This window comes from Streptomyces sp. NPDC044704, from assembly GCF_056433525.1.
Map to the genome: position 1 here is coordinate 225,603 of NZ_JBWKGY010000012.1, position 43,967 is coordinate 269,569.

A 43,967-nucleotide genomic window follows, 5' to 3' on the forward strand; every position below is an offset into this window, starting at 1 on the left:
GTACTCGCCGGAGAGCAGGGTCCGGACCTCCATCTCGTCCAGCGCCTTGCGCACGGAGACCAGCTCGGTCTCGGCCTCGGCGAGGGTGTCCGCGTCGTCCATTTCCTGGGCGAGCTCGAACAGCACCGCGAGGTCGTCGATGCGCCCGCGCAGGTTCTCGGTCTTGCGGACCTCGGCCTGGAGGTGCGAAAGCTTGCTCGTGATCTTCTGGGCGGCTTCCGGGTCGTCCCACAGGGACGGCGCGGCGGCCTGCTCCTCGAGCACGGCGATATCTGCCCTCAGCTTGTCGAGGTCCAGGACGGCCTCGATCGACCCCATGGTCGAGGAGAGGGACTTCAGCTCTTCGGATACATCGACAACTGCCACGGGTCCAGCCTAGCCGGTCCCCGGACGGCGCTCTCCGGTCAGGCCGGATCAGCCCGTACGGAGAGGGGTGGGTACGGGCGTACGCTCCTCATATGACTGTTCTACTCGTGAAGCGCCGCCATGTGGACCACATGCGTGTCACCACGACGAGCTGTCTGCCGCCGGACCTCGCACGAGCCTGATCCACCCCGATCCGACTTCGGTCCTGTACGCGGCCTCGCGGTCCCGGCGCCATCCCTGCCGGCCGGCCGCTCCCTCCGCCTGCCCCGCCATCTCTGGGGCACAGGACCCTGTGACATCCGAAACGGAGCCGTCATGCCGTCCGCGCACCCCTCCTCCTCCCTGGCCGTGATCGACCTCTCCCGGGCCGACGACCCCGCGGAGCGGGGCGACTTCCTGAAGCAGCTGCACGCCGCCGCCCGCGACACCGGGTTCCTGTACCTGACCGGCCACGGGATCAGTGAGTCGGAAACCGCCCGGATCCTGGAGCTGACCCGGGCCTTCTTCGCCCTCCCGGAAGCCGACAGGCTGGCCGTGAGCAATCTGAACTCCCCGCACTTCCGGGGCTACACCCGCATCGGCCACGAGCTGACGGGCGGCGCCTCCGACTGGCGGGACCAGCTGGACGTGGGCGCGGAACGGCCCGCTCCGCAGGTGGGCCCGGGGGATCCGGCGTACCTGTGGCTGGAGGGGCCCAACCAGTGGCCGGCCGCCCTGCCGGAGCTGCGGGACGTGGTCCTGGAGTGGCAGTCACGGCTCGCGGCGGTGGCCCACCGGCTGCTGCGGGAGCTGCTGGCCTCGATCGGCGCGGACCCTGGCTTCTTCGACGCGGCCTTCGCGGACCGCCCGCACCTGCACACGAAGCTGATCCGCTACCCCGGCTCCGCCCCGTCGGGGGCCGGGCAGGGCGTCGGCGCGCACAAGGACTACGGCTTCCTGACCCTGCTCCTCCAGGACGGGGTGGGCGGGCTCCAGGTGGTGCGGGACGGCGGCTACGTCGAGATCCCGCCGATGCCGGGGGCCTTCGTGGTCAACCTGGGCGAGCTGCTGGAGATCGCGACGGAGGGCTACCTGGTGGCGACCGACCACCGGGTGGTGAGCCCGCCGGGCGCGGTGGAGCGGTTCTCGGTGCCGTTCTTCTACAACCCGCGGCTGGAGTACGAGGTGGAGACGGTCCCCGGGGACTACCTCCGCGCGGCCCCGGGCGTGGCCCACGACGCGTCGAACCCGCTGCACGCGGAGTACGGCCGCAACGAGCTGAAGGGCTGGGTACGCGCCCATCCGACGGTGGCCCGCCGCTGGCACCCGGAGCTGATCACGGCCTGACCGGCGACACGGCCGGCGAACGCGCGAGCCGGACCCCGCCGGGCGGACGGGACCTCGCCTCTAGGGGCGGGCCGGGGCGGAGCGCTTGCCGTCCTGCGGCGGCGGGGTGCCCTCGTCGCCGCCGGACACGGCGAGCCAGCTGCCGAGGCCGACCGCCGCGACGAGCGCCACGGCGGAGGCGGACATCACCAGCCTCCGCTTCCGCGCGGCCTCGGCCCGGTGCCGGGCGGACCCGGGCCGGTGTCCCCCGGCGGGACGCGGGACGCGGGCGGTGCCCAGCGCGCCGCCCGCCAGCTCGTCGGGGCCGGGCACCCGCATGGAGGTGTGGGTGTCGCGGTTGGAGTCCGTCGCGGAGCCCGGGACCAGCGGGACCACGCCCCGCCGCCGGACCGGGTCGGCCGGCAGGTCCTCCGCCTCCGGTTCCTCCGGTTCGGCGTCGTCCGGTTCGTCCACGTCCAGCGGGGGCATGCCGGCCAGCATCGGCAGCAGGTCCCGCAGCCGGGCCGAGAGTTCCGAGGCGCGCAGCCGGGACGCGGGGGCCTTCGCCAGGCACTGGACCATCAGCTGCCACAGCTCGTCCGGGATCCCGGGCAGCGGGACCACGGTCTCCGTGACGTGCCGGCGCAGCACCGCGCCCGGGTGCCCGCCGCCGAAGGGGGTGAACCCGGCGAGGAGCTCGTACAGGACCGTGGCCAGGGCGTATATGTCGACGGCCGCCCGCGGGGGCAGGCCCTCGACGATCTCGGGAGCCAGGTAGTCGGGGGTGCCGATGATCCGGGTCGTCGGGGCCGAGGCCCGGGTCCCGGGCCCGCCGGAAGCCCGCCGCGGGGAGTCGATGAGCTTGGCCACGCCGAAGTCGGTGAGCAGCGCCGGGTGCGCGCCGCCGGGGCCGAGCGGGCCCTGCATGTCGAGGAGGACGTTCTCGGGCTTGACGTCGCGGTGGACCACGCCCGCCGCGTGCGCGGCGGCCAGGGCGTCCGCGACGTCCGCGACGATGGCCACGGCCGCCTCGGGGGCGAGGCGCCGCTCGCGGTCGAGGCGGGTGCGCAGGTCCGTGCCGCGGACGAGGTCCATGACGAGGGCGAGGTCGTTGCCGTCGACGACGAGGTCGCGGACGGAGACGACGTGCGGGTGTTCCAGGCCGAGCAGCGCGCTGCGCTCCTGTACGAACCGTCCGACGAGTTCCTGGTCGGACGCGAGGTCCTCGCGCAGCAGTTTGACGGCGACGGGCCCGTCAGGCCCCTCGCCCAGCCACACCGTGCCCGCGCTGCCGCGCCCCAGGATCTGGTGCGCGGTGTACCGGCTGCCGATCTTCCGTGCCACGACTGCTCCCTCAGCGGCTGGCGTACCGCACCAAAGCTACGCGGCCGAATGGGGGTTGGGCGCTCCGGATCGCGGCGACCTTCACTTCTGCGGGCGAAATCACGTCCCGGATGTCGACAAATCCATGAAGTCGGCGCTACGGGTGGCCGGCGGAGCGCCCGCGGGGCTCCGCCGGACCGTCAGGTCCTGGGCGCCGTCAGGACCCGGATCCGCTTCCGGAGCCGCCGACGCTGGAGACCCAGTCGGCGGCGCCGGAGCCCCAGGTCCACACCTGGTCCCACCAGCCGCGGCCGGTGCCGACCCATTCCTGGAGCGGGGTGAGCTCCCAGACCAGCCAGCCCGCCACGAAGAACAGCAGGATCATGACGAGGCAGCCCTTGAGGCAGCCGAGTCCGGGGATCCGTACCGGGTTGGCGCTGCGGCGGCGCGGCTCCCGCGGTTCGCGCGGGGGACGCGGGGCCCGCTGCTGCGGCGGCGGGGCCTGCGGCGGCTGCTGCTGGGGCTGGTGCTGCTGCGGCGGGGCCTGGCGGTACTGGGGCTGCTGCGGCTGCTGGTACTGCTGAGGCGGCGGCTGCGGCTGGTACTGCTGGGGCTGGTGCTGCGGCGGCTGCTGGTACTGCTGCGGCGGCTGCGACTGCTGCTGGTAGTGCTGCGGCGGCGGGGCCTGCCGGTACTGGGGAGGCTGCTGCGGCTGCTGCGGCGGGCGGGGCTGGTGCTGCGGGGGCGGCGGGGCCTGGCGCTGCGGGCGGCGGCGCAGCGGGTCCTCGCTCGGGTCGAGGTAGTGCATCTGCGTCTGCTCGTTGCGGTCGCGGACGGCCCGCATCTGCGACTGCCACGGGTGCGGCGCGTCCGGCTGCTGCACGGGCGGCATGACCGAGGTCGCCTCGGCGGCGGGCGCCCCGGTGCTGGGCAGCACGGTGGTGGCCTCGGCCCCGCCGATCGGCGGCATCACGCTGGTCATGGCGTTCGGGTCGTACGCGCCCTGCGGCCCGGCCGGCGCCTGCCCGGGGCCGACGGCTCCGGGCGTCGCCGGGACCGGCGCGGGCGAGGGGTCGGGGGCGAGCAGGGCGCCGACGCCGAGGGCGGCCTCCACCTCGGCGGGCGAGGAGTGCACGCCGATGCCGGAGGCGACCACGCGCAGGCCACGGGCCAGGCTCTCGGCGCTGGGGCGCTCGTCGGGCTCCTTGCGCAGGCAGTGCTCGATGACGGTCCAGACCGGCTCGGGCAGGGTCGGGGGCCGCTGCGGCTCCTCGCTCAGGTGGCGGTGGAGCACTTCGAGCGCGGTGCCGCCCGCGAACGGCGGCCGCCCGGTGACCAGCTCGTACAGGAGGATGCCGGCGCCGTAGATGTCGACGGCGGAGGTCTGCGGACGCCCCTCGGCGGACTCGGGGGCCACGTAGGCGGGGGTGCCGACGAACTCGTGGGTGCGGGTCAGGCCCGGGGAGTCCGCGAGGCGCGCGATGCCGAAGTCGGTGAGCATCGGCCGCATCTGGCCGTTGCTCTCGTCGAGCAGCACGTTGGCCGGTTTCAGGTCGCGGTGGACGACTCCGTCGGCGTGGCTGGCGGCGAGCGCGTCCGCGATCTGGGCGGTCAGCAGGCTCGCGGCGACCGGGCTGAAGGGGCCGTTCGCGCGGAGGTACTTGTGCAGGTCGGGACCGTCGATCAGGTCCATGACCAGGGCCAGCAGGTCGCCCTCGACGACGAGGTCGCGCGTGCGCACGATGTTGGGGTGCGTCAGGCGCAGCAGGACGGAGCGCTCGCGCAGGAAGCGCATGACGATGTCCGCGTCCTGGGCCAGCTCCTCCTTGAGGACCTTGATGGCCACGGTCTCGCCGGGCTGCCCGGCGACGGCTGCCTCCGCACCGGCGGTCTCCCGCTGGCGGGCACGCCAGACAGTGCCCGTGGCGCCGCGTCCGAGCGGCTCCTCGAGCAGGTACTTGCTGCCGACTGGCCGCACGTCTCGCGCTCCCCTGCTGTCGTCTGTTCCGTCTGTTCCGGTGCTCCGGTTTTCAGGTCGCCCCGGAGTTCTCGGCTGATTCCGCTGTACGGGTTTCGGCCCCAACTCTAGGGGGTGTCCCCGGGGAAGACGCGGGGCGGCGAAGGTTGGTTGCCGCACATATGTACGAAGGGTGAGGTATACGGGGTATGCCGGGGGCGTTTTCCCTCGGATTTCCTCCGGCGGCCTGTCCGGATTTGTTCGCCGATCGCACCCCTGCGGACCGATCAAGATCATTTGTTGCCGGGTGCCGGGCGTGTTGTGTGTGACAGGTGCGAGGATGCACCCGTACGGAACGGCACGGGACGGGAGCCCTGCCTTCCGGCATACCTGACCGGACGACGCGTCCGTGCCGGGTGGGGGGTGATCGGGCAGGCATGTCCCGCCGTTCCCCCTGCCGGGCGCACGCACCGTGCACTGCGCTCCGCGCAGAAGGGACCGCTGACGGCGATGCAGATCCGGCTGACCGTCCTTGGGTCGCGCAGCGGCCACCAGAGCGCCACCGCGCCGGCCAGTGGTGACGTACTCGTCACCGCGCCCGCCGGTACCCCGCTGGCCGCGGTCGCCTCCGGGCTGGCCGCGACCGCGGGCGGCCCCGACACCGGCGGCACGGTCGTGCTGTACGCCGGTTCGCAGCGGCTCGACCCGCAACGGGCCGTCCTCGGCGAGCCCCCGCTGGTGGACGGGGCGGTACTGGCCCTGCACACGCCGCTGCCGGACTCCGACGCCCTGCCCGGCGACGGCCCCGACGCCCCGCAGCTGCACGTGGTGGCCGGCCCGGACGCGGGCGGGGTGCACCTGCTGCACCCCGGATCGGTACGGATCGGGCGCTCGGCGGACGCGGACGTGCCGCTGGACGACCCGGACGTGTCACGGCTGCACTGCACGGTGACCGTGCGGGCGGACGGGCGGGTGGCGGTGGCCGACCTCGGCTCCACGAACGGCACGACGCTGGACGGCACGCCCGTGGGGGCCCGGCCGGTCGCGCTGACGCCGGGCGCCCTGCTGCGGATCGGCGAGTCGACGCTGCGGCTGGCCCCGGGCGGTACGGAGTCCCTGACCGTGGTCCCGGACCTGGAGGGCCACCTGTCCCTGCCGGACGCCTCCGGCGGGGTCGCGGGAGGCACGGGCGGGACCGGCACGAGCCCTTCCGGCGGGCACCCGGCACCGGGCACGGGCGAAGCCCGCAGACCCGGCACGGGCGACTCCGGCTGGAACACGGCCCCGGGCACGGGCGGCACGTCCGGCGGACCCGCGCCTGCGGGCGCGGGCGGGCGCGGGGACACGGGCACGGGTGCGTACGGCGACCGCGCGGCGCCGGGCACGGGCCGCGCCGGGGAGCCGGGTTCCGGCGACTCCGGCTGGAACGCCGCCCCGGGCGGGGTACGGGAGCGCGGTGCGGGTGTCTCCGGCCGGGAGCCGGTCCTGGGCAGGGGCGCGGCCCGCGAAGGCGACCCGGGGGCCTCCGGTGCCGGGCCGGGCGCGGGTTCCGGCCCGGGGCCGGATGCGGGATCCGGCGCGGGCGCGGGCTCCGGCGCGGGCAGTCTCCCCGCGGGCGCGGCGCCGCGTACGGCGGCCCCCGCCGGGGGCACGTACCCCGCCCCGGGTGCGGCGGCCGGAACGGGTGCCCGCCCCGGCTCGGATCCGGCCGCCGGCGTGGACCCCGACTCCGGTGCCGCTTCCGGCTCCCACGAGGACCCCGACCGGCGGGCCGGCGGAGCCAGACGGCGCGGCATCGGCGCCTGGGCCCGCAAGTGGGTCCGCGGGGAGGAGGCCGAGCCGGAGCCGGTGGTGGAGCCGCAGGCCCCGGTGGCGGCGGTGCCCGACGCCGACGACCCTGCCGCGCTGCTGCTGGCCGCGCTCGGGCCGACCGGGCGGCTGTGGTCGCGCGGGGCCGGGCATCCCCGGCTGCTGGAGGTGGGGCTCGGCGCCGGGAGCAGGATCGCGCTGCGTGACACCGGCTCGCTCGGCATCGCCGGGCCGCGGGCGCGGCTGACCGGGGTGGCGCGTTCGGTGGTGGCCCAGCTCGCCGCGCTGCACGCGCCGGGCCGGCTGGAGATCGTACTGATCGCGGCCGACCGCGCCCGCCCCGTCCAGGAACGCCGCCGCGACTGGGCCTGGCTGGGCTGGCTGCCCCACGTACGGCCCGCGCACGGGCAGGACTGCCGGCTGCTGCTGGCCTACGACCGCGACCAGGCCGCCGCCCGGACCGGTGAGCTGACCCGGCGGCTGGACGACAGCCCGCTCGGCACGAACTGGGCCGCCGCGGACCCGGCCGCCGTCCGGGAGGCGGCGCGCGCGTACGAGGGGCCCCGCACGGTCGTCGTGCTCGACGGCGATCCCGGCGCGGGCGCCCTGCGCGACGTCACCGGACGACTGGCCTCGCACGGGCCGGCCGCCGGGATCCACCTCCTGGCCCTCGCGGACGCTCCGGCGGCGACGCCCGCCTCCCCGGTGGCCGCCACGTACGAGAGCGCCTGCGCGGCCACGCCCGCCTTCCGGGACTGCGCCGCGGCCGCCCTGCTCAGCGGGGACGTCGCCACCGCGGTACGGACCTTCGCGGTCAGCGGCGGCCGGCCGGTGGCGCCGGGCGCGGCCGCCGTCGCCGACGCCGTCTCCGCCGCGTGGGCGGAGCGGTTCGCCCGGGCCCTGGCCCCGCTGCGCGCGGACGCGCCGGGCGGCGACGGCGGGTACCGGCCGGCCGCCGCCACCCTGCCCGCGACCGCGCGGCTGCTGGACGAGCTGGGGCTGGCCCGGGCCACCCCGGCCTCCCTCATGGCCCGTTGGGCCGCCGCCACCGACCAGGGGCAGGGGGTCGGCGGGCTCGCCGAGATCGTCCTGGGCGCCGGCCGGCGCGGGCCGGTCGGCGCGGAGCTGGTCCACGACGGCCCGCACCTCCTCGTGGAGGGCCCCGCCGGGAGCGGCCGGACGGAGCTGCTGCGTTCCCTCGCCGCGTCCCTGTCGGCGGCCGCCCGCCCCGACCGGCTGGCCCTGCTCCTCCTCGACGGCGCCGGCGGCGAGCGCGGCGACGGCCTCCTGCCCTGTACGGAACTCCCGCACGTGTCGGCCCATTTGGTGGCGTCCGATCCGGTGCGCATGCGGGAGTTCGCGCAGGCCCTCGGCGCCGAGCTGAAGCGCCGCCACGAGCTGCTGGACGGCGTGCCCTTCGCGGAGTGGCACGCGCGCCTGGCGGTGTCCGAACGGATGGTGTCCCCGCGCCGGCCCGCGACGGGCGAGCAGCACGGCGACCTGGATCCCCCGCGCAGCGGCACGCTGCGGCTGCGGGCCTCGGCGCCGCGGACGGACCCGGCGGCCGGTCCGAGTCCGCTGCCGCGGCTGGTGGTGCTGGTCGACGACTTCGACGCGCTGGTGGCTCCCGGTCTGGGCAGTACGGGCCGTCCGGCGGCCGGTTCGGTGGTGCGGGTCCTGGAGGCGGTGGCCCGCGAAGGCGCCCGGCTCGGGGTGCACCTGATCGCGGCCAGTGCCCGCCCGGACCGTACGGCGGACACCGAGCCGGCCCGGGCGGCGACGCTGCGGGTCGAGCTCGGCGCGCCCGACCAGCCGGGCCCGGGGCGCGGCCTGCTCCGGTACGCCGACGGCCGGGCGGTGCCCTTCCAGGGCGGCCGGGTCACGGGCCGGATCCCGCGGACGGCGACCTTGAGGCCGACCGTGGTCCCGGTGGAGTGGGACCGGATGGGCGACCCGCCGGCCCGCCGGCCGGTGCGGGAGCTGGGCAACGGCCCGACCGACCTCGCGCTCCTGGCGAGCGCCCTGGAACGCGCCTCCCACCTGGTGTCGGCGGTGCCGGTGCTGTTCCCGCCGGCTCCCTGACGTCCGCCCCGGCCCGGGCGGCGCCCCCGTGACGCGGTATTGCGGGGGTGGGCGGGGCGGCGTAGACCTTGTGGCACGGGACACACCACCAAAGCCACACGGCATCGGGGGCGACACCATGCGAGGACAGCGGGGACGGCGGAGTCCGGAGCGGCCGAAAGGTCTTGCGTACGGCGGGACTTGGGCCGCGCTGGTAGCGGCGGGGGCGCTGGCCCTCACCGGCTGCGGGGACGGGAAGGATCCGGAGTCCGATCCCCCGCAGGGTTCGCGGCCGTCCGCCTCCCGCGTGGAACTGCCGAAGCTGCCCGGCGAGAAGCTGGAGGTCGCGGCGGTGTGGACGGGCCCGGAACAGGCCAACTTCACCAAGGTGCTGAAGGAGTTCGAGAAGCGGACGGGCGCGACCGTCACCTTCGTCCCGGCCCAGGACCCGATCGTCACCTTCCTCGGTACGAAGATCGCGGGTGGTGCCCCGCCGGACGTGGCGCTGCTGCCGCAGGTCGGGGCGCTGACGGCGGCGGTGCAGAACAAGTGGGCGCAGCCGGTCGGTCCGGAGGCGAAGGCGCAGCTGGACGCGAACTACTCGGCGGGCTGGAAGGACCTCGGCGCGGTCGGCGGGACCCAGTACGGGGTCTACTACAAGGCGGCCAACAAGTCGCTGATCTGGTACAACGCGAAGGCGTTCGAGGCGGCGGGCGTCACCGCGCCCAAGACGTGGAAGGAGCTGATCGCGGCGGCGGACACCCTGTCCGCGTCCGGTACTCCGGCGGTCTCGGTGGCGGGGGCGGACGGCTGGACGCTGACGGACTGGTTCGAGAACGTCTACCTGTCCCAGGCGGGCCCGCAGAAGTACGACCAGCTCGCCAAGCACGAGCTGAAGTGGACGGACGACAGCGTGAAACAGGCGCTGACGACGCTCGGCGAGCTGTTCGGGCGCAAGGACTTCCTGGCGGGCGGACAGAGCGGGGCGCTGGCGACGGAGTTCCCGAAGTCGGTGACGCAGACGTTCACGGGTGGGGACCGGCCGGCGTCGGCGATGGTCTTCGAGGGCGACTTCGTGGCGGTGAACATCGGGCAGACGGAGGCGAAGGTCGGCGAGGACGCCCTCGTGTTCCCGTTCCCGGCGGTGGGCGCGAAGGCGCCGGTGGTGTCGGGCGGTGACGTGGCGGTGGCGCTGAAGCCGTCGAAGGGCGCGCAGGCGCTGCTGACGTTCCTGGCCTCGCCGGACGCGGCGGAGATCCAGGCCCGCGAGGGCGGTTTCGTGTCCCCGAACAAGGCCGTGGACCCGGCCGCGTATCCGAACGACATCCAGCGGGGCATCGCGAAGGCGCTGATCGCGGCGGGCGACGACTTCCGCTTCGACATGTCGGACCAGGCTCCGGCGGCCTTCGGCGGTACGCCGGGCTCGGGCGAGTGGAAGGCGCTCCAGGACTTCCTGGCGAACCCGTCGGACGTGGCGGGGGCCCAGGCGAAACTGGAGGCGGAAGCGGCCAGGGCCTACGGGAACTGATCCCGTGGCGGCCACGGCTTCGCGGAAGTCGGCCGAGGCCCGGCGCCGTCGCCTCGTGGCGGCGGCGTTCCTCCTGCCGGCCCTCGTCCTGCTGGGTGCGCTCGTCGTGCACCCCATCGGCTACTCCGTCTACCGCAGCTTCTTCGACCGCTCCGGCGACTCCTTCGTCGGCGGGGCGAACTTCCGGGAGATACTCGGTGACGACACGATCCGTACGGCGCTGACGAACACGGCGCTGTGGGTGGTGCTCGCTCCGACGACGGCCACCGCCCTCGGTCTGATCTTCGCGGTGCTGACCGAACGGGTGCGCTGGGGAACGGCGTTCAAGCTGCTGGTGTTCATGCCGATGGCGATCTCGATGCTGGCGGCGGGGATCATCTTCCGGCTGGTCTACGACCACGACCCGGACCGGGGGGTGGCCAACGCGGTCTGGGTGGGGGTGCACGACACCTTCGCGGAGTCCTCGGCGTTCCCGCGGGCCCGCCCGGGCCGGGACTCCCCGCTGGAGCCCGCCGAGGGGGGCGCCTTCGTGACGCGCGGTCCGGTACGGGCGGGGGTGCCGGTGCTGCTCCCGCTGGTCGGGGTGGCTCCGCAGGACCTGCCCGAGGGGACGCGCACGGCCGAGGCGGCCGGCTCCGCTCCGGGAAAGGTCACCGGCACGGTGTGGCAGGACTTCACCCGCGGCGGGGGCGGTACGACGAACACCGTGGACCCCTCCGAGTCGGCGTTCGCCGGGATGCGGGTCGAGGCGGTGAAGGACGGCAGGGTGGTGGAGTCGGCGACGACCCGCGCCGACGGCACGTTCGCGCTGTCCGCGAAGGCGGACGGGGCGCTGCTGCGGCTGCCCGCCGGGAACTTCCGGGAGGCGTACGCGGGGGTGGAGTGGCTGGGCCCGGCGCTGGTCACCCCGGCGGTGATCGGGGCGTACGTGTGGATGTGGGCGGGGTTCGCGATGGTGCTGATCGGGGCCGGGCTGGCCGCCGTGCCGCGCGAGCTGCTGGAGGCGGCCCGGGTGGACGGGGCGAGCGAGTGGCAGGTGTTCCGGCGGATCACGGTGCCGCTGCTGGGGCCGGTGCTCGCGGTGGTGCTGGTCACCTTGGTCATCAACGTCATGAAGGTGTTCGACCTGGTCTTCGTGATCGCTCCGGGTGCGGTCCAGGACGACGCGAACGTGCTCGCGCTCCAGCTGTACCGGACCTCGTTCGGGACGGATGCCGATCCGGGGCTGGGCAGCGCCATCGCCGTCCTGCTGCTGGTGCTGGTGGTGCCGGTGATGCTGGTGAACATCCGCAGGCTGCGGAAGGAGAGGTCCCGATGAGCGCCACGGCGGGTACGCGGGGTACGTCGTGGGGGCGGGCGGCCGCCGCGCGGGTGGCGTCGGGGGCGGTGCGGGTCTTCCTGGTCCTCGTCGGCCTGTTCTGGCTGCTGCCCACGCTGGGGCTGCTGCTGTCCTCGTTCCTGTCGCCGGGGGACCTGAACCGGGGCGGCTGGTGGCAGGTGCTGACCGAGCCGTCGCGGCTGACGGCGTCGAACTACGCGCGGCTGCTGGAGAACGACACGATCACGGGTTCGCTGCTGAGCACGGTGGCGATCGCGGTCCCGGCGACCCTGCTGGTCCTGGTGCTGGGCGCGTTCGCCGGGTACGCCTTCGCCTGGCTGGAATTCCCGGGCCGGGACTGGCTGTTCCTGGTCGTCGTCGGCCTGCTGGTGGTTCCCGTGCAGGTGGCGCTGATCCCGGTGTCCGAACTCTTCGGGGCCGTGGGCCTGTTCGAGACGACGGCGGGCGTGGTGCTGTTCCACACCGCCTTCGGCCTGCCCTTCGCGGTCTTCCTGCTGCGGAACTTCTTCGCGGAGATCCCGCGCGAACTGCTGGAGGCCGCGCGGCTCGACGGCGCCGGCGAACTGCGGCTGTTCGCGCGGGTGGTGCTGCCGCTCGGCGGTCCGGCGCTCGCCTCGCTCGGCATCTTCCAGTTCCTGTGGGTGTGGAACGACATGCTGGTGGCGCTGGTCTTCGCGGACTCGGCGCACCCGCCGGTCACGGTGGCGCTCCAGCAGCAGGTACGGCAGTTCGGGAACAACATCGACGTCCTGGCTCCCGGGGCGTTCCTGTCGATGGTGGTGCCGCTCGTCGTGTTCTTCGCGTTCCAGCGGCAGTTCGTGACGGGGGTGATGGCCGGCGCGGTCAAGTGAGCACCGCTCGTGATCACGGTGTTGACGTGCGGCGTTGACGCTGGGTAACCCGAATGCCACACCCTGCGTAACCCGATCGCCGCGCGCGCGGTTCCTGGGCAACATGCCCACGCCGACCCCTGGATGTCCCGTGCCCCGGTTCAGCGTCATCGTGCCCGCGTACAAGGTTCAGGCGTACCTCCAGGAGAGTCTGGATTCGGTCCTGAGCCAGTCGTACGCGGATCTGGAACTGATCGCGGTCGACGACGCCTCCCCGGACGCCTGCGGTTCGATCATCGACGAGTACGCGGCCCGCGACCCCCGGGTCACGGCCGTGCACCTGGCGCACAACCTGGGCCTGGGCCCGGCCCGCAACGCGGGTCTGGCCCGGGCCACCGGCGACTACCTGGTCTTCCTCGACGGCGACGACACCCTGGCCCCCGGCGCCCTCCAGGCCGTCACCGACCGGCTGAAGGCCACCGGCTCCCCCGACGTCCTCGTCTACGACTACGCGCGCACCTTCTGGACGGGCGAGCTGGTGCGCAACCGGCTCGCGCACCGCCTCTCCGAGGAGGGCCCGGCCAGCTTCCGCCTCGCGGACCGCCCGGCCCTGCTCGGCATGCTGATGGTGGTGTGGAACAAGGCGTACCGCCGCGAGTACGTGGAGCGCGAGGGCCTCGCGTTCCCGCCCGGCTTCTACGAGGACACCCCGTGGACCTATCCGGCGCTCCTGGCCGCGGAGTCGGTGGCCGTCCTCGACCGGGTCTGCGTGCACTACCGCCAGCGCCGCACCGGCTCGATCCTCACCACCTCCAGCCGCCGCCACCTCGACATCTTCGACCAGTACGAGCGGGTCTTCGGCTACCTGGCCACCCGCCCCGAACTGGAGCGCTGGCGCCCCGCCGTGCAGCGGCGGATGGCCGAGCACTTCTGCGCCCTGTACGCCGATCCGCGCCGCCTCCCGCGCGCCGCCCGCGCCGAGTTCTTCGCGCGGGCCTCGGCCCTGCTGCGGCGCCACCGGACGCTCGCCGGTCCGGGCGGGCAGCCGCTGTCGCCGAGCCGCACCGACCGGCTGCGGCACTCCCTGATGCGGCTGGGGGTCCGGCGCACGTACCGCGTCCTGTCGGTGCTGCGCTCGGCCGCCCTCGCCGCCGGCGGCGGGGCCCTCGTCCTGGGCCGGGGCCTGCGCGAAAGCGCCCTGCGGCTGCACTACCGCGTCCAGCGGCTGCTGCCGCTGCGCCCGGAGCTGGCCGTCTTCTCCGCGTACTGGCACGGCGGTTACGCCTGCAATCCGGCGGCGATCGAGGCGAAGCTGCGCGAACTGGCCCCGCGGATGCGCACGGCCTGGATCTGCGACCCCCGGCACGCGGCGACGCTCCCGCCCGAGACCACCGCGCTGCGTCCGGGCTCCGCCGCGTACTGGACGGCCCTGGCCCGGGCCACCTACCTGACCTCGAACGTGAACTTCGACCGCGCCCTGGTCAAGCGCCCGGGCCAGATCCTGGTGCAGACCCAGCACGGCACCCCGCTCAAGCGGGTCGGCCTGGACCTCCAGGACCGCCCGGCGGCGACCCCGACGACCGATTTCGCCGGGCTGCTGCGCGGCGCCGACCAGTGGGACTACCTGCTCTCCGCGAACCGGCACTCCACCCTCGTCTGGGAGAAGGCCCTGCCGTCCTCGTACACGACGCTGGAGTACGGCTACCCGCGCAACGACGCCTTCCACCACGCCACCCGGTCCGACGTCCTCGAACTGCGCGAGCGCCTGGGCATCCCCCCGGGTTCCACCGCGATCCTGTACGCGCCGACCCACCGGGACTACCGGCGCAGCCGCCCCGACCACCTGGACTTCGAGCGGGTCCTGCGCGATCTGGGCCCGCGCTTCACGCTGCTGACCCGCACCCACCTCACGTACGCGGACACCGACCCGGCGTGGGAGCCGCACCCCCGGCTGATCGACGTCTCCGCGCACCCCTCGGTGGAGGAGCTCTGCCTCGCGTCCGACGCGCTCGTCACCGACTACTCGTCCCTGATGTTCGACTACGCGGCCCTGGACCGGCCGATCGTCATCCACGCGGACGACTGGGAGGCGTACGAGGCCGCCCGCGGCACCTACTTCGACCTGCGGGCGTGCCCGCCGGGCGCGATCGCGCGCACCGAGGACGAGCTCGTGGACATCTTCGCCACCGGCCACTGGCAGGGCTCCCGCTCGGCCCAGCTGCGCGCGGCGTTCCGCTCGCGGTTCTGTTCCCACGACGACGGCCACGCGGCCGAGCGCGTCGTACGCCGCGTCTTCCTCGGGCAGTCCGCCCCGCTCCCGGCGGTCGTCCCGCTGGAGGAGCGCCGCCCGGCGCCCGCGGCCCCGTCCCCGACGCCGGCCCCGGAGCCGACCCTGGCGGCCCACCGGTACGCGTACTGAGCCGGCCGGCGGCCCGCCCGGACGGCCCGGCCCCGGCTCAGGCGGCCCGCAGGCCCGCGACCACCGACCGGGCCAGGCCGTCGAGGTAGGCCGCCGGCACCTCGTCCCGTACGACCACCTGCCGCCAGTACAGCGGCCCGATCGCCAGGTCCAGCGCCCGCTCGGGGCTCGCCGACTCCGGCAGCTCGCCCCGCGCTACCGCCTCGGCGACGATCCCCTCGGCGAGCCGGCGCTGGCCGTCCAGGAGCGCTCCGCGGACCGCGTCCGCGATCTCCGGGTTCCGCGCCGCCTCGACCAGCAGGTCGGGGATGACCGCCGAGGCGACGGGGTGGCGCAGCACGTGTGACATGACCTCCAGCAGGGCCCGTACGTCCCCGTAGAGCGAGCCCGTGGCCGGTACGGGCAGTCCGTCGGCGGCGAAGGCCCCGACCAGGTCCAGCACCAGGTGCAGCTTCGACTTCCAGCGGCGGTACACGGCCGTCTTGCCGACCCCGGCCCGGCGGGCGATGCCCTCGATCGACATGCGGGCGAAGCCGACCGCGGCCAGTTCGTCCACGACCGCGGCCCGGATCGCCTCGGTGACGTCCTCGCGCAGGACGGCGGCCCCGGCGGGGGCTCGGCGGGCAGGGGCGGCGGCGGGCTCGGTGGTCATGCACAGAGCATAGCCGCGCAGGCCGACCCCCACCCGTCACGACGATACGGTTGCGTTCCGACGTGGATCGCCCTAACCTCGCCGTAGCGACGATACGGACCCGTTCCATCGCACCGTCCCATCGCCCGCGAGGCCCCGACCCCGTCGAAAGCGACCTCCCGTGACCACCGTGACCACCGCGCCACCCGCCCCCGCGCACGCGACCGCGGCGGAGCTGGCGGCCGCCCACGGCCTGACCGTCAGCGGCGCCCGCCCCTCCCTCCCCCGGTACCTCGCGCAGCTCTGGGACCGCCGCCACTTCGTGACGGCGTACGCCACCGCCCGGATGCACGCCACGTACAGCACGGCCAAGCTCGGCCAGGTCTGGCACCTGGTGACCCCGCTGCTCAACGCGGCCGTCTACTACTTCGTCTTCGGCATCGTCATGCGCGCCAGCCACGACGTGCCGGACTACGTGCCGTTCCTGATCACCGGGGTCTTCGTCTGGGACTTCATCGGCAGCTCCGTCAACGCCGGCACCCGCGCCGTCCACGGCAACCTCGGGCTCGTGCGCGCCCTGCACTTCCCGCGCGCCAGCCTGCCCCTGTCCTCCGTCGTACAGCTCTTCCAGCAGCTGCTCGTCACCATGGGAGCGCTGGTGGTCCTGCTCCTGGCCTTCGGGCAGACCCCCTCGCCGGCCTGGCTCATCGCCCTCCCGACGCTGTTCCTGATGGCGGTGTTCTGCGCCGGCTGCGCGATGGTGATGGCCCGCATCGGCAGCAAGAACCCCGACGTCAGCCAGCTGATGCCGTTCGTCCTGCGGACCTGGATGTACTCCTCGGGCGTGATGTGGTCGATCGACTCGCTCCTGAGGAAGGACCACCTGCCGGACTGGGTCCTGCTCCTGCTCAAGGCCAACCCGGCGGCCGTGTACATCGACCTGATGCGCTTCGCCCTGATCGACAGCTTCACGGCGGACTCGCTGCCCCACCACGTCTGGCCGGTCGCCATCGGCTGGGCCCTGCTCGCCGGCGCCGGCGGGTTCGTCTACTTCTGGAAGGCAGAGGAGGAGTACGGCCGTGGCTGACGCCCTGACCCCCACCACACCCGCCGCCCCGCCGGCCCCCGCCACCCGCGTGCCGACCGTCATCGCCGACGAGGTCCACGTCATCTACAAGGTCCACGGCTCCGGCGGGGGCAAGGGCGGCGCCACCGCGGCCCTCAGCCGGATCTTCTCCCGCGGGCCGGCCCCCGGCGTCCGCGAGGTGCACGCCGTCAAGGGCGTCAGCTTCACCGCCTACAAGGGCGAGGCCATCGGCCTCATCGGCTCCAACGGCTCGGGCAAGTCCACCCTGCTCAAGGCCATCGCCGGACTCCAGCCGGTGGCCTCCGGCGCCGTCTACTCCCAGGGCCAGCCCTCGCTCCTCGGCGTGAACGCCGCTCTGATGAACGATCTGACCGGCGAGCGCAACGTGGTCCTCGGCGGACTCGCGATGGGCATGACCCGCCGCCAGATCCGCGAGCGCTACCAGGGCATCGTCGACTTCTCCGGCATCAACGAGAAGGGCGACTTCATCTCCCTGCCCATGCGCACCTACTCCTCCGGCATGGGAGCCCGGCTGCGCTTCTCCATCGCCGCCGCCAAGGACCACGACGTCCTGATGATCGACGAGGCCCTGGCCACCGGCGACGCCGCCTTCCAGCGCCGCAGCCAGGCCCGCATCGAGGAGCTCCGCGAGCACGCCGGCACCGTCTTCCTCGTCAGCCACGGCATCGGCACCGTCCGCGAGACCTGCGACCGTGCGATCTGGCTGGAATCGGGCGTCCTGCGCATGGACGGCCCCTCCGCGGAGGTCTGCGACGCCTACGAGGCCTTCACCCGCGCCTGACCAGCGGCTGACCCGCGGCCCGGACGAGCCGAAGGCCCCGGCCCCCGGAACACGTCCGGGGCCGGGGCCTTCGTTCGATCGGTGATCAGATGATCAGGTGATCAGGTGATCAGCTGTGCGCGCGGAGCAGGGAGCGCATGGTCCGCATCGCCACCGACAGGTTCGCCAGGTCGAAGTCGTCCGAACCGCGGATCTCGTCCAGGGTCGTCCGGGCCCGCCCGATGATCGCGGCGTTCTTGTCCTCCCACGCCTTGAACCGCTCCTCGGGCGTCGAGGTGCCGTTGCCCACCGCCAGGACGTCGGCGGTCAGCGCGGCGTGCGCGGCGAACAGGTCCTCACGGATGGAGGCGCGGGCCATCGACTGCCAGCGGTCGGCCCGCGGGAGCTCGATGATCCGGTCCATCAGCTGGGTGATGTCCAGACGGTCCGCGAGGTCGTAGTAGACCTCGGCCACGTCCAGCGGGTTCACCCCGGTGCGGTCCGCGATCGCCACGATGTCCAGCGTCGGGAACGCCGAGGAGAACCCGGCGACCTTGGCCGCGAGCTCCTCCGGCACGCCCTCGCCGGTCAGCTCGTCCATGATCGACCGGTACCAGTCCAGGTCCGCGCCGCGCACCAGCTTGGGCAGCTCGGCCCAGACCTCGGACACCCGCGCGCCGAAGACCTCGATGGTCTCGGTGATCTGGAGCGGCTGCGGCCGGTTGTTCAGCAGCCAGCGCGTACCGCGCTCGACCAGGCGCCGCGAGTGCAGCCGCACCCGGGTCTGGACGGAGGCCGCGACCTCGTTGTCCAGCGCCTCGACCGCGTCCCACACGTCGGCCAGGCCGAAGATCTCGCGGGCCGCGAGCTGCGCCCGGACGATCTCCTCCGTGGAGGCCCCCGTCTCCTCGCGCAGGCGGTGCAGGAAGGTCGAACCGCCGGTGTTGACGGTGTCGTTGACCAGGAGGGTGGTGATGATCTCCCGGCGCAGCGCGTGTGCGTCGATCTGCTCGGGGAACTTCTCGCGCAGGGCGGCCGGGAAGTAGGCGAAGAGCAGACGGCGCAGGTACGGGTCGTCCGGGAGCTCGGTGGCGATCAGCTCGTCCGCCACCGTGATCTTCGTGTAGGCGAAGAGGACGGCCAGTTCCGGCTGGGTCAGGCCCTTGCCGTTGTTCAGCAGCTCGCGGATCTGCCGGTCGGTGGGCAGGAACTCCAGCGCCCGGTTCAGCAGTCCGGCGCGCTCCAGGCGGCGCATGAAGCGCTGCTGGGCGTGGAGCAGGCTGGGGGCCTGCGCGGCGCCGTTGGCGAGCGCGGTGTTCTGCGCGTAGTTGTTGCGCAGCACCAGGTGGCCGACCTCGTCGGTCATCTCGGCGAGGAGCTTGTTGCGCTGCTTGACGGTCATGTCGCCGTCCGCGACCACCGCGTTGAGCAGGATCTTGATGTTCACCTCGTGGTCGGAGGTGTCCACGCCGGCGCTGTTGTCGATGGCGTCGGTGTTGACCTTGCCGCCCTCGCCGCCGGCCCCGGTGCGGGCGAACTCGATGCGGCCGAGCTGGGTCAGGCCCAGGTTGCCGCCCTCGCCGATGACCTTGGCGCGGACGTCCGAGCCGTTGACGCGGATGGCGTCGTTGGCCTTGTCGCCGACGTCGGCGTGCGTCTCGGCGGTCGCCTTGACGTACGTGCCGATGCCGCCGTTCCACAGCAGGTCCACCGGCGACTGAAGGATGGCCTGCATCAGCTCGGCCGGGGTCATCTTGGTGACGCCCGCCTCGATGCCGAGGGCCTCGCGGACCTGCGCGTTCAGCGGGATGGCCTTGGCGCTGCGCGGGTGGATGCCGCCGCCCGGCGACAGGAGCGCGGTGTCGTAGTCGGCCCACGAGGAGCGCGGCAGGTCGAACAGGCGCCGGCGCTCGGCGTAGGAGGTGGCCGCGTCCGGGTTCGGGTCGATGAAGATGTGCCGGTGGTCGAAGGCCGCGACGAGGCGGATGTGCTCGGAGAGCAGCATGCCGTTGCCGAAGACGTCGCCGGACATGTCGCCGACGCCGACGACCGTGAAGTCCTCGGTCTGGGTGTCGTGGCCGAGCTCGCGGAAGTGCCGCTTGACGGACTCCCACGCGCCGCGGGCGGTGATGCCCATGCCCTTGTGGTCGTAGCCGGCGGAGCCGCCGGATGCGAAGGCGTCGCCCAGCCAGAAGCCGTAGGCCTCGGCGACCCCGTTGGCGATGTCGGAGAAGGTCGCGGTGCCCTTGTCGGCGGCGACGACGAGGTAGGTGTCGTCCTCGTCGTGACGGACCACGCCCGTGGGGGGCACGACCTCGCCCGAGACCATGTTGTCGGTGATGTCGAGCAGCGCCGAGATGAAGATCTTGTACGAGGCGATGCCCTCGGCGAGCCACGCGTCGCGGTCCACCGACGGGTCGGGCAGGTTCTTCGCGACGAACCCGCCCTTGGCGCCGACCGGGACGATGACGGTGTTCTTCACCATCTGCGCCTTGACCAGGCCGAGGATCTCCGTACGGAAGTCCTCGCGGCGGTCGGACCAGCGCAGGCCGCCCCGGGCGACCTTGCCGAAGCGCAGGTGGACGCCCTCGACGCGCGGGGAGTACACCCAGATCTCGTAGGCCGGGCGCGGGGCCGGCAGGTCCGGGATGGCCTGCGGGTCGAACTTCATCGACACGTAGGAGTGCTGCTCGCCGGCGCTGTTCAGCTGGAAGAAGTTCGTCCGCAGCGTCGCCTTGATGAGCGTGAGGAAGGCCCGCAGGATGCGGTCCTCGTCGAGCGAGGCGACCTGGTCCAGGGCCCCGTCGAGCTCCTCCAGCATGGCGTCGACGAGCTCGCTGCCGGCGGCCTGGCGGACCGGCGACATCCGCGCCTCGAAGAGCGAGACCAGCAGCCGGGTGGTGTGGACGTTGTTGCGGAGGGTGTCCTCCATGTAGTCCTGGCTGAAGGTGGAGCCGGCCTGCCGCAGGTACTTCGCGTACGCGCGGAGCACCACTGCCTGCCGCCAGGTGAGCCCGGCGCCGAGGACGAGGGTGTTGAAGTTGTCGTTCTCCGCGTCGCCCTGCCAGACCGCCGCGAAGGCGTCCTGGAAGCGCTCGCGGGCGTCGTCGCCGAGGTAGGAGTCGCCGTTGCCGGTGGACAGCGGCATCCGCAGACCGAAGTCGTAGATCCAGGCGCTGACCCGGTCGGTGCGGCGCAGCTCGTACGGCCGCTCGTCGGTGACCTCGACGCCGAGGCGCTGGAGGACGGGCAGGACGGCGGACAGGGAGACCTGCTCGCCCGTCCGGTAGATCTTGAAGCGGCGCTCGCCGGGGCCGGCGCCGACGGGCTCGTACAGCGAGAGCGCGAACTCGCGGTCGCTGGCGGAGAGCCGCTCCAGGTGGCACAGGTCGGCCACGGCCGCACGCGGCGAGTGGTCGGCCTTGTAGCCCTCGGGGAAGGAGGTGCCGTACTTGCGGAGCAGCTCGGCGGCGCGCTCCTCGCCCAGTTCGGCGACGAGGGCCTCGCCGAAGCCGTCGGCCCAGGAGCGGGCGGCCTCGACGAGCCGGGCCTCGATGCGCTCGACGTCGGCGTCGGTGAGGACCGGCAGTTCCTTGCCCTGCGGGACGCGGACGACGAAGTGGATGCGGGAGAGGATCGACTCGGTGTTCCAGGCGGTGAAGTCGACGCTGATGCCGTCGAGCTCCTCCTTCAGGATGTCGATCAGGCGCAGCCGGACGCCCGTGGTGTAGCGGTCGCGCGGCAGGTAGACGAGCGCGGAGTAGTAGCGGCCGTACTCGTCCTGGCGCAGGTACAGGCGCAGCCGGCGGCGTTCCTGGAGGTACAGGACGGAGGTGGCGATGGACTGGAGCTGGTCGACCGGGGTCTGGAACAGCTCGTCGCGCGGGTACGTCTCCAGGATCTGGAGGAGGTCGCGGCCGTCGTGGCTGCTCGGCGAGAAGCCGGCGCCCTCCAGGACCTCGGCGACCTTGCGGCGGATCACCGGGACGCGGCGCACGGACTCGGTGTAGGCCGCGGAGGAGAACAGGCCGAGGAAGCGGCGCTCGCCGATGACGTTGCCGTCGGCGTCGAACTTCTTGACGCCGACGTAGTCGAGGTACGAGGGGCGGTGCACGGTGGAGCGGCTGTTGGCCTTGGTCAGCACCAGCAGGCGGTGCTCGCGGGCCTTCGCGCGGGCGTCGGCGGGCAGCCGGTTGAAGGACGGCGAGACCGGGTGGCCGTCGTCCTTGCCGCTGTGGTGCGGGTCGGAGCGCAGGATGCCGAGGCCGGTGCCGGGGACGGCCGCGAGGGCGTCTCCGTCGACGAGGTTGTACTCGCGGTAGCCGAGGAAGGTGAAGTGGTCGTCGGCGAGCCAGCGCAGCAGCTCGCGGGCCTCTTCGAGCTCGTACTCGCGCAGGTCGGGGGCGGTCGGCTCGGCCGGCAGGTCCTCGGCGATGCGCAGCGCGGCGTCGCGCATCTTCTCCCAGTCCTCGACGGACTCCCGGACGTCGGACAGGACGCGCTGCAGATCGGCGGTGATCTGCTTGAGGTCGGCCTTGTCGGTCTCGCGGTCGATCTCGACGTGGATCCAGGACTCGACGAGGGAGTCGTGGGGGCGCTCGGTGCGCGGGCCGTGGGCGTCGCAGTCGGGGCCGAGGATCTCGATGAGCTTGCCGGTGATGTCACGGCGCACGACGACCTGCGGGTGGATCACGACGTGGATGCCGCGGCCCTGGCGGGACAGCTCGTTGGTGACGGAGTCGACGAGGAAGGGCATGTCGTCGGTGACGACCTCGACGACCGAGTGGCTGGAGGTCCAGCCGTTCTCCTCGACCGTGGGGGTGTGCACCCGCACGCTCGCGGTGCCCTGCGGGCGCTTCTCGGCGAGCCGGTAGTGCGAGAGCGCGCCCCCGAACACGTCGACCGGGTCCCGGTCCAGCAGGTCCTCGGGTGCGGTGTGCAGGTAGTAGCGCTGGAGGTAGGACAGCGTCGATCCCCGTTCGGGGCGCTCCCCTTGGTCGGACCCAGTCGGAAGTAGCCCCCCGGCCGGGCTGTTCTCAGCTACCCGTGCCGCCCGCGCGAGCAGCTCGGCCTTTGCTTCGTCCAGCTTGGTCTGCATGCCTCTGGCTCCTGTCGCGCGCCATTGCGCGACGTAGGTTGAAGGAAGGACTGACACGGTGCCGCCTCGAAGCGGGATGCCCGTCAGGAATCGTTGCCGACGCTATGTCGTCGAATGAGCCGACCGGGAGGGAATCGGCCAAGATCGGCACGGTGTCCCGGCAGCGGGGATCAGCGAAGGCCCGGGCACGGTCGTGCGCCGGGCGCGGGCCGGGGGCGTCAGTGCCCCCGATGACTATCGCGCTGATCACGGGTACCAGGCTATCCCGATCCACCCCCGGCACGTCATGAGCTGTATGTGTACAAATCCGGGGGTGGAACTTTGACACTCTGGACAGCGACCCGGAGGCCCTGTCCGTGCCCGCCGCTATCCGGCCTGTTCGCGAGCTGCGGCTACGGCCTCGGCCAGGCTGTCCACGACGGGCACTCCGGCCGATTCCAGACTTGCGCGGCTGTGCGAACCACCCGTGTAGAGGATCGCCCGGGCGCCCACGTGGGCCGCGGCGAGCGCGTCGTCCACCGCGTCTCCGATGAGGACCGTACGGTCGGCGCTCACTCCCGCCGCCTCCATGGCCGCCATATGGCGTACGAGGTGCACCGCCTTGCTCGTGTGCGAGGGGCCGGTCCGCCCGTCGACGCGCAGGAAGTGCCGGTCGATGCCGTGCGTGCGCACCAGGGGGACGAGCTTGTCGTGGGGTGCGAGGGACAGCAGGGACTGGGTGAGTCCGTCGGCCTGCCAGCCGCGCAGCAGCTCCAGCGCGCCCTCGGCGAGCCCGGCGCCGTCGGCGGCCGCCCAGTAGTGCCGGTGGAAGGCCTCGTCCATGACGAGCCACTCGGCGTCCGTGGGCAGCCGGCCCATGAGGCGTTCGTAGAACTTCGGGACCGGTACGACGTACAGGTCGCGGTACGTCTCCAGGGTGATCGGGGCGAAGCCCAGCTCCGCGAAGGAGGCGTTGGTCGCGGCTATCACGGCGTCGATGTCGTGCAGCAGCGTGCCGTTCCAGTCCCACACGATGTGGTCGGCCGGGCGGGTCACTTGAGCAGCCCCGGGATCTCCTGGACGCCGAACCACAGCAGCTCGTGGTCCTCGGCGCCGTCGACCACGAACCGGGCGTCGTCGTCCCCGCCGTCGGCGGCCGCGAGGGCTCCGGCGGCGGCCGTGACGTCCTCGCGGGCGTCGTCGGCGTCCACGTGCACGGCGGCGGCCACCGCGAGGCGTACGGGCGCGGCCAGCGTCACCTGGCCGAGGGTGGCCTCGTCGACCCCGGGGGCGGCGGTGGCGGCCTTGTCGTCGACGTCGAGCGCGACCACGACCCGCTTGCGGGGGGCGTCCGCGTCGGCGGAGATCAGCCGCAGCGAGGCGGCGGCGGCCCGGTTCAGGGCCGCGTACTCCAGCTCCTCGATGTCGTCCGACACGTACCACTCCCGCAGCCCGGGGGTCACGGCGTAGGCGCGGAGCGGGGCGGGCCCCAGCTCGCCCGCCTTGTGCGCCTCGGCGAGACCGGGGAGTGTCAGGGGGACGTACACGCGCATGGCCGGCTGCTTTCGGTAGTCGGAAACGCCCTCAGGATACGACCGCCCGCCGCGTTCCCGGCGGTGCGTCCGGCTGAGTGACGGGCCCGTACCCTTTCGGGCCCGCCGGGCCGCTCCCGGGCCCGTCCACCGGCGTCCCCGCGCCCGGGCTCCGGCGCACCGTGGCGGGGCCGCGGCCACCCGGATAAGTGAACCGGGCCGCCCGCCGGACCGGCCGCGCGGGGCGGTTGCGGAGCGTGTGCGGCGGCCGTAGAAAACCCCCACCGAGTTACCGCCCGGTACGACCGCCGGGCCAGGCCAGTACGGGGGAGACGCCATGGACACCACCACGCGCGGCACGGCCGGCGGCGAGGGGAACCGCAGCCGCCGGACCGCTCCCGGCTCGCCGCCCTCCCGTACCCGCCCGGTGGGCCGGCGCGACCAGCGGCGGCCCGCCGGCACCCCGCGCCCGGTGCGCCGCCCCGGCCCGCACGACTGGTTCGCCGAACGCCTCCTGGCGGTGCTGAGCGGCCAGCGGCCCGTCCACTCGCTGCTGGGCCTCACCGTGGGCGAGGCGTACGACCAGCTGGTCACCCTGGCCCCCACGGGGCCCCTGCGCGACCGCCTGCGCCCCGTACTGCGGCACTGCGGCCGCTTCCACCCCGGCCCGGGCGTCATCGAGGCCTTCGCCCGCATCACGACGGGCGACCGCGTCTCGGCCATGGCCTTCCGCCTGGAACAGGGCCCCGACCTCCGCTGGCGCTGCGCAGCGGTGGAAATCGCCTCCCCCCGCCCCTGACCCCACCACACCCGGCGCCACGATCACGGCCCCACCGAGCGCCACTGTCCCAACCCACCCGGCGCTGGCTCGGCCCCGTCGGCTCGACCGTCCCCGCCCGCCCGGCGCTGCTTCTCCAGCCCCGCCGGCGTTTGAGGCGCGGGGGTCCGGGGGCGGCGCCCCCGGCCACGACGCCGCACCCGCACGGGACACCACCCCCGCGCGGCAGCGCAACGGCCGGGGCCGGACACCACCCACGGTGTCCGGCCCCGGCCGGTCGCGACAGATCCCCTCGGGGCTACTTCTTGCGACGCCGCCCGCCGGAGGCCTTCTGCGCCTTGCGGCGCTCCGCCCGCGTCATGCCGTCGCCGCCGTCCGCGGAGCCGTCCGCGTCGAAGTCGCCCTCGATGACACCGCCCTCGCCGTCGACGGACGGGGCCGAGAAGTGCAGCCGGTCCGGACGCTGCGGGGCGTCCAGGCCCTTGGCCCGGATCTCCGGCCGCGCCACCGGCTCCTTCGTCAGCGACGGGGCGTCCTGCACCGGAAGCTCCTCGACCTGCTGCTCCACCTGGACCTCCAGGTTGAACAGGTAGCCGACGGACTCCTCCTTGATGCCCTCCATCATGGCGTTGAACATGTCGAAGCCCTCACGCTGGTACTCGACCAGCGGGTCCTTCTGGGCCATCGCCCGCAGGCCGATGCCCTCCTGGAGGTAGTCCATCTCGTACAGGTGCTCGCGCCACTTGCGGTCCAGCACCGACAGCACGACGCGCCGCTCCAGCTCGCGCATGATGTCGGAGCCGAGCGCCTTCTCGCGGCTCTCGTACTGCTCGTGGATGTCGTCCTTGACGGACTCCGCGATGAACTCGGCGGTGATCCCGGCACGGTCGCCGGCCGCCTCCTCCAGCTCCTCGACGGTGGTCTTGATCGGGTAGAGCTGCTTGAAGGCGCCCCACAGCCGGTCCAGGTCCCACTCCTCGGCGAAGCCCTCGACGGTCTCGGCCGCGATGTACGCGTCGATGGTGTCGTCCATGAAGAAGCGCACCTGCTCGTGCAGGTCCTCGCCCTCCAGGACGCGGCGGCGCTCGCCGTAGATGACCTCGCGCTGGCTGTTGAGCACCTCGTCGTACTTCAGGACGTTCTTGCGCGTCTCGAAGTTCTGGGTCTCGACCTGCGACTGGGCCGACGCGATCGCGCGCGTCACCATCTTGTTCTCGATCGGGACGTCGTCCGGCACGTTCGCCATCGCCATGACCCGCTCGACCATCTGCGCCTTGAACAGGCGCATCAGGTCGTCGCCCAGGGACAGGTAGAAGCGGGACTCGCCCGGGTCGCCCTGACGGCCGGAGCGGCCGCGCAGCTGGTTGTCGATGCGGCGCGACTCGTGCCGCTCGGTGCCCAGGACGTAGAGCCCGCCGAGGTCCTTGACCTCCTCGAACTCGGCCTTCACGGCCGCCTCCGCGCGCTGGAGCGCCTCGGGAAGGGCGTGCGCCCACTCCTCGATGTGCTCCTCGGGGTCCAGGCCGCGCTGGCGCAGCTCGGCCTCGGCGAGGTCGTCCGGGTTGCCGCCGAGCTTGATGTCGGTACCGCGGCCCGCCATGTTCGTGGCGACGGTGACCGCGCCGCGGCGGCCGGCCTGGGCGACGATCGTGGCCTCACGGTCGTGCTGCTTGGCGTTCAGCACCTCGTGCGGGATGCCCCGCTTGGAGAGCTGCTGCGAGAGGTACTCGGACTTCTCGACCGAGGTGGTGCCGACGAGGATCGGCTGGCCCTTCTCGTGCTTCTCCGCGATGTCGTCGACGACGGCGGCGAACTTGGCGACCTCGGTGCGGTAGATGAGGTCGGGCTGGTCCTTGCGCTGCATCGAGCGGTTCGTCGGGATCGGGACGACGCCGAGCTTGTAGATCTGGTGGAACTCGGCGGCCTCGGTCATGGCCGTACCGGTCATGCCCGACAGCTTCGAGTAGAGGCGGAAGAAGTTCTGCAGGGTGATCGTGGCGAGGGTCTGGTTCTCGTCCTTGATGTCCACCCCTTCCTTCGCCTCGATCGCCTGGTGCATGCCCTCGTTGTAGCGGCGGCCGGCCAGGATGCGGCCCGTGTGCTCGTCGACGATCATGACCTCGCCGTCGATGACGACGTAGTCCTTGTCGGCCTTGAAGAGTTCCTTGGCCTTGATCGCGTTGTTGAGGTAACCGACGAGGGGGGTGTTCACCGACTCGTACAGGTTCTCGATGCCGAGCCAGTCCTCGACCTTCGCGACACCGGCCTCGTGGATGCCGACGGTGCGCTTCTTCTCGTCGACCTCGTAGTCGCCGGTCTCCTCGATGCCCTTGAGCGGCTGCCCGGCCTCGCCCTTGGTCAGGCGGGTGACCAGCTTGGCGAAGTCGGCGTACCACTTGGTGGCCTGGTCGGCCGGGCCGGAGATGATCAGCGGGGTGCGGGCCTCGTCGACGAGGATCGAGTCGACCTCGTCGACCACGGCGAAGTTGTGGCCGCGCTGGACCAGCTCTTCCTGCGACCAGGCCATGTTGTCGCGGAGGTAGTCGAAGCCGAACTCGTTGTTCGTTCCGTACGTGATGTCGCAGTTGTACTGTTCGCGGCGCTGCGCCGGCGACATGTTCGCGAGGATGCAGCCGACCTCGAGACCGAGGAACTTGTGCACCCGGCCCATCATCTCGGAGTCGCGCTCGGCGAGGTAGTCGTTCACCGTGATCAGGTGGACGCCCTTGCCGGACAGCGCGTTCAGGTACGCGGGCAGCGTGCCGACGAGGGTCTTGCCCTCACCGGTCTTCATCTCGGCGACGTAGCCGAGGTGCAGCGCCGCGCCACCCATCATCTGGACGTCGTAGTGACGCTGGCCGAGGACGCGCTTCGCGGCCTCGCGAACGGTCGCGAAGGCCTCGGGCAGCAGGTCGTCCAGGCTCTCGCCGTCCTGGAAACGCTGCTTGTACTCGTCCGTGAGCGCACGCAACTCGGCGTCGGAGAGGTTGACGAAGTCCTCTTCGATGGAGTTGACCTGGTCCGCGATGCGGTGCAGTTTGCGCAGGATCTTGCCTTCGCCTGCACGCATGAGCTTGTTGAAGACGGACACCGAGGTTTGTCTCCTTGCCGGTCGGGCCTGGGCACTGTACGTACACGGGCACGGCAGGTGGGCCCCACCGCAACGGCCATCGTAAGCGAGGACGTGGTCGCGTCGGGAGGTCCGCCGTGTCCGCAGGGCACGGGCGCCCGGAATGAGAACGTACGGAGAAGGAAATAGGTGCCGCCCTCTCCGGGCCCGCTTCGGAAAAAAGTGCTCGCCCGTTCCGCGCCCAGGTACCAGACTCCGCCCATGGAGCCCACCACACTGACCACGGCCCGCCTGGACCTGCGGCCCTTCGCGCCGGACGACGAGGACGAGGTCTACGCGGCCGCGCAGGACCCCGACATCCAGCGCTGGACGATGGTCCCCTCCCCCTACGAGCGCGCCCACGCGAAGGCCTTCGTGGGCGAGCTGGTCCCGGCCGGCTGGCGCGGGGACACCGGGTACAGCTTCGCGGTCCGTCTCGGCCCGGGCGGCCCGCTGGTCGCGGCGATCGGCGTCCACGTGCACGAGGCGTTCGGGACCCGCTCGTACGAGGTCGGGTACTGGGCGACCAGGGAGCACCGCGGGCACGGCTACATGACCGAGGCCCTGGACGCCGTCGCCCGCTGGGCCTTCACCGAGCTCGGCGCCGTACGGCTGGAATGGCGCGCGGAGGTCGGCAACGCGGGCTCGAAGGCCGTCGCCGAGAAGGCCGGCTTCCGCATCGAGGGCCTGCTGCGGGCCTCCCTCCTGCGCAACGGCACCGCACGCGACGGCTGGGTCGGGGCCCTGCTCCCCTCGGACCTCGGCCTGACCCCCGCCCTCCCCTACCTCCCCGCCGCCACGGGCACCGGTGTCAGTGGCGGCGCCTAGGCTGCGGGCCATGAGCCTGCCGCAGCCGACCCTGTCCCTGTCCGCCGACGAGGCCCGCCGGATCGCCCTGCGCGCCCAGGGCTTCCTCGGAGCGCCCGACCGCAGGGGCGGGGTCCGCGGGGTCCTGCGCCACCTGGGCGCCGTGCAGCTGGACACGATCTCGGTCCTGGCGCGCTCGCACGAGCTGATCCCGTACGCACGCCTCGGCGCGGTCGGCCGGGACACCGTCGAGAAGGCCTACTGGTCGCAGAGCCACGCCTTCGAGTACTGGTCGCACGCCGCCTGCATCCTGCCCGTCGAGGAGTGGCCGCACTTCGCCTTCCGCCGCCGCGCCCGCCGGGCCCGCGGCCACCGCTGGCACGTCCTCCAGGACAAGGAGCGTTCGACGGGGGCGGTCCTGGACCGGCTGCGCGCCGAGGGCCCGCTGACCTCCACCGAGCTCGGCGGCGCCAAGAACGGCGGCGAGTGGTTCGAATGGTCCGAGACCAAGATCGCGGTGGAGTGGCTCCTCGACACCGGCGAGGTGGTCTGCGCCCAGCGGCGCGGCTGGAAGCGGGTCTACGACCTGCCCGAGCGGGCCGTCCCGGACGCCCTGCTCCACGACGACCTCGACGACCACGAGTGCCTGCGGCGCCTGGTGGCCCTGGCCGGCCGCTCGCTCGGGGTCGGCACCCGCGCCGACATCGCGGACTACCACCGGCTCAAGGGCGACCAGTTCGACGCGGTCGTCGCGGAATCCGGTCTGATCCCGGTGACGGTGGAGGGCTGGGCCAAGCCCGCGTGGGCCGATCCGCAGGCCCTGGCCACCGTGCCGCGCGGCCGCCACCGCACCACCCTGCTGTCCCCGTTCGACTCCCTGGTCTGGGACCGCCCCCGCACCGAGCGGATCTTCGGGTTCACGCACCGGCTGGAGGCCTACGTCCCCAAACCCCAGCGGATCCACGGCTACTTCGCGATGCCACTGCTGGCCGGCGGCCGCCTCCAGGGGCGCGTCGACCCGGGCCGGGAGGGCACCACCCTGGTGGCCCGCCAGCTCTCGCTGACCAGTCCGAAGGCCGCCGGCGCCATGGCGGAGGCCCTGTGGGAGGCGGCCCGTTGGGTGGGCTGCGAGGAGGTGCGCGTCGACCGCGCGACGAGCGAGCGGGAGGCGGCCGCCGTGACGGCGGAACTCCGCGCGCGCGGCGCGTAGGCACCGGCGCCCCGACCCGCGGTGGCGTCAGCGGATCTCTAGGATCTTCTCGCGCATCGCGTAGACGACGGCTTCCATCCGGGAGTGCAGCTGGAGCTTCTCCAGGATGTTGCGGACGTGGTTCTTCACCGTGTTCTCGGAGATGAACAACTGCTTCGCGATGTCACGGTTGTTCATGCCGGTGGCCACCAGCTTCAGGACCTCCAGCTCCCGGTCCGTCAGCCGCGGCGCCGGCACCAGCCGCCGCTCGTCGGTGCGCTGGATCATCGACTTGAACTCGGTGAGCAGCTTCGACGCCATCGACGGGCTGATCTGCGACTGGCCGTCCGCGACCGCGCGGATCGCCGTCGCGACCTCGTCCGTGGAGATCTCCTTGAGCAGGTAGCCCGTCGCGCCCGCCTTGATCGCGTCGTAGAGGTCGGCCTCCTCGTCGCTGATCGTCAGCATGATGATCTTCGCGGAGGGGGCCACCTCCTTGATCGAGGTGCACGCCTCGATGCCGCCGCGCCGGGGCATCCGCACGTCCATGAGCACGATGTCCGGCAGCAGGTCGGCGGCCTTGTCCACGGCCTCGGCACCGTCCCCGGCCTCGCCGACGACCTGGATGTCCTCCTCCTGCGCGAGGACGATCTCCAGCCCGCGCCGGAAGAGGGCGTGGTCGTCGACGACGAGCACCCGGATGGGCTCCCCGGCCGGGTCCGCCTCGCGGCAGCCCGCGCCGTCGTCACCGCGTACCGGCCCGAAGCTGTCCGCCATCGTTCCTCCCCCTGCATGTGCCGAGCTGCTGGGCCGAACCGGCGGGATGGGGCGCCGGCTGACTGTCCGCCATGATTCCATGCCCGCACCGCCGGGCGGGGATCTGGCGAAATCCGGCTGGCTCATACGCGCCCATACAGGTGCCCCCGCGGAACGCCCGTGCGTCCCGCGGGGGCGACGGATGAATGCTCAGCCGCCGAGCGCACCGCCGGCGCCCGCTGCCGGCTGGTCGGAGCTGGAGGCGCCGTCGGAGTTCAGGTGGACGACGCCGTAGTCGTAGGCGTGACGCCGGTAGACGACGCTGGGCATCTTGGTTTCGGAGTCGACGAACAGGTAGAAGTCGTGGCCGACCAGTTCCATTTCGTACAGGGCCTGGTCGAGCGACATGGGTCCGGCCGAGTGGGTCTTCTCGCGGACGATGAGCGGGCCTTCGCCCTGCACTTCGAGGGATCCGATGCGGGTGGTCGGAATCCCGTCCGCCTTCTCCTCGCCGACCGGCTCGCCGTTGCCGTTGAGCGACGCGACTCCCGGCACCACGTCGGCGACCTCCGCCGCCGAGAGCCGGCCGTTGCCGCGGCGCGTGTAGCGCTTGTCGTGCTGCTTGCGCAGCCGGGCCTCCAGCTTGTCCTGAGCCAGGTCGAGCGCCGCGTACGGGTCTGCGGCGGCGGCCTCGGCACGGATCACCGGGCCCCGCGAACGCAGGGTGATCTCCACGCGGTCGGAACGGTCGGCCTGGCGCGGGTTGTGCTCCTTGGACACCTCGACGTCCAAGCTGATCACCTTGGCGTCGAGCTTCTGGATCCGCTCCGGATTCAGCTTCTCGGCCACGTGCTTGCGGAACCGCTCGGGCACCTCGGTCTTGCGGCCCTTGACGACGATGTCCACGCAGAACTCCGTTCCCGGAGAGCCCCGCCTCGTGCGGCGAAGCGTCTCCCTTTCGCACCAGGCCCCGGTGAACACCGGAGCCTCGGACTTGGCGACTTTCACCTCCTCCTCCCCCATCGGCAAGATCTACATCCCACCGACTTCGGAGTAGAGAGACAACCCCCTGAGCAGGCATTGACACGAAGATTCCAAAACGGGCGGACTGGTGCTCCGATACCCGGGTCCCAAGGATCGCCAGTTCCTCACAACCGAACATATCTCTCAATGCCGGTTGTCGGCACCCGCTACCGGAACATACCTACGTTCAGGTGACTGTTCCCTCTTACTACCTGCAACGTTGCGCATTCCCCAGCGGTTCCGAATCTATTCACAAGATTTTTGCTCTGTACGGGTTGCCGACCGGATCCGGACGAAGGATTCCGCGGGCGCCGCCACCACGGCCGCCGCGTCCACCCGTAGTCCGGCCTCCCGCAGGGCCCGGGCCGCCTCCGCCAGCGTGGCCCCCGTGGTGATCACGTCGTCGACCAGCACGATCCCCGCCCCCGCGGTGAGCCGCGCACCGCCCGCGCGGACCTCCAGGGCCCCCGAGAGGTTCTCCAGCCGCCTGACGGCCCCCAGGCCCGCCTGGTCCTCGACCGGCCTGCGCTGGCGCAGTACGGACGCCACGCGCGCGGCCGTACCGGCCCGCCGCAGCCGCGCCGAGGCGGCCAGCGCGATCCGCCGCGCCGGGTCGTGACCGCGCGCCCGGACGGCCCGCCGTGCGGAGGGCACCGGAACCAGCGCCAGCTCCCCCGCCCGGCCCGCACCCGCCCGGAGCACCGCGAGGGCCACGGCGGCCGCCAGGGCGGCGCCCAGCGGCCCGGCCAGGGGCAGTGCCCCGCGTTCCTTGTGGGCCAGTACGACCGCCCGTACGGCCCCCTCGTACGCGGCCGCCGCGTGCACGGCCGGCAGCCCCGCCGGCCCGGCCCGCCGCGCGGCCGGACGCACCCGGCCCGCCGCGCTCCCGCCCAGAGCGCTCCGGCAGTCCGCGCACAGCACCGCCCGGCCGGTGCCGCAGCCCGCGCAGCCCGCCGGGAGCACCAGCCCGGAGACCTCCTGCCACCACCCCCGCATGCCTCCACTGTGGCGGGGCCCGTACGGCCCCCGCCACCCCTGTGGAAAACCCCGGCCCCCGGCCGCGGAGACCCACGGCCGAGCCGGTCAGCCGCACAGCCGGTCAGCCGGTCAGCCCGGGTACACCGGGGCCTTGCCGCCCGCCGCGACCGTGCGCCACTGCGCACCCGGCGGAAGCCACACGATGCCGTCCTCGCCGGAGTAGGCCACGACCGGCTTGGACTCGTCCTCGGCGGCCGCGATCGCGCTGAGCCCGGTCGCCCCGGGCAGGCTCGCGGCGACCATCGAGCCGTCCGCCAGCATGTAGCGGGCCTGGTCGACGCCGCCGCTCTCGCGTCCCACCACCAGCAGCCGTCCGCGCGGCGCCCAGCTCATCGCCGTCACCTCGGCCATCTGCGGAGCGGCCGGGCGCAGCTCGCGCACCGACACCGGCGAGGAGTCGCCCTTGCCCTCGGGCCGCTCGATCCGGCCGGTGTAGAGGTTCTTGCGCCCGCCCTCCTTCTCGACGAGCAGCGCGAGGCGCACCCCGTCCGAGGAGGCCTTCAGTCCGGTGATCTTCCCGTCGAGTCCGGCGACGTCGACCTTCTGCGGGGTGCCGGTGCCGCCGGGGATCCGCCACAGGCCCTGGGTCTGCGGGTCGAGGTCGGCGATCCACAGGTCGCCGTGGGCGTCCCAGCTGGGTGGGGTCAGCTTGCCGCTCTTGCTGGTCATGAGGGGCTGCGGCATCGGGCCGGCCGTCGCGAGGGTCACCACGTACAGGCCGTGCCCGTCTCCGGAGACGACCGCGGCGCGCTTCTCGTCGTAGGTGACGGCCGCCGAGCCCACCTTGAAGTCGGCGGCGGTGGCCAGCGGCCCGGGTGCCGGTTCCGGCTTGTCCTGCTGCTCCTCGGCGTTGACGCTGAGGACCATCCGGACCAGCTTGGAGTCCTTGTCCACGTAGTACTGGTGCTCGGGGACCGGGGTCCGGCTGACGAACGCGGTGGTCGCCGGCTGGTTGACGCCGCACAGCAGCGACTTGCCGTCGGGGCGCAGCAGTTCGACGCGGTCCAGCCGGGAACCCGTCAGGTCCCGGACGGTGTAGAGGAGTTGGGTGGCCATCTTCTGGCACTGCGGCTGCGCGACGTTGGCCCCGTTGCCGTTGAGCGGGACGCGCAGGGTGTTCTGGCCGTCGTACGAGAGGGACTTGGTGCCCTCGCGCAGTCCGGTGCCGGTCGGGAAGCTGGTCGAGACGACGGGGCCGAGCCATTTGGAGGGCCCGGCGAGCAGCGACTGGACGGTCTGCGTGGTCGGGTCCATCCGCGATTCGGGGTCGCTGCGCTGGCGGACGTAGACCGGGTCGGCGACGAGGGAGTTGCCGGCGAAGTAGTACTTGTTGACGGGCTTGTAGATGCGCTGGAAGTCGGATTCGCTGAGCACGAGGCTGCTGGGCGGGGTCGCGATGCGCCACTGCTTGTTGACCTGGACCAGCTGGAGGTACTCCTCGTAGCGGCCGCCGCCGGTCTCCGGCTGGTAGGCGCTGCGCTCGTCGACGGTCGCGAGCTTCTTCCCGGTGATCTTCCAGCGGGGTCCGTCGGGGTCCTTCTCGCCCTGGACGGGGAGCCGGTCGAGGCCGGCGGAGAGCACGGTCACGGCGGAGCCGGGCTTCCACTTCTCCGCCGCTTCCGGGGTGAGGTACTTGCGGGCGGTCTCCAGCTGCGGGTCGTCGCTGGTCATGGCCTCCAGGAAGCCTTCGACGATGTCGGCGGGGTTCGCCTTGTCGGCGGGCGGTACGCCGAACACCCGGACCTGGGAGTCCACGCCCTGGGAGGCCTCGACGGGGCGGATCTCGCCGCGGGTCGGCATGGACGCGCAGCCGGTCAGCAGTGCTCCGGCCGCTCCGAGGACGAGGAGCGTCCTCGTGCCCTTCGGTCCGCCCGGCGGGCGGTCCTGCCCGCGCTCAGCGTCCTCCACCGGTTCCGTCCTCCTGTGCTGTCGGCTGGTCGGCCGGCCTGGCGACGACCCGGGAGCCGCTGCCCGGCAGTGCCGTGGGGTCGGCGGGCACCGGCATGGCCGTGGTGACGGCCGGGCGCGGCGGTATCGGCGAGCGGTCCGCGCGTTCGGACCGGCCGTCGGGGTGCCCGCCGGCGCCGGGTCCGCGTCCGGCGGCCTCGGCGGCGGCGCGGGCCCGGTTGCCGCGCGAGTCCTCGGGCTCCAGCGGGATCGGGGATCCGCGCAGGGGCTCGTCCGCGGTGCGGGGCAGGGTGAGGCGGAACTGCGAGCCGCCGCCGGGCTCGCCCCAGGCCTGGAGCCAGCCGCCGTGCAGCCGGGCGTCCTCGACGGCGATGGACAGGCCGAGGCCGGTTCCGCCGGTGGTGCGGGCGCGGGCCGGGTCGGCGCGCCAGAAGCGGTTGAAGACCCGGGTGGCCTCGCCGGGCTTGAGGCCGACGCCGTAGTCGCGGACGGCGACCGCGACGGCCCCGCCCGCGGAGGCGAGCCGGACCACCACGTCGCGGCCCTCTCCGTGCTCGACGGCGTTGACGACGAGGTTGCGCAGCACCCGCTCGACGCGCCGGGCGTCGGCCTCGGCGATGACGGGCTGGGTGTCCCCGAGGACGCGGATCCGGGTGCCCTTGTGCTCGGCGAGCGGTTCGGCGCCGTCGATGACGCGGCGTACGACGTCCCGCAGGTCGATGGGCTCGGCCTCCAGGGCGGCCGCGCCCGCGTCGAAGCGGCTGATCTCCAGCAGGTCGGCGAGCAGCGACTCGAAGCGGTCGAGCTGTCCGGCGAGGAGTTCGGCGGAGCGGGCGGTGACGGGGTCGAAGTCGACGCGGGCGTCGTGGATGACGTCGGCGGCCATCCGGACGGTGGTGAGCGGGGTGCGCAGCTCGTGGGAGACGTCCGAGACGAAGCGGCGCTGCATCCGCGAGAGGTCCTCCAGCTGCTGGATCTTGTTCTGGAGGTTCTGGGCCATCTTGTTGAAGGCCTCGCCGAGGCGGGCGATGTCGTCCTCGCCGGTGACCTTCATACGTTCCTGGAGCCGCCCGGCCGAGAGCCTCTCGGCGATCCCGGCGGCCATCCGGACGGGGGTGACGACCTGGCGCACGACGAGCCAGGCGATGGCGCTGAGCAGGACGACGACGAAGAGGCCGGCGGTCGCGATGGTGCTCTTGACCAGGTTGAGGGACTCCTCCTCCTGGGTGAGCGGGAAGAGGTAGTACAGGTCGTACGGGTAGCCGTTGATGTCGGTCAGCCGCTTGCCGACGACGAGCGCGGGCTCGGGCGCCTTGTCCCCGACGCCGGCGGTGTACCGGATCTCGGAGAACGTCTTGAAGGTGCCGGTGGCGTGGTTGACGGCCCGGCGCAGCTCGATGGGGACGCTGGCGGTCGGGTCGACGTTGCCGGACGCGCGGGCGCCCTTGACGCCCTGGGCTCCGGGCTGCTGCTCGCCCGCGCCGAGCGCGGCGACCTCGAAGGCGGTCTGGCCGCCGCTGGCGAGCTGTTTGACGAGCGAGTTCATCCAGGTGCTGGCGTCCCGGCCGACCTTGTTGTCGGTGGCGTCGGGCTCCACCGACAGGGGGGTGTTCGCCTTCTCCTGTGCGACCGCGAACCCTCCCGCGGCCTGGCTCTGCGCGGCCTCCTCCTTGGCGTCGAGGAGTCCCTTGCTGACCTGGGCGACGACGACGAAGCCGAGGGCGAGGACCACGGCCAGCGACATCAGCAGCGTCGCGACGACCACCCGGAGCTGGATGTTGCGCCGCCACAGCCGGACAGCCGGAAGCAGCGGCCGGCGTACGAGGCGTACGCACAGCCGCAGCACGGGGCCGCCGGAGGCTCCGTCCGCCACCGAACGGAGCTGCCGGCCACCCCACGGGGACCCCCATCGGGAGCCGCCCCGGGGCTTGCCGGGCTGCACGTCAGCTCGGTCCGGCCTTGTAGCCGACACCGCGCACCGTCACGACGATCTCGGGGCGCTCCGGGTCCTTCTCGACCTTGGAGCGCAGACGCTGTACGTGCACGTTGACCAGGCGGGTGTCCGCGGCGTGCCGGTAGCCCCAGACCTGCTCCAGCAGCACCTCGCGGGTGAACACCTGCCAGGGCTTGCGGGCGAGGGCGACCAGCAGGTCGAACTCCAGCGGGGTCAGTGCGATGGAGGCGCCGTCGCGCTTGACCGAGTGCCCGGCCACGTCGATGACCAGGTCACCGATGACCAGCTGCTCGGGTGCGGGCTCCTCCGACCGGCGCAGACGCGCCCGGATGCGGGCCACCAGCTCCTTCGGCTTGAACGGCTTGACGATGTAGTCGTCGGCCCCGGACTCCAGGCCCACGACCACGTCCACCGTGTCACTCTTGGCGGTGAGCATGACAATCGGCACGCCCGACTCGGCCCGGATCAGCCTGCACACCTCTATGCCGTCCCGTCCGGGCAGCATGAGGTCGAGCAGGACGAGGTCCGGCTTGGCCTCCCGGAAGGCAGCCAATGCCTTGTCACCGTCCGCTACGAACGACGGCTCAAAACCTTCTCCACGCAACACGATGCCGAGCATCTCGGCCAGTGCGGTGTCGTCGTCGACGACAAGGACGCGTCCCTTCATGCTTGACATCATCCCATTAGCTAATCGTTACCCGGCGGTGAGCTGTCCCACAGCCAAAAGGGCTGGAAATCGCCCCTCGGACCTGCGTGGTGATCAGGACGACCAGTCTGCCCCGGATCCGCGCGACAATTGAAGGGACGAGCAGCCCAAGATCCTGGGTGGGGGACAGCTGGTCCGTTCGAGGTCCCCCCATGGCACGATGGCAGCCGACCAGCGCGCCCGCCACGGCAGGTGCACGTGAAGGAGCGACGATGAACGACTCTCCGGGCTGGGCCACGCCCGGATCCCCGTCCGACGGCCAGGGCTCCGACGGCACCCAGCCGCCCGCACCGCCCGCCGACGCCCCGAAGTGGTCGGCGTCCCAGCCCCCGCCCGGCCAGTGGTCCAGCCCGGCAGCGGGCCCCACCCCGCCCCCGCAGCAGCAGGGCCAGGGCTGGGGATCGTACGGCCAGCCCGGCCAGCAGCCCGGCCAGCAGCCCGGCGCACCGTACGGCAGCCCCTACGGCGCCCCGTACGGCCATCCGGGTGGCCCCGGCGGCTGGGGCGGCCCGCCCCCCGCCGCCAAGCCCGGAGTGATCCCCCTGCGCCCCCTGGGCCTCGGCGAGATCCTCGACGGCGCCGTCAGCACCCTGCGCGGCCACTGGAAGACGGTCCTCTCCGTCAGCCTCGTCCTCGCCGCCCTCGTCCAGCTCGGCCTGCTCACCGTGCAGCGCCTCATGATGGACAACCTCGTCATGACGCCCGACGAAGCCGCGACCCCCGAAGAAGCCATGCGGCTGCTGGGCGACACCCTGACCACCGCCGTCTTCAACTACTACATCCAGCTGCTCGGACTGCTCCTGGTCACCGGCCTCCTCGCCGGCGTCGTCAGCCGCGCCGTCCTCGGCCAGAGCTCCACCGTCGCCGCCGACCTGCGCGCCGTCCGCCCGCTGCTCCCGCGCCTGCTCGCCCTGACCGCCGTACTGTTCCTCGGCGCCCTCGCCGCCGGCGTCCTGCCCCTGCTCCCCGGCCTCCTGACCGGCAACGCCGTCCTGATGGTCCTCGGCATCCCCGTCGCCCTCACGCTCCTCGCCTGGTACTTCGTGACCTTCGTCCTGGCACCGCCCGCCCTGGTGCTGGAACGCGGCAAGGTCACCGACGCCTTCAAGCGGTCCGCCAAGCTGGTCAAGGGCTCCTGGTGGCGCATCTTCGGCATCAGCGCCCTCACCTGGGTCATCACCTGGATCACCTCGCTGATCATCGCGGTGCCCTTCGCCGTCATCGCCATGATCGTGTCCCCCGGCGGCTTCAGCGGCCTCCTCGACGGCACCTCCGCCCAGAGCTGGACCTTCCTGATCATCACCGCGATCGGCGGACTCGTCAGCCTCACCGTCACCGTCCCCATGCAGACCGGCGTCACCAACCTCCTCTACATCGACCAGCGCATCCGCCGCGAGGCCCTCGACCTGGAACTCGCCCGCGCCGCCGGCCTCGACGACTACGACGCCGCCACCCCGCAGCCCGGCGGCGGACCGGTCACAGGAGGCTGACGCACCGATGAGAACGGGGGGACTCATCGTCACCGGCACCACGGCGCTGCTGCCCGGCGCCGAGACGCCACCACTGACGACACCGCGCGACGCCGCCCGCGAGGCGGCCGAACGCGAACTGGCCAAGCGCGCCTACCACCAGGACGACCCCGGCCTCTTCGAGCGCGCGCTGGACCGCTTCTGGGAGTGGATCGGCGGCCTCCTCGACAGCGCCTCCGCCTCCACCCCCGGCGGCGGCTACGGCGTCCTCGCCGTAGCCGTCCTGGTCGTCCTCCTCGTCGCCGCCCTCTGGTGGCGCCTCGGCACCCCCCGCCGTACGGCCACCAGCGCGGGCATCCTCTTCGACGACGGCCTGCGCAGCGCCGCCGACCACCGCACCGCCGCCGAGACCCACGCCGCCGCCGGCCACTGGACCGAGGCCGTCCAGGAACGCATGCGCGCCCTCGTGCGCTCCCTGGAGGAACGCACCCTCCTCGACCCCCGCCCCGGCCGCACCGCCGACGAGGCCGCCGCCGAAGCCGCCGTGTCCCTGCCCGGCCACGCCGACGACCTGCGCGCCGCCGCCCGCACCTTCGACGACGTCACCTACGGCGGCCGCACCGCCGACCCCGACGCCTACGCCCGCCTGCGCACCCTCGACCTCACCCTGGAGCGCACCAAGCCGCTCCTGACGGGACCCACCGCATGACCGGCCCCACCGAGCCCGCGACGGCGCCGCCCGCCCCGGCCCCGGCCCCCGCGCCCGCGCCCGACCGCCCGGGCCGCCGCGCCGGCACCTCCACCGCCCTCACCGGCGCCCAGCTCTGGGCCCGCAGCCGCGGCTTCCTCCTCGCCCTCGGCATCCTGCTGGTCTCCGCCGTCCTCCTGGCCGGCCTCCAGACCGGCGACCACCACGGACGCCTCGACCCCCGCTCCCCCGACCCCGAGGGCAGCCGGGCCCTCGCGCAACTCCTCCAGGAACGCGGAGTCACCACCCGCGTGGTCACCAACGCCACCGACGCCGCCGCCGCGGCCGGCCCCGGCACCACCCTCCTGGTCACCGACCCGGACCTGCTCGGCGCCTCCCAGCGCCGCGCGATCCGCTCCGCCATCGACCTCTCCGGCGGCCGCACCGTCCTGATCGCCCCCGGCGACTCCCTCTCCGACCTGGCCCCCGCCGCGCGCACCGGCGGCTTCGCCCACCAGGACGACCTCGACCCCGCCTGCACCCTGCCGGCCGCCGCCACCGCCGGCCGCGCCTCCACCGGCGGCGACCTCCGCTACACCGCCGGCCCCGCCGGAGCCACCGCCTGCTACCCCAGCGGCGGCCGCCCCACCCTCCTCGTCCTGCCCGGCACCACCAAGGGCGGCGACACCGTCCTCCTCGGCTCCGAGTCGGTCCTCCTCAACGAACGCCTCGCCGAAGAGGGCAACGCCTCCCTCGCCCTCCAACTCCTCGGCTCCCGCCCGGACCTCGTCTGGTACCTGCCCACCCTCGCGGACATGACCGCCGCCGACGACACCGAGGACCAGAGCCTCCTCGACCTCGTCCCGTCCGGCTGGCACTGGGCCCTGCTCCAGCTGTTCGCCGCCGCCGTCCTCGCCGCCCTCTGGCGCGCCCGCCGCCTCGGCCCCCTCGTCACCGAGAGGCTCCCCGTCGCCGTCCGCGCCTCCGAGGCCACCGAGGGCCGCGCCCGCCTCTACCGCAAGGCCGACGCCCGCGACCGCGCCTCGACCGTGCTGCGCGCCGCCACCCGCGAACGCCTCGCCGCACTGGTCGGCGTACCGCCCGCCCAGGCCCACGACCCGGCCTCCCTGGTCCCCGCCGTGTCCGCCCGCCTCGGCGACGGCACCCGCGACGTGACCACCCTCCTCTTCGGCACCACCCCCGCCGACGACGCGGCACTCGTCGCGCTCGCCGACCACCTCGACGCCCTCGAAAGAGAGGTCCGCACCTCATGACGGCCACCACGGACAGCGCCCGTACCTCCCTGGAAGCGCTCCGCACCGAGATCGCCAAGGCCGTGGTCGGCCAGGACTCCGCCGTCACCGGTCTCGTCGTCGCACTCCTGTGCCGCGGCCACGTCCTCCTCGAAGGCGTCCCCGGCGTCGCGAAGACCCTCCTCGTGCGCGCCCTCGCCGCCTCCCTCGAACTCGACACCAAGCGCGTCCAGTTCACCCCGGACCTGATGCCGAGCGACGTCACCGGCTCCCTCGTCTACGACGCCCGCACCGCCGAGTTCTCCTTCCAGGACGGCCCGGTCTTCACCAACCTGCTCCTCGCGGACGAGATCAACCGCACGCCCCCCAAGACCCAGTCCTCGCTCCTCGAAGCGATGGAGGAACGCCAGGTCACGGTCGACGGCACCCCCCGCAAGCTCCCCGAGCCCTTCCTCGTCGCCGCCACCATGAACCCCGTCGAGTACGAGGGCACCTACCCCCTCCCCGAAGCCCAGCTCGACCGCTTCCTCCTCAAGCTGACGGTGCCCCTCCCCTCCCGCGAGGACGAGATCGGCGTCCTGACCCGGCACGCCGCCGGCTTCAACCCCCGCGACCTCGCGGCGGCGGGCCTGCGCCCCGTCGCCGGCCTGAAGGAACTCGAAGCCGCCCGCGAAGCCGTCACCCACGTCACCGTCTCCCCCGAGATCGCCGGCTACGTCGTCGACATCTGCCGCGCCACCCGCGAATCGCCGTCCCTCACGCTCGGCGTCTCCCCGCGCGGCGCGACCGCCCTGCTGGCCACCGCCCGCGCCTGGGCCTGGCTCGTCGGCCGCGACTACGTGACCCCCGACGACGTGAAGGCCCTCGCCCTGCCCACCCTGCGCCACCGCGTCCAGCTCCGCCCGGAAGCCGAGATGGAAGGCGTCAAGGCCGACGCCGTCATCACGGCGATCCTCTCCCACGTCCCCGTCCCGCGCTGATGGCCCTCACCGGACGCGCCGCCCTCCTCGCGGCCCTCGGCAGCCTGCCCGTCGGCATCCTCGAACCGAGCTGGACGGGCATCCTCGCCGTCAACGGCACCCTGGCCCTGGCCTGCGCCGTCGACTGCGCCCTGGCGGCGCCCGTCCGCGCCCTGCGCCTCACCCGCTCGGGCGACACCTCGGTGCGCCTCGGCGAGAGCGCCGACGTCCACCTCACGGTCACCAACCCGGGCCGCCGCACCCTCCGCGCCCGCGTCCGCGACGCCTGGCCGCCGAGCAGCTGGCAGCCCGGTACCGAGGGCCCCGCCTCCCGCCACGACCTGACCGTCCCCGCGGGCGAACGCCGCCGCCTGACCACCCGCCTGCACCCCACCCGGCGCGGCGACCGCCGGGCCGACCGCGTCACGATCCGTTCGTACGGCCCGCTCGGCCTGATGTCCCGCCAGGGCTCCCACACCGTCCCCTGGACGGTCCGCGTCCTGCCGCCGTTCGCCAGCCGCAAGCACCTCCCGTCCCGCCTGGCCCGCCTGCGCGAACTCGACGGCCGCACCAGCGTCCTGACCCGCGGCGAGGGCACCGAGTTCGACAGCCTCCGCGACTACGTCCCCGGCGACGACACCCGCTCCATCGACTGGCGCGCCACCGCCCGCCAGAACAAGGTCGCCGTCCGCACCTGGCGCCCCGAACGCGACCGGCACATCCTGATCTGCCTGGACACCGGCCGCACCGCCGCGGGCCGCGTGGGGGACGCTCCCCGCCTGGACGCCGCCATGGACGCGGCCCTGCTCCTGACCGCCCTGGCCACCCGCGCCGGCGACCGCGTGGACCTGCTGGCCCACGACCGCCGTGCCCGCGCCCAGGTCCAGGGCCGCTCGGCCGCCGACACCCTTCCGGCCTTCGTCAGCGCCATGGCGACCCTCGAAGCGGAACTCGTCGAAACCGACTCCCGCACCCTGGTCTCCACGATCCTGCGCAGCGCCCCCCGCCGGTCCCTCGTCGTCCTGCTGACCAGCCTGGACGCGGCCCCGATCGAGGAGGGCCTGCTGCCGCTGCTCCCCCGGCTGACGCAGCGCCACACGGTCGTCCTGGCCTCCGTGGCCGACCCGCACGTGGCCGAGATGACCCGCGCCCGCGGCACCGTCGACGCCGTCTACGAGGCCGCGGCGGGCACCCAGTCCCAGGCCCAGCGCCGCCGCACGGCCGACCAGCTGACCCGCCACGGCGTCCACGTCGTGGACGCCACCCCCGAAACCCTCCCCCCAGCCCTGGCCGACGCCTACCTCTCCCTCAAGGCCGCCGGCCGCCTCTAGTGCCGTGGCCGGGAAGGTTTGGCGGGTCGCGGCGTCCGGTGCGGTGCATCTCAAGGCGGAGGGCCACGGCTCGTACTGGACGTACCTCCGTGGTCCGACAACGCGAAGAGGTGCCGTGCCGGACGTCGCGACCCGGTGGACCTTTCCGGTCACGGCACTAGCGCTCTAGAGCCGCTCCTGCGGTCCCGGGCTGGCTACGCTGGTCGGGCACCCACCAGGAGGACACGATGGCCGACCTCACCCCCGAGCAGATGCGCCGGATGCACGATTTCGCGGAGCAACTCGCGGAACTGGCCGAGCTCCAGGAGGACGCGTGGAAGGTGCAGACCACCGACGGTCAGATCTTCCTCACGATGATGAGCCCCACGGCTCCCCACGGCCTGAACGTGGTCCGGCTCCGCCGCCAGATCGAGGCCCAAACGCCCGAGGTCATGGCCCTCAACGCCACGAACATGGGTGATCCCCATACCGGACTGACCAAGGTCCCCGACCTCATGGTCACCGCCGAGGAGGACACCGACGACACGGCCAAGGTCGTGAACTCGCGCGACGTCCTGATGGTGGTGGAAGTCGTCTCCCGCACGAATTCCCTCACCGACATCCGCGACAAGCTCCACGACTACCCGCGCATGGGCATCCCCCTGTACGTCGTCGTGGATCCCCGCAAGGACAAGAAGGCCGTCACGGTCCACAGTGACCCCTCGGAAGGCCCCGACGGCATCCGCTACCGCAAGAAGGTCCCCTACGCCTTCGGTGACACCGTCCCGGCCGGCCGCTGGACCCTCGAAACGAGCGGCCTGAAAAGTTACCCGGCCGACTGGTAGCGCCGCCTGACGGCCGGACGGCACCGCATCCGCGCCGTTCCGGGCCGTAAACGCAGAAAAGCCCCGCACCATAAGGTGCGGGGCTTTCCCACAATGATTGTTCGGCGGCGTCCTACTCTCCCACAGGGTC

The 43,967-nt window shown here is 73.1% G+C and carries 31 protein-coding genes (1 of these 31 only partly in view); 17 read left to right on the plus strand and 14 right to left on the minus strand.

Annotated elements, in window-relative coordinates; translation table 11 throughout:
• Positions 1–366 carry the beginning of a peptide chain release factor 2 gene (prfB, locus tag AC07B0_RS27300; protein WP_356875220.1) on the minus strand. It extends 744 nt beyond the left edge of the window, so only the first 366 of its 1,110 coding nucleotides appear in the window; its start codon is at positions 364–366; its stop codon lies off the left edge, out of view.
• A gap of 315 nt (positions 367–681) precedes the next feature.
• Between prfB and AC07B0_RS27305 the strand changes: the two genes are divergently transcribed.
• Positions 682–1,692 (plus strand): isopenicillin N synthase family dioxygenase, encoded by a 1,011-nt coding sequence (locus AC07B0_RS27305; RefSeq protein ID WP_356875218.1) that lies wholly within the window; start codon positions 682–684, stop codon positions 1,690–1,692.
• Between the two features lie 60 nt (positions 1,693–1,752).
• Here AC07B0_RS27305 and AC07B0_RS27310 read toward each other — a convergent pair whose 3' ends face one another.
• On the minus strand, positions 1,753–3,015 hold the full coding sequence (locus AC07B0_RS27310) for a serine/threonine-protein kinase (protein WP_356882590.1): 1,263 nt from the start codon (positions 3,013–3,015) through the stop codon (positions 1,753–1,755).
• A gap of 196 nt (positions 3,016–3,211) precedes the next feature.
• On the minus strand, positions 3,212–4,972 hold the full coding sequence (locus tag AC07B0_RS27315; RefSeq protein ID WP_478899102.1) for a serine/threonine-protein kinase: 1,761 nt from the start codon (positions 4,970–4,972) through the stop codon (positions 3,212–3,214).
• Between the two features lie 489 nt (positions 4,973–5,461).
• On the opposite strand from AC07B0_RS27315, the gene AC07B0_RS27320 reads away from it, so the two are divergent.
• From AC07B0_RS27320 to AC07B0_RS27340, 5 genes are all read left to right on the plus strand, one after another.
• A complete protein-coding gene (locus AC07B0_RS27320; protein ID WP_478899103.1) occupies positions 5,462–8,842 on the plus strand; it encodes an FHA domain-containing protein in 3,381 nt (1,126 codons plus the stop codon).
• A gap of 118 nt (positions 8,843–8,960) precedes the next feature.
• Positions 8,961–10,349: an ABC transporter substrate-binding protein gene (locus tag AC07B0_RS27325; protein ID WP_478899104.1), complete on the plus strand. Its 1,389-nt coding sequence runs from the start codon at positions 8,961–8,963 to the stop codon at positions 10,347–10,349.
• A 4-nt stretch (positions 10,350–10,353) separates the two neighbouring features.
• A complete protein-coding gene (locus tag AC07B0_RS27330) occupies positions 10,354–11,667 on the plus strand; it encodes a carbohydrate ABC transporter permease (protein ID WP_356882584.1) in 1,314 nt (437 codons plus the stop codon).
• Entirely contained in the window at positions 11,664–12,539 is an 876-nt protein-coding gene (locus AC07B0_RS27335) for a carbohydrate ABC transporter permease (protein WP_356882582.1), read from the plus strand. The genes AC07B0_RS27330 and AC07B0_RS27335 overlap by 4 nt, the downstream gene beginning before the upstream one ends.
• 130 nt (positions 12,540–12,669) lie before the next feature.
• Positions 12,670–14,937, plus strand: a complete 2,268-nt coding sequence (locus tag AC07B0_RS27340) for a bifunctional glycosyltransferase/CDP-glycerol:glycerophosphate glycerophosphotransferase (RefSeq protein WP_478864393.1) — start codon at positions 12,670–12,672, stop codon at positions 14,935–14,937.
• Between the two features lie 37 nt (positions 14,938–14,974).
• Here the strand turns inward: AC07B0_RS27340 and AC07B0_RS27345 are convergent, their stop codons facing one another.
• On the minus strand, positions 14,975–15,589 hold the full coding sequence (locus tag AC07B0_RS27345; protein WP_356882578.1) for a TetR/AcrR family transcriptional regulator: 615 nt from the start codon (positions 15,587–15,589) through the stop codon (positions 14,975–14,977).
• Positions 15,590–15,749: 160 nt separating this feature from the next.
• Here AC07B0_RS27345 and AC07B0_RS27350 point away from each other — a divergent pair, with 160 nt between their 5' ends.
• Positions 15,750–16,655 (plus strand): ABC transporter permease, encoded by a 906-nt coding sequence (locus tag AC07B0_RS27350; protein WP_356882576.1) that lies wholly within the window; start codon positions 15,750–15,752, stop codon positions 16,653–16,655.
• Positions 16,648–17,457 carry an ABC transporter ATP-binding protein gene (locus AC07B0_RS27355; RefSeq protein WP_478899105.1) on the plus strand — a complete coding sequence of 270 codons (810 nt, stop codon included), beginning with the start codon at positions 16,648–16,650 and terminating at the stop codon, positions 17,455–17,457. The genes AC07B0_RS27350 and AC07B0_RS27355 overlap by 8 nt, the downstream gene beginning before the upstream one ends.
• A 109-nt stretch (positions 17,458–17,566) precedes the next feature.
• Here AC07B0_RS27355 and AC07B0_RS27360 read toward each other — a convergent pair whose 3' ends face one another.
• From AC07B0_RS27360 to AC07B0_RS27370, 3 genes are all read right to left on the minus strand, one after another.
• A complete protein-coding gene (locus AC07B0_RS27360) occupies positions 17,567–22,534 on the minus strand; it encodes an NAD-glutamate dehydrogenase (RefSeq protein WP_478899106.1) in 4,968 nt (1,655 codons plus the stop codon).
• Between the two features lie 366 nt (positions 22,535–22,900).
• Positions 22,901–23,569: an HAD family hydrolase gene (locus AC07B0_RS27365; protein ID WP_356882572.1), complete on the minus strand. Its 669-nt coding sequence runs from the start codon at positions 23,567–23,569 to the stop codon at positions 22,901–22,903.
• Complete coding sequence (locus AC07B0_RS27370; RefSeq protein WP_478864391.1) at positions 23,566–24,066, minus strand: DUF6912 family protein; 501 nt, start codon at positions 24,064–24,066, stop codon at positions 23,566–23,568. The genes AC07B0_RS27365 and AC07B0_RS27370 overlap by 4 nt, the downstream gene beginning before the upstream one ends.
• Positions 24,067–24,382: 316 nt before the next feature.
• On the opposite strand from AC07B0_RS27370, the gene AC07B0_RS27375 reads away from it, so the two are divergent.
• Positions 24,383–24,844, plus strand: a complete 462-nt coding sequence (locus AC07B0_RS27375) for an Rv3235 family protein (RefSeq protein WP_478864390.1) — start codon at positions 24,383–24,385, stop codon at positions 24,842–24,844.
• A gap of 277 nt (positions 24,845–25,121) precedes the next feature.
• Here AC07B0_RS27375 and secA read toward each other — a convergent pair whose 3' ends face one another.
• Positions 25,122–27,914 (minus strand): preprotein translocase subunit SecA, encoded by a 2,793-nt coding sequence (gene secA, locus AC07B0_RS27380; protein WP_356882566.1) that lies wholly within the window; start codon positions 27,912–27,914, stop codon positions 25,122–25,124.
• 240 nt (positions 27,915–28,154) lie between these two features.
• Here secA and AC07B0_RS27385 point away from each other — a divergent pair, with 240 nt between their 5' ends.
• Together AC07B0_RS27385 and AC07B0_RS27390 are read left to right on the plus strand one after the other, a co-directional pair.
• A complete protein-coding gene (locus AC07B0_RS27385) occupies positions 28,155–28,760 on the plus strand; it encodes a GNAT family N-acetyltransferase (protein ID WP_478864389.1) in 606 nt (201 codons plus the stop codon).
• Between the two features lie 10 nt (positions 28,761–28,770).
• Positions 28,771–29,949, plus strand: a complete 1,179-nt coding sequence (locus AC07B0_RS27390) for a winged helix-turn-helix domain-containing protein (RefSeq protein WP_478899107.1) — start codon at positions 28,771–28,773, stop codon at positions 29,947–29,949.
• 27 nt (positions 29,950–29,976) lie between these two features.
• Here the strand turns inward: AC07B0_RS27390 and AC07B0_RS27395 are convergent, their stop codons facing one another.
• From AC07B0_RS27395 to mtrA, 6 genes are all read right to left on the minus strand, one after another.
• Positions 29,977–30,705 (minus strand): response regulator transcription factor, encoded by a 729-nt coding sequence (locus AC07B0_RS27395; RefSeq protein ID WP_356882560.1) that lies wholly within the window; start codon positions 30,703–30,705, stop codon positions 29,977–29,979.
• A 189-nt stretch (positions 30,706–30,894) separates the two neighbouring features.
• Positions 30,895–31,590 (minus strand): ribosome hibernation-promoting factor, HPF/YfiA family, encoded by a 696-nt coding sequence (gene hpf / locus AC07B0_RS27400; RefSeq protein ID WP_356882558.1) that lies wholly within the window; start codon positions 31,588–31,590, stop codon positions 30,895–30,897.
• A 363-nt stretch (positions 31,591–31,953) separates the two neighbouring features.
• On the minus strand, positions 31,954–32,703 hold the full coding sequence (locus AC07B0_RS27405) for a ComF family protein (protein ID WP_478899108.1): 750 nt from the start codon (positions 32,701–32,703) through the stop codon (positions 31,954–31,956).
• Between the two features lie 111 nt (positions 32,704–32,814).
• Positions 32,815–34,653: an LpqB family beta-propeller domain-containing protein gene (locus tag AC07B0_RS27410; protein ID WP_467293974.1), complete on the minus strand. Its 1,839-nt coding sequence runs from the start codon at positions 34,651–34,653 to the stop codon at positions 32,815–32,817.
• Complete coding sequence (gene mtrB, locus AC07B0_RS27415; protein ID WP_467294368.1) at positions 34,640–36,499, minus strand: MtrAB system histidine kinase MtrB; 1,860 nt, start codon at positions 36,497–36,499, stop codon at positions 34,640–34,642. Before mtrB ends, AC07B0_RS27410 begins: the two co-directional genes overlap by 14 nt.
• 97 nt (positions 36,500–36,596) lie before the next feature.
• On the minus strand, positions 36,597–37,286 hold the full coding sequence (gene mtrA, locus AC07B0_RS27420) for a two-component system response regulator MtrA (protein WP_323188307.1): 690 nt from the start codon (positions 37,284–37,286) through the stop codon (positions 36,597–36,599).
• A gap of 239 nt (positions 37,287–37,525) precedes the next feature.
• On the opposite strand from mtrA, the gene AC07B0_RS27425 reads away from it, so the two are divergent.
• The 6 genes from AC07B0_RS27425 to AC07B0_RS27450 all read left to right on the plus strand — a co-directional run bounded on the left by AC07B0_RS27425 (position 37,526) and on the right by AC07B0_RS27450 (position 43,837).
• Positions 37,526–38,803, plus strand: a complete 1,278-nt coding sequence (locus tag AC07B0_RS27425; RefSeq protein ID WP_478899109.1) for a hypothetical protein — start codon at positions 37,526–37,528, stop codon at positions 38,801–38,803.
• A 7-nt stretch (positions 38,804–38,810) separates the two neighbouring features.
• Positions 38,811–39,491 (plus strand): DUF4129 domain-containing protein, encoded by a 681-nt coding sequence (locus tag AC07B0_RS27430; protein WP_478899110.1) that lies wholly within the window; start codon positions 38,811–38,813, stop codon positions 39,489–39,491.
• Entirely contained in the window at positions 39,488–40,744 is a 1,257-nt protein-coding gene (locus AC07B0_RS27435) for a DUF4350 domain-containing protein (protein ID WP_356882546.1), read from the plus strand. Before AC07B0_RS27430 ends, AC07B0_RS27435 begins: the two co-directional genes overlap by 4 nt.
• The gene (locus tag AC07B0_RS27440; protein ID WP_356882544.1) at positions 40,741–41,703 is read left to right on the plus strand and encodes an AAA family ATPase; all 963 of its coding nucleotides are present in this window, start codon (positions 40,741–40,743) and stop codon (positions 41,701–41,703) included. The genes AC07B0_RS27435 and AC07B0_RS27440 overlap by 4 nt, the downstream gene beginning before the upstream one ends.
• A complete protein-coding gene (locus tag AC07B0_RS27445; protein WP_478899111.1) occupies positions 41,703–43,013 on the plus strand; it encodes a DUF58 domain-containing protein in 1,311 nt (436 codons plus the stop codon). The genes AC07B0_RS27440 and AC07B0_RS27445 overlap by 1 nt, the downstream gene beginning before the upstream one ends.
• Before the next feature lie 227 nt (positions 43,014–43,240).
• On the plus strand, positions 43,241–43,837 hold the full coding sequence (locus AC07B0_RS27450; RefSeq protein WP_478864383.1) for a Uma2 family endonuclease: 597 nt from the start codon (positions 43,241–43,243) through the stop codon (positions 43,835–43,837).
• The last annotated feature ends 130 nt before the right edge of the window (positions 43,838–43,967 follow it).

Excerpts from the sequence above, each read along its gene's own strand:
- AC07B0_RS27305 (WP_356875218.1), top strand. The coding sequence starts at position 682 with ATGCCGTCCGCGCACCCCTCCTCCTCCCTGGCCGTGATCGACCTCTCC.
- AC07B0_RS27320 (WP_478899103.1), top strand. The coding sequence starts at position 5,462 with ATGCAGATCCGGCTGACCGTCCTTGGGTCGCGCAGCGGCCACCAGAGC.
- AC07B0_RS27325 (WP_478899104.1), top strand. The coding sequence starts at position 8,961 with ATGCGAGGACAGCGGGGACGGCGGAGTCCGGAGCGGCCGAAAGGTCTT.
- AC07B0_RS27335 (WP_356882582.1), top strand. The coding sequence starts at position 11,664 with ATGAGCGCCACGGCGGGTACGCGGGGTACGTCGTGGGGGCGGGCGGCC.
- AC07B0_RS27345 (WP_356882578.1), bottom strand. The coding sequence starts at position 15,589 with ATGACCACCGAGCCCGCCGCCGCCCCTGCCCGCCGAGCCCCCGCCGGG.
- AC07B0_RS27360 (WP_478899106.1), bottom strand. The coding sequence starts at position 22,534 with ATGCAGACCAAGCTGGACGAAGCAAAGGCCGAGCTGCTCGCGCGGGCG.
- AC07B0_RS27370 (WP_478864391.1), bottom strand. The coding sequence starts at position 24,066 with ATGCGCGTGTACGTCCCCCTGACACTCCCCGGTCTCGCCGAGGCGCAC.
- AC07B0_RS27375 (WP_478864390.1), top strand. The coding sequence starts at position 24,383 with ATGGACACCACCACGCGCGGCACGGCCGGCGGCGAGGGGAACCGCAGC.
- AC07B0_RS27385 (WP_478864389.1), top strand. The coding sequence starts at position 28,155 with ATGGAGCCCACCACACTGACCACGGCCCGCCTGGACCTGCGGCCCTTC.
- AC07B0_RS27390 (WP_478899107.1), top strand. The coding sequence starts at position 28,771 with ATGAGCCTGCCGCAGCCGACCCTGTCCCTGTCCGCCGACGAGGCCCGC.
- AC07B0_RS27395 (WP_356882560.1), bottom strand. The coding sequence starts at position 30,705 with ATGGCGGACAGCTTCGGGCCGGTACGCGGTGACGACGGCGCGGGCTGC.
- AC07B0_RS27405 (WP_478899108.1), bottom strand. The coding sequence starts at position 32,703 with ATGCGGGGGTGGTGGCAGGAGGTCTCCGGGCTGGTGCTCCCGGCGGGC.
- mtrA (WP_323188307.1), bottom strand. The coding sequence starts at position 37,286 with ATGATGTCAAGCATGAAGGGACGCGTCCTTGTCGTCGACGACGACACC.
- AC07B0_RS27425 (WP_478899109.1), top strand. The coding sequence starts at position 37,526 with ATGAACGACTCTCCGGGCTGGGCCACGCCCGGATCCCCGTCCGACGGC.
- AC07B0_RS27430 (WP_478899110.1), top strand. The coding sequence starts at position 38,811 with ATGAGAACGGGGGGACTCATCGTCACCGGCACCACGGCGCTGCTGCCC.
- AC07B0_RS27435 (WP_356882546.1), top strand. The coding sequence starts at position 39,488 with ATGACCGGCCCCACCGAGCCCGCGACGGCGCCGCCCGCCCCGGCCCCG.
- AC07B0_RS27440 (WP_356882544.1), top strand. The coding sequence starts at position 40,741 with ATGACGGCCACCACGGACAGCGCCCGTACCTCCCTGGAAGCGCTCCGC.
- AC07B0_RS27445 (WP_478899111.1), top strand. The coding sequence starts at position 41,703 with ATGGCCCTCACCGGACGCGCCGCCCTCCTCGCGGCCCTCGGCAGCCTG.
- AC07B0_RS27450 (WP_478864383.1), top strand. The coding sequence starts at position 43,241 with ATGGCCGACCTCACCCCCGAGCAGATGCGCCGGATGCACGATTTCGCG.